At 66.8% G+C, this 57,671-nt stretch carries 45 protein-coding genes, 1 other RNA gene, 1 pseudogene and 1 riboswitch (1 of these 48 running past the window's edge); of the genes and pseudogenes, 30 read left to right on the forward strand and 17 right to left on the reverse strand.

Features of this window, described 5'->3' with window-relative positions:
• Nucleotides 1–293: 293 nt before the first annotated feature.
• The 3 genes from ARC63_RS19925 to pncB all read left to right on the forward strand — a co-directional run bounded on the left by ARC63_RS19925 (nt 294) and on the right by pncB (nt 3,270).
• Nucleotides 294–1,148, forward strand: a complete 855-nt coding sequence (locus ARC63_RS19925) for a glycosyltransferase family 2 protein (protein ID WP_019338031.1) — start codon at nt 294–296, stop codon at nt 1,146–1,148.
• A complete protein-coding gene (locus ARC63_RS19930; protein WP_057504211.1) occupies nt 1,145–1,984 on the forward strand; it encodes a glycosyltransferase family 2 protein in 840 nt (279 codons plus the stop codon). The genes ARC63_RS19925 and ARC63_RS19930 overlap by 4 nt, the downstream gene beginning before the upstream one ends.
• Before the next feature lie 107 nt (nt 1,985–2,091).
• Entirely contained in the window at nt 2,092–3,270 is a 1,179-nt protein-coding gene (pncB, locus tag ARC63_RS19935; RefSeq protein WP_010482009.1) for a nicotinate phosphoribosyltransferase, read from the forward strand.
• Between the two features lie 25 nt (nt 3,271–3,295).
• Here pncB and ARC63_RS19940 read toward each other — a convergent pair whose 3' ends face one another.
• Complete coding sequence (locus tag ARC63_RS19940; RefSeq protein WP_010482007.1) at nt 3,296–3,661, reverse strand: hypothetical protein; 366 nt, start codon at nt 3,659–3,661, stop codon at nt 3,296–3,298.
• Nucleotides 3,662–4,120: 459 nt separating this feature from the next.
• Between ARC63_RS19940 and ARC63_RS19945 the strand changes: the two genes are divergently transcribed.
• The 8 genes and pseudogenes from ARC63_RS19945 to ARC63_RS19980 all read left to right on the forward strand — a co-directional run bounded on the left by ARC63_RS19945 (nt 4,121) and on the right by ARC63_RS19980 (nt 17,777).
• Entirely contained in the window at nt 4,121–4,660 is a 540-nt protein-coding gene (locus tag ARC63_RS19945; protein WP_010482005.1) for a fimbrial protein, read from the forward strand.
• 85 nt (nt 4,661–4,745) lie between these two features.
• The gene (locus tag ARC63_RS19950) at nt 4,746–5,474 is read left to right on the forward strand and encodes a fimbrial biogenesis chaperone (RefSeq protein WP_049411192.1); all 729 of its coding nucleotides are present in this window, start codon (nt 4,746–4,748) and stop codon (nt 5,472–5,474) included.
• 92 nt (nt 5,475–5,566) lie between these two features.
• Nucleotides 5,567–8,131, forward strand: a complete 2,565-nt coding sequence (locus tag ARC63_RS19955) for a fimbria/pilus outer membrane usher protein (RefSeq protein WP_057504212.1) — start codon at nt 5,567–5,569, stop codon at nt 8,129–8,131.
• The gene (locus ARC63_RS19960) at nt 8,122–9,156 is read left to right on the forward strand and encodes a fimbrial protein (protein ID WP_010481999.1); all 1,035 of its coding nucleotides are present in this window, start codon (nt 8,122–8,124) and stop codon (nt 9,154–9,156) included. Before ARC63_RS19955 ends, ARC63_RS19960 begins: the two co-directional genes overlap by 10 nt.
• Nucleotides 9,157–9,423: 267 nt before the next feature.
• Nucleotides 9,424–10,608, forward strand: coding sequence for a non-hydrolyzing UDP-N-acetylglucosamine 2-epimerase (wecB, locus tag ARC63_RS19965; protein WP_057504213.1), 1,185 nt, complete (start codon nt 9,424–9,426; stop codon nt 10,606–10,608).
• Nucleotides 10,605–12,807 (forward strand): annotated as a pseudogene (locus ARC63_RS19970) (hypothetical protein). Before wecB ends, ARC63_RS19970 begins: the two are co-directional and overlap by 4 nt.
• Nucleotides 12,808–12,813: 6 nt before the next feature.
• The gene (locus ARC63_RS19975; protein WP_057504214.1) at nt 12,814–14,961 is read left to right on the forward strand and encodes a glycosyl transferase family protein; all 2,148 of its coding nucleotides are present in this window, start codon (nt 12,814–12,816) and stop codon (nt 14,959–14,961) included.
• Entirely contained in the window at nt 14,958–17,777 is a 2,820-nt protein-coding gene (locus ARC63_RS19980) for an NfrA family protein (protein WP_057504215.1), read from the forward strand. The genes ARC63_RS19975 and ARC63_RS19980 overlap by 4 nt, the downstream gene beginning before the upstream one ends.
• Here the strand turns inward: ARC63_RS19980 and ARC63_RS19985 are convergent.
• The 3 genes from ARC63_RS19985 to ettA form a co-directional block, all read right to left on the reverse strand.
• A complete protein-coding gene (locus tag ARC63_RS19985; protein WP_057504216.1) occupies nt 17,771–18,736 on the reverse strand; it encodes a DUF4434 domain-containing protein in 966 nt (321 codons plus the stop codon). The genes ARC63_RS19980 and ARC63_RS19985 overlap by 7 nt on opposite strands.
• Before the next feature lie 154 nt (nt 18,737–18,890).
• Complete coding sequence (locus tag ARC63_RS19990) at nt 18,891–20,207, reverse strand: NCS2 family permease (RefSeq protein WP_057504217.1); 1,317 nt, start codon at nt 20,205–20,207, stop codon at nt 18,891–18,893.
• A 124-nt stretch (nt 20,208–20,331) separates the two neighbouring features.
• Nucleotides 20,332–21,996, reverse strand: a complete 1,665-nt coding sequence (gene ettA, locus ARC63_RS19995; RefSeq protein ID WP_010481992.1) for an energy-dependent translational throttle protein EttA — start codon at nt 21,994–21,996, stop codon at nt 20,332–20,334.
• Between the two features lie 254 nt (nt 21,997–22,250).
• Between ettA and ARC63_RS20000 the strand changes: the two genes are divergently transcribed.
• The 6 genes from ARC63_RS20000 (at nt 22,251) to ribD (ending at nt 27,011) form a co-directional block, all read left to right on the forward strand.
• Nucleotides 22,251–22,724, forward strand: coding sequence for an RcnB family protein (locus ARC63_RS20000; RefSeq protein ID WP_019338039.1), 474 nt, complete (start codon nt 22,251–22,253; stop codon nt 22,722–22,724).
• Between the two features lie 184 nt (nt 22,725–22,908).
• Complete coding sequence (glyA, locus tag ARC63_RS20005; RefSeq protein ID WP_010481990.1) at nt 22,909–24,162, forward strand: serine hydroxymethyltransferase; 1,254 nt, start codon at nt 22,909–22,911, stop codon at nt 24,160–24,162.
• Between the two features lie 67 nt (nt 24,163–24,229).
• Nucleotides 24,230–24,649, forward strand: a complete 420-nt coding sequence (locus tag ARC63_RS20010) for a hypothetical protein (RefSeq protein ID WP_010481989.1) — start codon at nt 24,230–24,232, stop codon at nt 24,647–24,649.
• Between the two features lie 27 nt (nt 24,650–24,676).
• The gene (locus ARC63_RS20015) at nt 24,677–25,126 is read left to right on the forward strand and encodes a hypothetical protein (RefSeq protein WP_057504218.1); all 450 of its coding nucleotides are present in this window, start codon (nt 24,677–24,679) and stop codon (nt 25,124–25,126) included.
• Nucleotides 25,127–25,275: 149 nt separating this feature from the next.
• Nucleotides 25,276–25,797: a transcriptional regulator NrdR gene (gene nrdR / locus ARC63_RS20020; protein WP_010481984.1), complete on the forward strand. Its 522-nt coding sequence runs from the start codon at nt 25,276–25,278 to the stop codon at nt 25,795–25,797.
• Nucleotides 25,798–25,925: 128 nt separating this feature from the next.
• Nucleotides 25,926–27,011 carry a bifunctional diaminohydroxyphosphoribosylaminopyrimidine deaminase/5-amino-6-(5-phosphoribosylamino)uracil reductase RibD gene (gene ribD / locus ARC63_RS20025; protein WP_057504252.1) on the forward strand — a complete coding sequence of 362 codons (1,086 nt, stop codon included), beginning with the start codon at nt 25,926–25,928 and terminating at the stop codon, nt 27,009–27,011.
• A gap of 36 nt (nt 27,012–27,047) precedes the next feature.
• Here the strand turns inward: ribD and ARC63_RS20030 are convergent, their stop codons facing one another.
• The 3 genes from ARC63_RS20030 to ARC63_RS20040 form a co-directional block, all read right to left on the reverse strand.
• Nucleotides 27,048–27,716 (reverse strand): hypothetical protein, encoded by a 669-nt coding sequence (locus tag ARC63_RS20030; RefSeq protein ID WP_057504219.1) that lies wholly within the window; start codon nt 27,714–27,716, stop codon nt 27,048–27,050.
• A 131-nt stretch (nt 27,717–27,847) separates the two neighbouring features.
• Nucleotides 27,848–28,732 (reverse strand): hypothetical protein, encoded by an 885-nt coding sequence (locus ARC63_RS20035; RefSeq protein WP_057504220.1) that lies wholly within the window; start codon nt 28,730–28,732, stop codon nt 27,848–27,850.
• 152 nt (nt 28,733–28,884) lie between these two features.
• Nucleotides 28,885–29,505, reverse strand: a complete 621-nt coding sequence (locus ARC63_RS20040; protein ID WP_010481980.1) for a hypothetical protein — start codon at nt 29,503–29,505, stop codon at nt 28,885–28,887.
• A 188-nt stretch (nt 29,506–29,693) separates the two neighbouring features.
• Nucleotides 29,694–29,839, forward strand: a riboswitch (FMN riboswitch).
• Between the two features lie 74 nt (nt 29,840–29,913).
• Here ARC63_RS20040 and ARC63_RS20045 point away from each other — a divergent pair.
• The 5 genes from ARC63_RS20045 (at nt 29,914) to thiL (ending at nt 33,856) form a co-directional block, all read left to right on the forward strand.
• Nucleotides 29,914–30,540 carry a riboflavin synthase gene (locus tag ARC63_RS20045; RefSeq protein WP_057504221.1) on the forward strand — a complete coding sequence of 209 codons (627 nt, stop codon included), beginning with the start codon at nt 29,914–29,916 and terminating at the stop codon, nt 30,538–30,540.
• Nucleotides 30,537–31,637: a 3,4-dihydroxy-2-butanone-4-phosphate synthase gene (gene ribB / locus ARC63_RS20050; protein WP_057504222.1), complete on the forward strand. Its 1,101-nt coding sequence runs from the start codon at nt 30,537–30,539 to the stop codon at nt 31,635–31,637. Before ARC63_RS20045 ends, ribB begins: the two co-directional genes overlap by 4 nt.
• Nucleotides 31,638–31,816: 179 nt before the next feature.
• On the forward strand, nt 31,817–32,284 hold the full coding sequence (gene ribH, locus ARC63_RS20055) for a 6,7-dimethyl-8-ribityllumazine synthase (RefSeq protein ID WP_005408061.1): 468 nt from the start codon (nt 31,817–31,819) through the stop codon (nt 32,282–32,284).
• Nucleotides 32,281–32,760 (forward strand): transcription antitermination factor NusB, encoded by a 480-nt coding sequence (gene nusB / locus ARC63_RS20060; RefSeq protein ID WP_005408062.1) that lies wholly within the window; start codon nt 32,281–32,283, stop codon nt 32,758–32,760. Before ribH ends, nusB begins: the two co-directional genes overlap by 4 nt.
• Nucleotides 32,761–32,890: 130 nt before the next feature.
• The gene (gene thiL / locus ARC63_RS20065; RefSeq protein WP_057504223.1) at nt 32,891–33,856 is read left to right on the forward strand and encodes a thiamine-phosphate kinase; all 966 of its coding nucleotides are present in this window, start codon (nt 32,891–32,893) and stop codon (nt 33,854–33,856) included.
• 10 nt (nt 33,857–33,866) lie between these two features.
• Here thiL and ARC63_RS20070 read toward each other — a convergent pair whose 3' ends face one another.
• From ARC63_RS20070 to ARC63_RS20085, 4 genes are all read right to left on the reverse strand, one after another.
• Nucleotides 33,867–36,857, reverse strand: a complete 2,991-nt coding sequence (locus ARC63_RS20070; protein ID WP_057504224.1) for an ATP-binding protein — start codon at nt 36,855–36,857, stop codon at nt 33,867–33,869.
• Between the two features lie 168 nt (nt 36,858–37,025).
• A complete protein-coding gene (locus tag ARC63_RS20075) occupies nt 37,026–37,457 on the reverse strand; it encodes a hypothetical protein (protein ID WP_414615934.1) in 432 nt (143 codons plus the stop codon).
• Nucleotides 37,458–37,843: 386 nt separating this feature from the next.
• Nucleotides 37,844–39,532, reverse strand: a complete 1,689-nt coding sequence (locus tag ARC63_RS20080) for an autotransporter family protein (protein WP_231298671.1) — start codon at nt 39,530–39,532, stop codon at nt 37,844–37,846.
• A 1,056-nt stretch (nt 39,533–40,588) separates the two neighbouring features.
• Entirely contained in the window at nt 40,589–42,979 is a 2,391-nt protein-coding gene (locus ARC63_RS20085; protein WP_057504226.1) for an autotransporter family protein, read from the reverse strand.
• A 418-nt stretch (nt 42,980–43,397) separates the two neighbouring features.
• Here ARC63_RS20085 and ARC63_RS20090 point away from each other — a divergent pair, with 418 nt between their 5' ends.
• Nucleotides 43,398–46,553 (forward strand): autotransporter family protein, encoded by a 3,156-nt coding sequence (locus ARC63_RS20090; RefSeq protein WP_082587925.1) that lies wholly within the window; start codon nt 43,398–43,400, stop codon nt 46,551–46,553.
• Between the two features lie 163 nt (nt 46,554–46,716).
• Here the strand turns inward: ARC63_RS20090 and ARC63_RS20095 are convergent, their stop codons facing one another.
• The 4 genes from ARC63_RS20095 to ARC63_RS20110 form a co-directional block, all read right to left on the reverse strand.
• Nucleotides 46,717–48,102: an FAD-binding oxidoreductase gene (locus tag ARC63_RS20095; RefSeq protein WP_057504227.1), complete on the reverse strand. Its 1,386-nt coding sequence runs from the start codon at nt 48,100–48,102 to the stop codon at nt 46,717–46,719.
• Nucleotides 48,099–48,743: a metal-dependent hydrolase gene (locus ARC63_RS20100; protein WP_057504228.1), complete on the reverse strand. Its 645-nt coding sequence runs from the start codon at nt 48,741–48,743 to the stop codon at nt 48,099–48,101. The genes ARC63_RS20095 and ARC63_RS20100 overlap by 4 nt, the downstream gene beginning before the upstream one ends.
• A 110-nt stretch (nt 48,744–48,853) precedes the next feature.
• Complete coding sequence (locus tag ARC63_RS20105) at nt 48,854–49,222, reverse strand: YraN family protein (RefSeq protein ID WP_181299171.1); 369 nt, start codon at nt 49,220–49,222, stop codon at nt 48,854–48,856.
• Nucleotides 49,212–50,933: a penicillin-binding protein activator gene (locus ARC63_RS20110; protein ID WP_057504230.1), complete on the reverse strand. Its 1,722-nt coding sequence runs from the start codon at nt 50,931–50,933 to the stop codon at nt 49,212–49,214. Before ARC63_RS20110 ends, ARC63_RS20105 begins: the two co-directional genes overlap by 11 nt.
• Before the next feature lie 81 nt (nt 50,934–51,014).
• On the opposite strand from ARC63_RS20110, the gene rsmI reads away from it, so the two are divergent.
• Together rsmI and rnpB are read left to right on the forward strand one after the other, a co-directional pair.
• Nucleotides 51,015–51,833, forward strand: a complete 819-nt coding sequence (gene rsmI, locus ARC63_RS20115; protein ID WP_005412235.1) for a 16S rRNA (cytidine(1402)-2'-O)-methyltransferase — start codon at nt 51,015–51,017, stop codon at nt 51,831–51,833.
• Nucleotides 51,834–51,967: 134 nt separating this feature from the next.
• Nucleotides 51,968–52,319, forward strand: an RNA gene (gene rnpB, locus ARC63_RS20410) — RNase P RNA component class A.
• A gap of 89 nt (nt 52,320–52,408) precedes the next feature.
• On the opposite strand, the gene ARC63_RS20120 is transcribed toward rnpB, so the two are convergent.
• Nucleotides 52,409–52,888: a DM13 domain-containing protein gene (locus ARC63_RS20120; RefSeq protein WP_010481944.1), complete on the reverse strand. Its 480-nt coding sequence runs from the start codon at nt 52,886–52,888 to the stop codon at nt 52,409–52,411.
• Between the two features lie 101 nt (nt 52,889–52,989).
• Complete coding sequence (locus ARC63_RS20125; RefSeq protein ID WP_043397934.1) at nt 52,990–53,742, reverse strand: NRDE family protein; 753 nt, start codon at nt 53,740–53,742, stop codon at nt 52,990–52,992.
• Between the two features lie 323 nt (nt 53,743–54,065).
• Between ARC63_RS20125 and mraZ the strand changes: the two genes are divergently transcribed.
• The 5 genes in view from mraZ to ARC63_RS20150 are tightly spaced (at most 14 nt apart) and all read left to right on the forward strand, a layout consistent with a single transcriptional unit that may run on beyond the window.
• Nucleotides 54,066–54,512 carry a division/cell wall cluster transcriptional repressor MraZ gene (gene mraZ, locus ARC63_RS20130; protein WP_004143635.1) on the forward strand — a complete coding sequence of 149 codons (447 nt, stop codon included), beginning with the start codon at nt 54,066–54,068 and terminating at the stop codon, nt 54,510–54,512.
• A gap of 14 nt (nt 54,513–54,526) precedes the next feature.
• Complete coding sequence (rsmH, locus tag ARC63_RS20135; protein ID WP_010481940.1) at nt 54,527–55,495, forward strand: 16S rRNA (cytosine(1402)-N(4))-methyltransferase RsmH; 969 nt, start codon at nt 54,527–54,529, stop codon at nt 55,493–55,495.
• Nucleotides 55,492–55,755 carry a cell division protein FtsL gene (ftsL, locus tag ARC63_RS20140; RefSeq protein WP_005412242.1) on the forward strand — a complete coding sequence of 88 codons (264 nt, stop codon included), beginning with the start codon at nt 55,492–55,494 and terminating at the stop codon, nt 55,753–55,755. The genes rsmH and ftsL overlap by 4 nt, the downstream gene beginning before the upstream one ends.
• Nucleotides 55,752–57,596 (forward strand): peptidoglycan D,D-transpeptidase FtsI family protein, encoded by a 1,845-nt coding sequence (locus ARC63_RS20145; RefSeq protein ID WP_043397940.1) that lies wholly within the window; start codon nt 55,752–55,754, stop codon nt 57,594–57,596. The genes ftsL and ARC63_RS20145 overlap by 4 nt, the downstream gene beginning before the upstream one ends.
• A protein-coding gene (locus tag ARC63_RS20150; RefSeq protein ID WP_029379787.1) for a UDP-N-acetylmuramoyl-L-alanyl-D-glutamate--2,6-diaminopimelate ligase crosses the window boundary here: on the forward strand, nt 57,593–57,671 show its beginning. Its footprint extends 1,430 nt past the window's final position; the window shows 79 of its 1,509 coding nt (coding positions 1–79); its start codon is at nt 57,593–57,595; the stop codon falls past the right edge of the window. The genes ARC63_RS20145 and ARC63_RS20150 overlap by 4 nt, the downstream gene beginning before the upstream one ends.

Genomic DNA, 57,671 nt, shown 5'->3' on the forward strand with positions numbered 1-57,671 from the left:
TGAGTCGTGGCCTGGGCAGGGCGCGGCCCAAAAGAAGAGGGGGAGGGGCGGGAAAGTTGGCGGAGGGGGGGGGGGGCCGGGTGGGGGGGCGGGGCGCCGCAGGGAGGCGGCGCCCGAGTTTACAGGGACTTCTTTGCGCCTCCCCCCCCACCCGCCCCCCCCCCGCCAACCCCCAGGAACCCAGCTTTTGCTTCGGCTGTTGCTGTTGCCCTGGCCTGAAGCGGGTGCCGGGTGCAGCCCGGCCGATACCCTCTCAGTGCTAGTCTGTGGCTACCGACAACCACGGAGGCGGGATGGGGGCGATCGTGTTGTTGCCGCTGTGCGTGGACGATGCCGCGCTCGACCGCTGCCTGGCCGCACTGGATGCGGGCACCGCGCCGGGGACCGCGGTCTGGCTGGCCGACGACGCGCAGACCGGGCCGCGTGCGCAGGCGGTGGTGGAACACTGGTTGGCGCACACGCCACTGCAGGCCGAGTACACCCGGCGTGCACGGCCACTGGGTGAAGTCGCCCACCTGGACGAGATGCTGCGCGCCTGCGATGGCATGGACGTGGCGGTGCTGGCACCGGACAGCGTGCCCGCACCGGGCTGGCTGCAGCAGCTGCAGGACGCCTTCGCCCGCGATGCCGCCATCGCGACCGCAACCCCATGGTGCAATGCCGGCGAAACCGCTGCGTGGCCCCGGCTGGGCGAGATCAATCCGGAACCCGACGATGCCGCGCTGCTGGCGCAGACCTGTGCCGGCCTGCCAGCGCTGCACCCGGAGCTGCCGTCGGCGGTCACCCACGCGGTGCTGGTGCGGGGCAACGCGCGCCGGCGTGCCGGCGGCCTGGACGTGGACAGCTATGCCGGCTGGAACGCGGCGCTGGTGGACCTGAGCCTGCGCATGGCCGGCCTGGGATGGCGCAACGTGTTGTGCGAGACCGCCTTCGTCAGCCGGGCAGGGGAGGCGGTCAGCCGTGATGGCGATCTCGAGGCCCTGGCCGCGCGCTGGCCGGGCTGGGTGCCTCGGCTGGCTGACTTCCTGATGCATGATCCACTGCACGGGCTGCGTGCCGACCTGCAGCAGCGCATGCGGCAGGCGATAATGCCGAAGGAACAGGGGGACCTGTTCGTCCCGTCTTCCGCGCCGGAGCCTCCTGCTTGAATGTTGCCATTGCCGCCATCGTCGTCACCTACCAGAGTGGCAGCACCATCGATGCCTGCCTCTCGCGCCTGCGCCAGGCGCAGGACGTGGCCGAGATCCGGGTGATCGACAATGGCTCGATGGATGGCACGCTGGATATCGTGCGGCGCCATGCCAGCCACGACCCGCGCGTGCGTTTCGTCGGCAATCCGGACAATCCCGGCTTTGCCGCCGCCAACAACCAGGGCGTGGCCGATTCGCACAGCCCATGGCTGGCCTTCATCAACCCGGACCTGATGGTTGAACCGGAAACACTGGCCGCACTGCGCGCCCGTGCCGAAGCGTTGGGCGACTGCCTGCTCGGCGTCGAACAGGTCGACGAGCAGGGCCATGCCGACGAGGCCGTGCGCCGCCGCGATCCGGACTTCCTGATGATGCTGCGCTCGCCAGGCAAGGGCTCGAAGCTGGCGGTGCCGCGTGACCCGCAGCAGGTGCTGCAGCGGGTGCCGGCGTTGTCTGGCGCGCTGCTGATGATGCCGCGTGCATTGTTCGACTGCATCGGAGGCTGGGACGCGGGCTATCGTCTGCACGCCGAAGACCTGGACCTGTGCCGGCGCGCGCGCGAAGCCGGGGCGGTGGTGGCGATCGCCAATGACCTGCAGGTCACCCACGTTCGTGGCGTCTCCAGCCGCTCGCGGCCGTTCTTCGTTGAATGGCACAAGCACAAGGGCCTGTGGCGCTATTTCCAGAAGTTCGAGGCCAGGCAGCGTTCGCTGCCGGTACGGGTGGCGGTGTGGGGCGCGATCTGGGCGCACGCCCTGATGCTGGTGCCGCGCCTGCTGCGCAGGTCGTTGTAGAGCCGAGCCCACGCGCGGCTCAGGCAACAATCCAACCGGGCGTGGGCCCGGCTCTACGGAAGGCGGACGCGCCCACGGTTCACTCCGCCGGGCGCATAATCCGCCCCATGCCTATCATCCAGTCCCTGCTCGACACCGATCTGTACAAGTTCACCATGATGCAGGCGGTGCTCCACCAGCACCCCGGTGCCCAGGTGCAGTACCGGTTCAAGTGCCGCACGCCCGGCATCGACCTGGCCCACTACATCGACCAGATCGACGAAGAGATCGACCACCTGTGCAGCCTGCGCTTCAGCGACGCGGAGCTGGACTACATGCGTGGCCTGCGCTTCGTGAAGCCGGATTTCGCCGATTTCCTCGGCCTGTTCCACCTCGACCGCAAGTACATCCAGCTACGCGCGTCGAAGACCGTGCCCGGTGAGATCGAACTGGACATCACCGGCCCGTGGCTGCACACCATCCTGTTCGAAGTGCCGCTGCTGGCGATCATCAACGAAGTCTGGTTCCGCAACACCACCACCGCCGACTTCGCCGAGGGTGAGCGCCGCCTGCAGGCCAAGGCCGCGCTGCTGCGCGATACCCCTGGCTTCGAGCAGTGCCGCATTGCCGACTACGGCAGCCGCCGCCGCTACTCGCGTGACTGGCACGCCCGTCTGCTGCCGCTGCTGCGCGACGCGCTCGGCCCGCAGCTGGTCGGCACCAGCAACGTGCACTTCGCCCGCCTGTACGGCATGACCCCGCACGGCACCATGGCGCATGAGTATCTGCAGGCCTTCCAGGCACTGGGCCCGCGCCTGCGCGACTCGCAGGTGGCGGCACTGGAATCGTGGGCACGCGAGTATCGCGGCGATCTGGGCATCGCGCTGTCCGACGTGGTCGGCCTGGATGCGTTCCTGCGCGACTTCGATATGTACTTCTGCAAGCTGTTCGACGGTGTCCGCCACGATTCGGGCGATCCGTTCGACTGGGGCGACCGCATGCTGGCGCACTTCCAGCAGCGCCGGGTGGATGCACGCAGCAAGGTGCTGGTGTTCAGCGATGGGCTCGACATCGCCAAGGTGATGCGCCTGTACGACTACTTCCGTGGTCGCTGCCAGGTCGCCTTCGGCGTCGGCACCCACCTGACCAATGATCTGGGGCCAACGCCGCTCAACATCGTCATCAAGATGGTCCGCTGCAACGGCCAGCCGGTGGCCAAGCTCAGCGATTCGCCGGGCAAGAGCATGTGCGACGACCCGGGCTATCTGGCCTATCTGCGCCAGGTCTTCGAGCTGCCGCCGGCGTAAACGCGTCGGCTTGCAGCACGCCGGCTTACAGGTAGTCGACCACCACCAGGTAGGCGCCCTGCAGCGGCTGCTGCTTCGAAGCCTGCACGCTGTAACGCTCGGAGAAGGCGATATCGCCGGCGCGCATCGCGCTGGCCGACACCGACAGCTTCTGGCCCTGGCGCTTGCCGTCGCGCAGCGTGGCGGCCTGGCCATCGGCAAGGGCCGTCACGGCAACCGTCGAGCCCTTGGCCGACGGCGGGCAGGCGGCCAGGCTCAGCTCACCCTGGGACAGGGCCGTCGTGCAGCCCGGCTCGGCGATGCGGCCGCTGAAACGGATGCTGCCGCTGCTGGCCTGGGCCAGTGCGCTGACGGACATCAGGGCCACGCACAGCAGAATGGAGTTCCTCATGACACGTTCTCTGGTTCGGTGTGTCCTAGTTAGCGACAGGTTCGATCCGTCTTTAATAGGACAAATCCGAATCTGCTAGGGCCATCACCAAGAAAGAGTGATGCGCATCAAATAAGGCGATTTTCACTTGAAAAAAGCCTGTTTCCGCGCATGCCAAACGCGTCAGCAGGAGCGTCATGCAGGGTCGTTTGTGACCTGATCCGGCCACCGTCACCTTCCCCACGCTCCCTGGATCTCGATTTCGCCTATCACGTCACATTTAAAGCGTCAATGAATTGGCGTTCAGAAAAATAATGAGACTTTCATCACAGTTGTGCCTATACTTGCGTCACGGATTCAGGGGAAGGTATGTCCGAGTCCGGCCACAGGTGAGACGCAAGGATGGGTCTTGATAGCCCGGCAGTGCTCCTTGCTTCCTCCTCTACTTCTCATCTCTTCAGTAGGGTTAGGTAAAAGCGAATGCACAAGATCAATATCATCGCCGCTCTGATGCTGGCCGCCGCTCCGCTGGCCGCCAACGCCGCCGACGGCACCATCACCTTCAACGGCAAGGTGACCGACAAGACCTGCACCATCTCGACCCCGGGCGGCAAGGACTTCGCCGTCAACCTGCCGACCGTGTCCAAGAACACCCTGGCCACCGCCGGTGCCGTTGCGGGCCGTACCCCGTTCGCCATCAACCTGAGCAAGTGCAGCGCCGGCAACGTCGCCACCTACTTCGAGCCGGGTTCCACCGTTGACTTCAACAGCGGCCGCCTGGTCAACCAGGCTTCGGCCAACGCTGCCACCAACGTGCAGCTGCAGCTGCTGGGCTCGAACAACACGTTCCTGCCGATCAAGGCGGCTGGCACCGGTCTGGCCCAGGACAACTCGCAGTGGGTGACCGTGGCCGGCGACGGCACCGCCAACCTGAACTACTACGCTGAGTACTACGCCACTGCCGCCGCCACCCCGGGCGACGTCACCAGCAGCGTCAAGTACACGATCATCTACAACTGATCGTAGTCGTACCCGCACTGGCCGGCGTACGCGCCGGCCAGTGCATCGCGGCCCCAGGCCACATACCTCGAGCGTAGTACTTCCGATGAAAGCAATCTTTCCCCGGGCGCTGCTGCTGGCAGCGTTCACGCTGCCCTTCTGCCAGAACGCTCTGGCCGGCGTGGTGGTCAATGGCACGCGAGTGATCTATCCGGCGCAGGCGCGCGAAGTCACCGTGCAGGTCGACAACGTGGGCGATTCGCCGGCGCTGGTGCAGGCCTGGATCGACAGCGGCGACGCCAACCAGACCGCCGATACCAGCGATGCCCCGTTCGTGCTGACGCCGCCGATCGCGCGCGTCGAACCGGGCCGCAGCCAGGCGCTTCGCCTGATCTTCTCCGGCGCGCAACTGCCGACCGACCGTGAGTCGGTGTTCTGGCTCAACGTGCTGGATGTTCCGCCGTCCCCGGACAACGCCGACAGTGGCGAACAGAATTACCTGCAGGTCGCGTTCCGTTCGCGCCTGAAGCTTTTCTACCGGCCGCAGGGCCTGAAGGGCGTCGCCAACGACGCGCCGGCAGCGCTGCGCTGGACCCGCACCGGCGACCGCCTGCGGGTGGAAAACCCGAGCCCCTTCCACGTCACTCTGGCCGAAGTACATGCCGTGACCGGCAGCAGTGAAAAGGCCGTCGAGGACAAGGGCGCGATGGTCGCGCCGAAGCAGAGCCTGGAGTTCGCCGCACCGGCGGGCACCGACCAGGTCCGCTTCATCACCATCAACGACTACGGCGGCCGGGTGGAACACACCATCCGCCTCGGCAGCACCGGGGGCTGAACGCGCCGCGCTGGCCCTTGGCCTGCGCATCCCGCCACCGCCGCTGTGCGGCGAATTGAAGGAATGTCAGTGTGATCGGAAACAGATTGACATTGTCGATCCATCAGGCGCTTTGCCTGCTGGTTGCTGGCGTGGCCTGCCCAGGATGGGCGCTGGCTGCCCCGGCCAATCTCGGCGAACAGGCCCTGATGGCGCAGAGTGGTGCGGCCAATGCGCGTGCACCGGAGTCGGCCCAGTTCAATTCCAGCTTCCTGTCTGGCCAGGCCAAGCAGGTCGACCTGGCGGCCTTCAGCAACGGCAACCCGATGGTGGCCGGCAACTATCGTGTCGACGTCTACGTCAACGGTGCCTGGCAGGGCCGTCGCGATCTGCAGTTCAAGGCCGATGCGCAGGGCCGTGTCGACGCCTGCCTGCCGCTGCCGATGCTGGAAGAAATGGGCGTGGACAGCGAAGCCGTGCTGCTGCAGCAGGATCCGTCCGTGCCGACCGACAAGACCAGCTGCGTGCCGGTCCAGCAGCGCATGGCCAATGCCTATGGTGTCTATGACAGCGGCAACCTGCGCTACGACCTGAGCATCCCGCAGGTGTTCCTGCGCCGTGAGGCACGCGGCTACGTCAACCCGGCGCTGTGGGACCGCGGCATCAATGCCGGCTTCGTCGGCTACAGCTTCAATGCCATCGACAGCGACAGCCGTGTCGAAGGTGGCCAGCGCAACCGCAGTGCCTACCTCGGCCTCAACGCCGGCATGAACCTGGGTGGCTGGCAGTTCCGCCACGATTCGAACCTGACCTGGTCCGAGGGCGATGGCCGCCATTGGCAGAGCATCGCCACCTATGCACAGCGCGGCATTCCGCAGGTGCGCGGCATGCTCACCATCGGTGAGGCCTACACCACCGGTGAACTGTTCGACTCGATCGGTTACCGCGGTGCCAGCCTGGCCAGCGACGACCGCATGCTGCCCGATTCGCTGCGCGGCTACGCGCCGGTCGTGCGCGGCATCGCCGAGACCAATGCACGCATCGAAGTGCGCCAGAACGAGCAGCTGATCTACTCCTCCACCGTGTCGCCGGGCAGCTTCGTCATCGACGACCTGTACCCGACCGGCTACGGCGGCGATCTGGAAGTGAGCGTGATCGAGGCCGATGGCCGCCGCCGCGAATTCAAGGTGCCGTTCGGTTCGGTGCCGCAGATGCTGCGCGAAGGCGTGTCGCGTTACTCGCTGACCGCCGGCCAGGTGCGCAACAAGCTGCTGGCCGATGAGCCGTGGCTGGTGCAGGGCACCTACCAGCGCGGTATCGGCAACCAGCTGACGCTGTACGGCGGCAGCGCACTGAGCGACGGCTACCTGTCGCTGCTGTACGGCGTCGGCCTGTCCACGCCGGTTGGCGCGTTCGCCGCCGACGTCACCCACGCACGTACGACGTTCGACCACTACGGCAACCACACCGGTGCCAGCGTGCGCTTGAGCTACAGCAACATGATCGGCGAGACCGGGACGAACCTGACCCTGGCCGCCTACCGCTATTCGACCGAAGGCTTCTACAGCCTGCAGGATGCGCTGTACGGCCGTGATTCGGACAAGCGCGGCATCGATCCGACCACCCGTGGCCGCCAGCGCAGCCAGTTCCAGGTGACCCTGAACCAGCCGTTGGGCCGTCGGGGCGGCGCGTTGTACGTGACCGGCTCGGTGCGCGACTTCTACGACCGTTCCGGCACCTCCAAGCAGTACCAGGTCGGCTACAACAACGCCTGGCGTTCGGTGAACTACGGCTTCTCGGCGCTGCGCACCGAAGAGGGCGTACTCGGCCGCTCGGATACCCAGTACCTGCTGTCGATGAGCGTGCCGCTGGGCCGTGGTGCCCACCCGGTGTCGTTCAGTGCTGATCTTGGCGTGCGCGACCGCGGGGGCTACGACAACAGCCGCGTTGGCATCACCGGTTCGGCCGGTGTCGACAACAACTTCAGCTATGGCGCGGCCCTGTCCGATTCCCGCGAGGGCAGCACCACCGCGATCGGCAACGTCGAATACCGCAGCCGCTATTCCGCATTGAACGCCAGCTACAGCCACTCGCGTGACTTCCGTCAGGCTTCGGTGGGTGCCAATGGCAGCGTGGTCGTGCATCCGGGTGGTTTCACCTTCACCCCGCAGCGTGGCGACACCATGGTGCTGGTGGAAGCACCGGGCGCGCGCGATGCGATCGTCAGCAACGCCCCGGGCCTGCGCGTCGATGGCCGCGGCTACGCCGTGGTGCCGTACGTGTCGCCGTACCGCCTCAACACCGTCACCCTCGACCCGCAGGGCATGGCCCACGACGTCGAGCTGGAAAGCACCAGCCAGTCGATCGCGCCGTTCGCCGGTGCCATCAGCTACCTGCGCTTCGATACCCGCAAGGGCAACGCGCTGCTGATCCAGGTGCGCAACCCGGATGGTCGCACCATGCCGTTCGGTGCGCAGGTCAAGGACGAGCAGGGCCAGCCGGTGGGCATGGTCAGCCAGGGCGGCCGCCTGTACGTGCGCAGTGAAAAGAACCAGGGCCGCCTGCTGGTGGAATGGGGCGCAGGCGCCGACCAGCGCTGCACCGTCGATTACCAGGTTCCGGCGGGCGCCGATGCGTCCAAGACCGGCTTCATCCCGCTGGAGGCAGCATGCCGATGATTTCTTCCCGAGGCCGCAAGGCGCTGGCTGCCGTGGCCGTGCTCGGTGGTGTGTTGCTGGCGCAGCAGGCCAGTGCTGCGTGCCGGATCAGCTCCAGCTGGTTCACGGCCCAGGACGTCACCATGGACATGGGCCAGATCGTGATCCTGCCCAGCACACCGGTTGGCGGCGTGATCAAGGAAATCAGCGAGTCGATCACCCAGCGCGACCGTGTGGCCAGCTGCGATTGGAACGGTGGTCGTTCGATCGGCGAGTACGTCAACGCGGCGCAGAAGCGTCCGGTTCCTGGTTTTGCGAATACCTATGAAACCGACGTCCCCGGTGTTGGCATCAAGCTGTTCCGTGATTCCGGGGCGATCCAGGTCTACTACCCGCATCAGCTCAGCTTTGGCGGTGGCAGCACCGTTACGCTGATTGGCGGTCGCTTCCGCATCCAGCTGATCAAGACCGCAGCACAGACTGGCTCGGGCGTGATCGCGCCCAATGGGCGCTTCACCACATACTACTTCGACGGTGACAGTGCCAGCCGCCCAGTGCTGACTTCAACCTTCAAGGGCTCGGGCACCACCGTGGTCAGCCCGACCTGTGAAGTGCAGGCCGGCAGCCGCAACATCGCCGTCGATTTCGGCAGCGTGCCCAACACCACCTTCACCGGTGTCGGCTCCAAGGCCGTCGATCGTGATTTCGAGATCCGCCTGAACTGCCAGGGCAGCAATGTTGCCCAGTACCAGAGCAAGATCGGCATCCGCCTGGATGCCGACCAGGACAGTTCGAACATGCCGGGCGTGCTGAAGCTGAGCGCCGCCAGCAACAGCGCCACCCGCATCGGCATCCAGATGGTCCAGCGTGACGGCACCACCGAGCGCGAAGTCCGCTTCGGCCAGACCATCAACGTGGGCACCACCGCACCGGGCACCAGTGTCATGGCGCTGCCGCTGCGCGCCCGCTATGTGCAGACCCAGGCCGGTACGGTCGGCGCCGGTGTCGCGAACGGCCAGGCCACGTTCACCATCCAGTACGAGTAAGGCCGCCCCAGGCGGCTGCCCTTGCTGCGTTCCACCGCAACGTCGCCCGTTCCGCGGGCGGCGTTGACTGCGTCTTGATCTTCCAACGATGAAGATCAATGCCACGACGCGCGTACCATCATTCGAATGTGATATACGTCGCGATTTTGGAGTTTCCTCATGAGGTGACCGTCTCCTGCCTGCGGGTGTTGGACGGGAACGCCGAAAGGATCCAGACGTGGCTACAGCTCCTGGCATTCCCTCGCGCCGTCCGCCCGGAGCGCTGCGGTGAAGGTCCTGTCGGTGTTCGGCACGCGACCGGAAGCGATCAAGATGGGGCCGCTGGTGCGTGCCCTGGCCGAGGCTGCGGATATCGAATCGGTGGTCTGCATCACCGGCCAGCACCGGGCAATGCTGGACCAGGTGATGTCGCTGTTCGAGATCACCGCCGACCATGACCTCGATGTCATGGTCCCCAACCAGACCCTCAATGGCTTGTGCGCGAAGCTGTTCGAGCGGCTTGACGCGCTGTACACGCAGGTCCGTCCGGACAGGGTGCTGGTGCACGGCGATACCACCACGGCGATGACCGCCGCGCTGGCCGCGTTCCACCACCGCATTCCGATCGGCCATGTCGAGGCCGGACTGCGCACCGGTGACATCAACCGGCCGTGGCCGGAGGAAATGAACCGGCGGGTGATCGATGTGGTCGGCCACCAACTGTACGCGCCCACGCCCAGCTCGCGCGCCAACCTGGCCGGTGAACACCTGGGCGGGCAGATCCTGGTCACCGGCAACACCGTCATCGATGCCCTGCAGCAGACCGTGGAGCGCCTGGATGCCGACCCGGCGCTGCGTGCGCGGGCTGACGAACCCTTCCATATGCTTGATCCCGATCGTCGCCTGCTGCTGGTCACTGGCCACCGCCGTGAGAGCTTCGGCCAGGGCTTCGAGGACATCTGCCGCGCGCTGGCCGAGCTGGCCCGGCGACCGGACCTGCAGGTGCTGTACCCGGTGCATCTCAACCCGAACGTGCAGGGCCCGGTCAACGCCCACCTCGGCCATCTCGACAACGTGCATCTGGTGCCGCCGCAGGATTACCTGCGCTTCGTGCGCCTGATGCAGCGCGCCGACGTCATCCTCACCGACTCCGGTGGCGTGCAGGAAGAAGCGCCGGCGCTGGCCAAGCCCGTGCTGGTCATGCGCGACGTCACCGAACGCCCGGAGGCGGTCGAGGCCGGTGTGGTGACGCTGGTCGGCACCACGCCCTCGCGCATTGTCGAAGCGGTCAACGCGGCACTGGCACAACCACCGCACCCGACCCGCTTCGATCCCGACGCCAGCCCCTACGGCGATGGCCGTGCCAGCGCGCGCATCGTCGCCGCCCTGCGTGGCACGCCCCTTCCCGAATTCTCGCCCGGCCTCCGCGGCGGCGGTGCCGCCCACTCCCATCCACGCGAAGTGACGCCATGACCCAGACCGGCCGCTCTCCCCTGTTTGCATCCGCCGCCGCGTTCGTCCTGTCGGGCGTGGTTGGCAGTGCCCATGCCGCCGACAGCGTCGCCGGCCAGTTCGCCGAATGGAGCGGCGACAGCACGGTCAGCCGGCAGATGACCCTGCGCGAACTCGGTTTCCGCCAACCGCTGGTGCTCAGCGGGCAGGAGAGCCAGCGCGAGGTCTATCTGCCGGTGCCGGCTGGCGTTGCCACCCGCGATGCACAGCTGCAACTCGATGGGCGCTATGTACGCGGGCACGCTGGGCGTACCTCGGGCTTGTGGTCGGTGGATGGCGATCCAATCGCCGCGCGCTCGATCACCGATGCCCAGGGCGATGCCAGCCAGCTGCTGGCCATCGATGGCGAACCCCGCCAGAACGGCTTCGTGCGGGTCGGCGTCGGCTGGTGGTCGATCGTGTCCGACTACCAATGTGCCGACCAGAGCGCGCCGGCCAACGTGCTGCGGCTGTCGCCGGACTCGCGTTTCAGCTACCGCTTCGACGGCCGCTCCGTGGACACCGTGGCCAAGGCGTGGGGTGCGCTGCCCCCGCAGGTGCGCCTGCTGGTGGATGGCAAGGCACTGCAGGCGCCCGCCTACGATGCGGCCTGGCGCATCGGTACCGCATTGCAGGCCGGTGGCAAGCAGGTGCAGGTGGTGGCGCTGCCCAAGGTTGGTGACAGTGTCGACCTGACCGGCATCAGCATCCCGGCCAGCCTGCAGGGCGTGCCGGCCTATGCCGCGCTGGCCGCGGGCGAGCGGGCATACGCGATCAAGGATCTGGCCGAAGTCGGTGCGCTGCTGTCGCTGCGGGACAGCGGGCCGTTGGCCGCCGATGTGATGATCGGCAGTGATGCGCTGCGGGCCGGCGTGCGCGCGGCGCTGGATGCGCTGGCCGCACAGGTTGCCACCACTGGCGCCGACGCGGGCACGGCGTTCGCCGCGTGGCGCGGTACCGACATGGGTGGCCTGGAAAGGCCCGCGACCAGCGCCTCGGTCAGCGTGGTGGCCGTTGCCGGCCGTCCGACGCTGGTGGTCGACCCGGCGGCGGCGGGCAAGGTCGCCGGGTTGTTCGCCGAACAGTGGCGCAGCTATGCGCTGGGCCGCAGCCTGCAGGTCAGCGCAGCGGGCACGCCGAAGCTGGACGGTGACCAGGTGCTGCTGAGCCGGCTCGGCAACATCGCCGGCACGATGGATGTCGTCACCCGCGCGGACCGCAGTGCCACCTTCGACCTCGGCGCGCTGTCGGCCGATGGGCGCCTGCCCGAAGAGGTGGTGATCGACGTCTCGGCGGCCCCCAACGCGGCCGGGCAGGGCGCGGTGGCCACCATCCATTTCAACGATTACCTGCTGGGGGGGCAAGGTGTTGTCGGCCAACGGCCAGCCGCAGCGGCTGGTGGCCAAGGTGCCGGCCTATGCGCTGTCGGCGCGCAACGAGATCCGGGTCAGCTTCCTGCGCCAGCCGGCACGCCCCTATTGCCACGATCCGGCCACCGCCTATCCGGTATCGGTCCTGCCCAGCAGTCACCTGACCCTGGCCAAGCGTTCGCTGGGCAGTGATTTCGTCGGTGCCAGCAGCCAGCTGTCACGCGGCAACCAGGTGTTCGTGCCCGCCACGTGGCTGCAGGATGCGCCGGCATCGCTGCGCAAGGTGATCGCGGTGGCCAGTGCAGTGGGCGCCTCGCCGGAGGCGTCGGCGCTGAAGGTGGTCGATGCCGGTGCGGCGGTCAGCCCGGGTACGCCGTGGCTGGCCTTCGGTGTGGCGCCGTCGGGTGTTGATGTGGCCGGCCTGAAGGACGGCCACCTGCTGATCGGCGGGAAGCCGCAGCCGCTGCTGGATGTCGGCGGCCTGGATCGCGCTGCGGTGGTGCAGGTCGGCACCTCCGGCGGCCAGCTCGGCGTGCTGTACAGCGACCTGGGCGCACAGGCACCGTCGTTCGGCGCACCGTTCCGGCTGCTGCGCGGTGATCTTGCGGTGCTCGACGGCAGTGATGCCGTGCGCGAGTTCGATCGCCAGGATCCTTACGGAAGCCGCGTTGCCCAGGATGGCAATCCGCAATCGAAGTGGGAACGGCACATGGTCTGGTTGCTGCTGCTGGTCGGCGTGATCGTGTTCGCGCTGCTGGCCGCCCGCGTCACCCAGGTGCGCCGCCGCAAGTCCGCCAACACAGGGCACTGATCCACCGTGGACGGTCTGTTCTGGAACATCCAGCTGGCCAACTATTACGCCGCCCTGGAAACCACGGCGGCGGCGGTGGCCGTGCTGATCCTGATCTCCAGCCTCGATGACCTGTTCATCGATGTCTGGTACTGGGTTCGCGAGAGCTGGCGCGCGCTCACCATCAAGCGTCGCGAAGCGTACCGGCCGCTGACCCAGGAAGACCTGATGCAGCGGCCGCAACAGCCGCTGGCGATCATGGTGCCGGCGTGGATGGAATACGACGTCATCGCGCAGATGGTGGAGAACATGATCAACGTGCTCGACTACCGCGAGTACGTCGTGTTCGTCGGCACCTATCCCAACGACCAGCAGACCATCGACGAAGTGGAGCGCATGCGCCGCCGCTACAAGCGCCTGCGCCGCGTGCAGGTGCCGCACGACGGGCCGACCAGCAAGGCCGATTGCCTGAACTGGCTGATCCTGGCCATCTTCGATTACGAGAAGCGCCACGACATCGAATTCGCCGGAGTGATCCTGCACGACAGCGAGGACGTGCTGCACCCGATGGAACTGCGCTTCTACAACTACCTGCTGCCACGCAAGGACATGATCCAGTTGCCGGTGACCTCGCTGGACCGCGAGTGGTACGAACTGGTGGCCGGCGTCTACATGGACGAGTTCGCCGAATGGCACGCAAAGGATCTGGTGGTGCGCGAGAGCGTGTCCGGCATGGTGCCCTCCGCGGGCGTGGGTACCTGCTTCTCCCGGCGCGCGCTGCTGGCGCTGAGCGCGCAGACCGACAACCAGCCCTTCAATACCGACAGCCTCACCGAGGACTACGACGTCGGTGCGCGGCTGGCGGCGATGGGCATGCAGTCGATCTTCGCCCGCTTCCCGGTGCAGTTCCGCGTGCGCCGTCCGTCATGGTTCGGCTGGGGACCGGTGCGCGAGCGCACCCAGCAGATGGCGCTGTGCGTGCGCGAGTACTTCCCCGACAACTTCCGCGCGTCGTACCGGCAGAAGGCACGCTGGGTGCTGGGCATCGGCCTGCAGAGCTGGGAGTCGCTGGGCTGGCGCGGCTCACTGGCCACCAAGTACCTGCTGGCACGCGACCGCAAGGGCATCATCACCTCGTTCGTCAGCATCATCGCCTACATCATCTTCCTGCAGCTGCTGCTGTTCTGGCTGTTGAAGATGACCGGGCTGTGGACGATGCAGTTCCCCAGCGTGTTCCAGGCCGGTACCTGGCAGATGAATGTCGCGCTGCTGACCACCGCAGCGCTGGCGACCCGGGTCGTGCAGCGCTTCTATTTCGTCAACCGGTTGTACGGCTGGGAGCATGCGTTGATGTCGATCCCGCGCATGGTGGTCGGCAACATGATCAATTTCATGGCCACCGCCCGTGCCTGGAAGGTGTTCCTCGCCTACCTGCTGTTCGGCAAGCGCATGGTCTGGGACAAGACAATGCACGACTTCCCCGATGCGGCGCAGCTGGTGCAGACCCGCAAGCAACTGGGTGAGCTGTTGACCACCTGGCAGGCGGTGGAACCCGAGCGCCTGCAGCAGGCGCTGGACCAGCAGCAGGCAGGCCGCCAGCAGCCGCTGGGCCGCATCCTGCTCACCCAGGGCTGGCTGGATGACGAGACCCTGGCCGAGGCCATCGCGTTCCAGGGTGACCTGCCACGCGCGGTGATCGACGTGGATTACCTGCGTGCCTGCCAGTTCCCGGTCAGTGCCGATGCCTGCGTGCAATGGCGCATGCTGCCGCTGCCGCCGCGCCAGGAAGGCACCCTGCGACTGGCCGTGACCAGTCCGCTGCCCGAGGACGCCGTGGCATTGCTGAAGCAGGAAACGCGCAGCGAGCACATCGAACAGAGCATTGCCCGCGAAAACGAGATCAACGCGGGCCTGCGCCTGATCGGTGGCGAACGGCAGTGGCACCTGGACAACGTGCCATTGCTGGGCGACCTGCTGGTGGAAATGCGCCTGATCGATCACGCACGCTTCGAGATCGCACTGGACGACTACATGCCGCAGCGCGACGGTCGCATCGGCGACTACCTGGTCAAGCAGGGCATCACCACCGAGGAGGCCGTGGCCCAGGCCATGCAGGAGCAGCGCCGGCGTGCGGCCACGCTGCAGTCGCCGCCGCCCGGAGCCTTGCCGGCATGAAGACCACGCTGCTGTCCACCGTCATTGCCGTGGCACTGGCCACGGCCGCCGCGCCGGTGATGGCGCAGGCCGAGGTGCCACTGCCGCTGTCCGGTGCGGCCTACCGCATCGCCGAGCAGGCGTTTGCTGCCTATGAACGTGGCGATTACCCCACGGCCTACCGGCAGTCCAGCGAAGCGATCCGGCTGCGCCCGGACGTGGTGCGGCTGCGTCTGCTGCAGATCTATGCGCTGCAGAAGCTTGGTCGTGGCGCAGAAGCGCAGCAGCAGGCGCGCCGTGCGCTGGACGCGGGGATGAAGGATCCAGCCTTGCCTGCGCTGGCCGCCGCGCCCAGGACGACCACAGGTGCAGCGCGTAGCACAGCGGTGCCGCGTGCACCCGCAACGGTGGCCGGCCACAACAACCGGCAGGCCTACATGCTGGCAACCGAAGCCTATGCGGCCTACGACGCCGGGCAGATGGGCATCGCCGCCAGAAAGGCCGAACAGGCGTTCCGGCAGCAGCCGGAACAGGGCGCATGGGCCCTGCTGTGGGTGGCGGCGCTGGAGGCACAGCAACAGCCCGAACAGGCCGACGCCGCCATCGGCACCGCGCTGCAGTTGGGTGCACCGAATGTCGAAGCGCTGCGCGCGCGGCGCGTGACACTGGGCCGCCAACGCGCGCTGCTGCAGGCACAGCAGGCCTATCAATTGCTGTCCGCAGGCGAGGATGCCGCCGCCATTGAGCAGGCGCACGCCGCCGTGGAACTGGCACCCGACGTTGCTTCATACCGGTTGCTGCTGATCACCGCGCAGCTGCAGGGCGATCAGCTGGCCGACGCTGAGCACAGTGCTGATCAGGCATTGCAGGTGGACGCCAACGATCTCAATGCCCGGGTGATGCGTGGCTACCTGCGCCAGCGCCAGGGCAGTACGCTGCGGGCCAATGAGGATTTCGATGCCGCGCTCGCCACGCCGGGATCAACCGCGCAGCAGCGCAACGTGCGGCTGCTGGCGGTGGATGCGGCGCTGGCCGCAGGTGATCGGGTACGCGCAGCTGCACTGCTGGCACCGTTGCAGGCGGCGCTACCGGCAGTTGAAGGCGATGCACGGACACGGCAGCTGCTGCAGCAGGGCATCGAGCAGCGCAGCCGGGCGACCCGTGCCAGTCGCGAGCCTCCCCGCATCAGCGCCGAGGCCTACCCGGCACCGGTCCAGCACTGCCAGTCCGGTGACAGCGGCAACGTCTGCGAGCTGGTGCCGGCCGATCTGCAGGGGGATGGCGGTGCCGCACAGCGTGCCTACGCTGCCTACGCGCGCCAGGATTACGCCGATGCCATCGGTGAGGCGCGGCAGGCCGTGCAACTCGCACCGGACGACGCGAACCTGCAAGGCCTGCTGACCACCACGCTGGCGGCGGGCAACCGTGCCCAGCAGGACGAAGCGCGGCAGCGCCTGGATACGGCACTGGCACAGCGTCCTGATGACGCGGGTGCACTGATGCAGCGCGGCTACCTCAACCAGAGGGCCCACGAACCGGCGCGCGCACTGGCCGACTTCCGTGCCGCCGAGGCCACCGGAAAGGCACCGAAAAGCGTAGTGCTCGACCAGGCCTACGCCAGCGCAGCCAACGGCGACCATGCGCAGGCGGTGACGCTGCTGCGCAGCGCCATTGATCGCGCCGATGCCGGTGAGCTGCCACTGGATGCGCACCAGCACTACAACGTGCGCAATGCCATCGCCAATTACTCGCGCGAGTGGGGCGTGATCGCCTCGGCGGGTTTCCGTGGTGCTCGCCAGGCGGCGACCAATGTCGGCGGTGCGGCGATCAGTACGCCCGGCGATTCGGTGTTCAGCACGCTGGAGGCGTTCTGGCGGCCCCCGGCCTTCAACGACCAGCATGGCACGCTGGAACTCTACGCGCGCCTGCTCAACACGCTGTACGACGAGGGTGGCACTTACGAATCGATCCGCGCGGTGGACCCGTGCACCGGCGAATCAACGCCGGATGCGCGTGCACGCGCGGAGCGCCTCAGCCACTCGCGTTCCACTACCGGCTGGCCCTCCACCATCGCGTCCTTCGGCATGCGCTACGCGTTTGGCCAGAGCGGTTTGAGTGCTGGCATCGAGCGCCGACAGTTCCTCGGCAGTGCAACCAGCCAGGGCGAGGTCTACCCCGAGTCGGCAGCGGTGCAGTGCCGCCTGCAGCTGGCCCTGAACCGGCCACTGGAAGCCAGCACGCTGGCGCGCTACCGGCTGGCCAGTGGTTCCGGTGGCTGGATGTCCTACCTGACCTATGGCTACTACCATGGCACCGATCTGCGCACCGATGTGAACCAGTGGTGGATGGTCAGTGGCTACGCGCAGGGGGGATACACCTGGGACGACAACGGTGCCACCTTCACCCTCGACGCGCTTGATGCCAACGGCACGCCGGTGCGGCGCCTGGGCGAGGCCAATGGGCGCCTGCATCGCGAACAGTGGTTCGCTGCCGGTGAACTGCGCGCCGGGCGCAGTTTCCGCTTCGGTGCAGGGCAGACGCATTGGGTGGTCACACCCTATGTCGTGGTGGGTGCCGATTGGCTGGACCAGCGCTCGCGCGTGCGCGACATCCGTTATCCGCCGTTCCCGGCGCAGTCGTTCGCGCTCAACGATACGCAGCGCAGCTGGTCACTTGGTGCAGGGCCGGGCGTGGGCGTGCGTTACGGGTTCCGCGAGGACCACTACAACACGCCGCGTTCCTACCTGGACCTGACCGTGCAGTACCGCTTCGCGATCGGTGGCGGTGATACACAGCGCGCCAAGGGCCTGTTCGCTACCGCCATCCTCTACTACTGAGGCAGGCCCCAGCGTCGCCGCAGCGCTGCGGCCTGCGGCGTGTCCTGGGTCAGCCATGGCTCCAGTGCATAGACCAGCACGTGCTGTGCGCCGCTGTCGCGTGCCCATGCCAACTGCCGCTGGATACGTGCGGCATCGGCGGTTTCGCCCTTGAATCCGCTGCCATCAGCGGCGCTGCCAGGCAGTTCGCGGAACAGTTCGACGATCGCATCGAAGCCGATGCCGTGTGCATGGAAATGATCGAGCAACGGCTGGAGCTGCTGCACGTTGCCGGCACCGGCCACCCCCACGCCATCCTGCACCATCGGCCGTAGCGTGGCCTGTGCCAGCACCGCCTGCCACAGCGTGACCAGGTTGCCATCGGTCTGCAGGCGGCTGAAGTAACAGGAGATCGCACAGTCACCGCCGCGCGTGCTGGCGGCCTGCACCAGCCCGTGCAGCCACTGCGCCAGCCATTGCTGGCGGACCGGATCGGCCCAGTGGTACTGCTCCAGTTCGTAGGGCAGGTACCAGCCCCCGAAGGCCGGCTGCTGCGCCCAGGGTGCCTGTGTCAACCAGCTGCGTGCGTACGCCAGGCTCTCGGCCAGGAAGGCCTTCAGCGTGGCGTCGTCCGCGGCGATGGCCTGCCACCAGCGTTGCTGGAAGGGCAGGCCGACGCGGATGCGGATGCCGTTCTCGCCGGCGGCGGTGAACAGCTGCTGCAGGCTGCCGTCGGGCAGTGACCAGTCGCCGTCGCTGCCACCGACGATGCCGGTCCATTGCAGCACCAGCTGACGGCAGCCCAGCGTATGCGCAAGCTTCAAGGATCGCTGCCAGTCGGCCAGGCCCCATTGCAGGTGGCTGCGCCACGGCTGCAGGAAGGTGCCATCGACCTGCACCGGCAGCGAGCAGCCGGGCAGGGTGGCGAGCGTAGCGGCCAACGGCGCCAGCACTGCCGCGCGCAGCAAGCGACGGCGCAACGGCGAAGAAGGATCCGCGGGAAGGTCGGGCCGAACCATGCCCGCATCATCCCAGAGCGCCGTGCGTGGCGGGTGAACCTTGCGTCCGGTAGTCCCGGTCGCGGGCCGAAGCGTGCTCTGGTAGCGCCGGCCGCTGGCCGGCATCGCCTACCGCTTATTCCAGCGCGTAGCGCAGGGTAAACAGCACCGCCACCAGCCACACGGCCGGATGCACTTCGCGCCAGCGCCCGGTACCGGCCTTCAGCGCGGCATAGGCAATGAAGCCGAACGCCAGGCCGTTGGCGATCGAGTAGGTGAACGGCATCGCCAGCGCACAGAGTGCGGCTGGCACCGATTCGGTCAGGTCGCTCCAGTCCACTTCCACCAGCTCACGCAGCATCAGGCCAGCCACGAACAGCAGTGCCGGCGCGGTGGCATAGCTGGGCACCATTGCCGCAAGCGGCGAGAACAGCAGCGCCGCCAGGAACAGCGCCGACACCACCAGCGCGGTCAGGCCGGTGCGGCCGCCCACCTGCACGCCCGAGGCGCTTTCGGCAAAGGCCGTGGTGCTGCTGGTGCCAAGCATCGAACCGGCCACGATCGCGGTGCTGTCGGCCAGCAGCGCACGGCCGAAACGCTTCTGCGCGCCCGGCAGCTTCAGCAGGCCGGCGCGACCGACCACGCCGTACAGCGTGCCGGTGGCATCGAACACTTCCACCAGCACGAACACCAGCACCACCTGCAGCAGCACTGCGATCGGTGCGCCGCCGTCATGGTGCAGCAGGCCCGGCAGGTCCAGCTGCAGGAAGGTAGGTGCGAGGCTCGGCGGCAGCGAGACCAGGCCCTGGTACTGCACGTCGCCCAACGCCCAGCCCGCGCCGGTCACCGCCAGGATGCCGATCAGGATCGCACCGCGGATGCGGCGTGCTTCCAGCACCGCGATCAGCAGGAAGCCGGCCAGTGCCAGCAGCGGCGGCGCCGTGTTCAACGGGCCCAGCGCCACCAGCGTGTCTTCATTGCCGACGATCATGCCGGACTTCTGCAGCGCGATGATCGCCAGGAACAGGCCGATGCCGGCCACGATCGCCGAGCGCAGCGACGAGGGGATGCCGGACACCAGCCATGCGCGCACGCCGGTCAGCGACAGCACCAGGAACACCAGGCCGGAGATGAACACCGCACCCAGCGCCTGCTGCCACGGCAGGCCAGCGGCACCGACCACGGTGAAGGCGAAGAACGCGTTCAGGCCCATGCCCGGTGCCATGCCCACGGGGAAGTTGGCGGCCAGCGCCATCACCGCCGAACCCAGCGCCGCAGCCAGGCAGGTGGCCACAAACACCGCGCCCGCGTCCATGCCGGTGGTGCCGAGGATCTCGGGGTTCACGAAGACGATGTAGGACATCGTCAGGAAGGTGGTGACACCGGCCAGCAGCTCGGTACGCACGGTGGTGCCGTGCTGCTGCAGCTGGAACAGGCGCTCGAAAAGGGACATGGGGAATCTCGACCCGTTGGTGGTGGGTACCGACCGTTGGTCGGTACGCCTTGAAGCGTCACCACCAACGGTGGTGACCTACCGAAAGGAGAAAGGCCGCGCGAGCGCGGCCTTTCCGGTTGCCTTATTTCAGCGCCTTGAAGCGCAGGCGCTTCGGCGCCGCGTCGTCGCCCATGCGGCGGCGCTTGTCTTCTTCGTACTCGCGGTAGTTGCCCTGGAAGAACTCCACGTGCGAGTCGCCTTCGAACGCCAGGATGTGGGTCGCGATGCGATCCAGGAACCAGCGGTCATGCGAGATGACGAAGGTGTTGCCCGGGAACTCCAGCAGCGCATCTTCCAGCGCACGCAGGGTTTCGATGTCCAGGTCGTTGGACGGTTCGTCGAGCAGCAGCACGTTGCCACCCTGCAGCAGGGTCTTGGCCATGTGCAGGCGGCCACGCTCACCACCGGACAGCGAACCGACCATCTTCTGCTGGTCCTGGCCCTTGAAGTTGAAGCGGCCGATGTAGGCGCGCGACTGGATCTCGATGCCGTTGATGTTGAGGATGTCCAGGCCGCCCGCGATTTCCTGGAAGACGTTGTGGTTGCCTTCCAGCGCGTCGCGGCTCTGGTCCACGTAGGACAGCTTCACGGTCGGGCCGACCACGATCTCGCCGGTGTCCGGCTTTTCCTGGCCGGTGATCATCTTGAACAGGGTCGACTTACCGGCACCGTTCGGGCCGATGATGCCGACGATGGCGCCGGCCGGCACCAGGAAGCTCAGGTTGTCGAACAGCAGGCGGTCGCCGAACTTCTTGGAGACGTTCTTGAACTCCATCACCGCGTTGCCCAGGCGCTCGCCCGGCGGGATGAAGATTTCATTGGTCTCGTTGCGCTTCTGGTAATCGACCGACTGCAGCTCTTCCAGGCGGGCCAGACGGGCCTTGCCCTTGGTGCGGCCGCCCTTGGCGTTCTGGCGCGACCACTCCAGTTCCTTCTGGATCGCCTTCTGGCGGGCCTTTTCCTGGTTGTCTTCCTGCTTCAGGCGCTCGTCCTTCTGGGTCAGCCAGTCGGTGTAGTTGCCCTTCCACGGAATGCCGCGGCCGCGGTCCAGTTCCAGGATCCACTCGGCAGCGTTGTCCAGGAAGTAGCGATCGTGGGTGACCGCCACCACGGTGCCGGTGTAGCGCGCCAGGAACTGTTCCAGCCATTCCACCGACTCGGCGTCGAGGTGGTTGGTCGGTTCGTCGAGCAGCAGCATGTCCGGCTTCTGCAGCAGCAGGCGGCACAGGGCCACGCGGCGCTTTTCACCACCGGACAGCTTGCCGACCACGGCATCCCACGGCGGCAGGCGCAGCGCATCGGCGGCCACGTCCAGCTGGTTTTCCAGGGTGTGTGCGTCGCCAGCGGCCAGGATCGCCTCCAGGCGCTCCTGTTCCTTGGCCAGCGCGTCGAAGTCGGCGCCTTCCTCGGCGTAGGCGGCGTACACCGCTTCCAGCGCGGCCTGGGCCTGCAGCACTTCGCCCACGCCTTCCTCCACCGCTTCACGCACGGTCTTGGTCGGGTCCAGCTCCGGTTCCTGCGCCAGGTAGCCGACCTTGATGCCCGGCTGCGGGCGGGCTTCGCCCTCGAAATCGGTGTCCACGCCGGCCATGATCTTCAGCACGGTGGACTTGCCGGCGCCGTTCAGGCCCAGCAGGCCGATCTTCGCGCCCGGGAAGAAGGACAGCGAGATGTCCTTGATGATCTGCCGCTTGGGCGGGACCACCTTGGACACGCGGTTCATGGTGTAGATGTATTGCGAGGACATGCGGTCTCCGTAGGCGCGGCCCTGCGCCCGGTCCGTCACGGGAAGATCCCGTTGCGGCAGCGGGCACAGACTGAAATGGAATACCGCCAATTATAGCCGGAACCGGTTCCGGGCCGCGCCCGGGAAGGGGGCGCCGGGCTGGCCGCCCCCTGAATACTGCGTCACAGTCCTGCAACGGGAAGCGTTTCCAGCCGGAAACGGTTCAGATCGGTTGCGCAATATGGGCTCACCACCCACGCGAGCAGAGGTCTGACATGCGCATCAATCGAGTAATGGCCAGTGCCGTGGCCTCTGTGCTGGCGCTGGGCGCCGTGGCCCCGGCGTTCGCCGACAACGACCATCGCCGCAACCACGACCGCCGCGAATGGCGCGAGGATCGCCGTGAGTGGCGCCACGACCGCCGTGACTGGGAGCGCGACCGCCGCGAGGCCCGGCGCGACTACCGCCAGGATCGCCGCGAGTGGCACCGTGATCATGACCGCTACTACCGCCCGGCACCGCCGCGTGTGGTGTACCGCCCGGCCTATGGCCCGGGCTATGGCTGGAAGGTCGGCCATCGCTACCGCGACTATTACCGCGGCCCGATCTATGTGGTGAACGACTACCCGCGCTATCACCTGCGTCGCCCGCCCTACGGGCACCACTGGATCCGCGATGACCGCGGCAACATGCTGCTGGTTGCCATCGCCACCGGTGTGATCGCCCAGTACGTGCTCAGCAACCGCTGAGTCGGCGGTCATATCCGCGCATGGCGTGGATCTACCGGCACGGCGGGGCAGCGCAATCGAAACCATACGGGGCCGGATTCCTTCGGGGATGCCGGCCCCGTCCGTTTCGGCCCCAGCAGGTCGGTGCGGGGCTACAATCGGGGGCTGAGCCGTACCCCCTTTTCCCTGCCTGCTGGAGTACCCGATGTTCCCGCGTGACGTCCGCATCGAATCCTACGATCCCGAACTGGCCAAGGCCATCGCCGCTGAAACCCAGCGCCAGGAAGACCACGTCGAGCTGATCGCCAGCGAGAACTACACCAGCCCGGCGGTGATGGAAGCCCAGGGCAGCCAGCTGACCAACAAGTACGCCGAAGGCTACCCGGGCAAGCGCTACTACGGTGGCTGCGAATACGTGGACATCGCCGAGCAGCTGGCGATCGATCGCCTCAAGCAGCTGTTCGGGGCCGACTACGCCAACGTGCAGCCGCACAGCGGTTCGCAGGCCAACCAGGCCGTGTACTTCGCCCTGCTGCAGCCGGGTGACACCATCCTCGGCATGAGCCTGGCCCACGGCGGCCACCTCACCCACGGTGCCAAGGTGAATGCCTCGGGCAAGCTGTTCAACGCCGTGCAGTACGGCGTGAACGATCAGGGCCTGATCGATTACGACGAAGTCGAGCGCCTGGCCCTGGAGCACAAGCCGAAGATGGTCGTGGCCGGCTTCTCGGCCTACTCGCAGGTGATCGACTGGGCACGCTTCCGCGCCATCGCCGACAAGGTCGGTGCCTACCTGTTCGTCGACATGGCCCACGTTGCCGGCCTGGTCGCCGCAGGCGTGTACCCCAGCCCGCTGGAGCACGCCCACGTGGTCACCTCCACCACCCACAAGACCCTGCGCGGCCCGCGCGGCGGCATCATCGTCGCCAAGGGCGCCGACGAAGACCTGGTCAAGAAGCTGCAGTCGATCGTGTTCCCGGGCATCCAGGGTGGTCCGCTGATGCACGTCATCGCCGGCAAGGCCGTGGCCTTCAAGGAAGCGCTGGAACCGGGCTTCAAGGCCTACCAGCAGCAGGTGGTGAAGAACGCCCAAGCGATGGCCAACACGCTGATCGCGCGCGGCTACAAGATCGTCTCCGGTGGCACCCAGAACCACCTGATGCTGGTCGACATGATCGGCAAGGACGTGTCCGGCAAGGACGCGGAAGCGGCGCTGGGCAAGGCGCACATCACCGTCAACAAGAACTCGGTGCCGAACGACCCGCGTTCGCCGTTCGTGACCTCGGGCCTGCGCCTGGGTACCCCGGCGGTGACCACCCGTGGTTACGTTGAACAGGACTGCGTGGACCTGGCCAACTGGATCGCCGACGTGCTCGACGCGCCGAACGATGACGCCGTGATCGCCCGCGTGCGCGACGCCGTCAGCGCGCAGTGCCGCAAGTACCCGGTCTACGGCTGACCGGGGAGTGGGGTCGGATCCCTTCCCGCAGGGAATGGCTCTGACCCCAGCATTGGAGTGACCGCGCATGGATGAGCGCCACCTCAAGTATCTGTACACCGCGCTGGCGGTGCTGTTTGGCCTGCCCAGCCTGGCGATGGGCGGCGCGGCGGCGACGATGCTGCTGTTGATGGGGCTGGGCCAGTTCGGTCACGGCACGCTGGCCTCGGTGACGGTGATGCCGCTGTGGGGCCTGGCCGGCATTGCCGGCTGCCTGGCTTGGTTGTGGCTCAGTGCGGGTTTTCTGATGCAGGGGCGTGCCGGGCTGCACGTGCACCGTCTCTGGTGGTGGATGCTGCTGGCGGGCGGTCTCGCCGCCTTGCCCCCCCTGGGGCTGGCGCTGTGGTGGGGCGTCACCGTGCACGCCGAAGGCATCACCCTGTTGCTGCTGGGCCCGTCGATGCTGGTGCCGGCTGCGATGCTGGTGTGGATCAAACGCTGCGCATGACGTGGCCCATGGAAGGACATCGAACGCATGGATGAGCGTCTGCACAAACGCTGGATGGCGATCGCCGGCCTGCTGGCAGGCCTGCCCACCGTGGCGGCAGGCGGCACGGGTGCCGTGCTGGGGCTGATGGTCGTATGGGATGGCAAGTACCTGACAGGCGAAGAGCACACACTGTTGCTGCTGTGGTCGACGGCTGGAATCATCGGCCTGCTGTCGTGGTTGTGGCTGAGCGGCCTGTTCCTGTGGCGTGGCCTCGTCGGCCTGCGCGATTCCCCGGTTGTCGCCTGGGTGGGGTTGGCGCTGGGGGGGCTGGCCGCAACGGCCGTGGTTGCCGCCACGCTGTACTTCACCTTCAAGCACGGGGAGATCTCGACATTGGCCTTCCTCGGCTTTGGCCCACCGTTGCTGGTGATGGCCGGGCACCTGGTGTGGCTGCGCTGGGCACGCGCGGCCTCGGTGCCGCCAGCACCCGGTTGAGCGCACAGCGCTGACCGCGCTGGAGGCTCTGTTCGGCCGAAATGCAGGCACTTCCGCGCAGACAGCATTTGCTGCGGGGCCCTTTCTCAGGTACCTTTGCGACGCTGCCATGACCGTGGCAATAGGTACTTCCCTGAGCCAGGCGTTCCATGCATTGCCCCTTCTGCCAACATGCCGATACCCGGGTCATCGACTCGCGCGTCTCCGAAGACGGCGCGACGATCCGTCGTCGGCGTGAATGCGAAGCCTGTGGCGAGCGCTTCAGCACCCTGGAAACGGTTGAGCTGAAGCTGCCGGCCATCGTCAAGAGCGATGGCACCCGCGAGGCGTTCGACCAGCGCAAGGTCCGCGCTGGCTTCGACCGCGCGCTGCAGAAGCGTGCGGTGGCCGAAGACAAGATCGAAGCGGCCGTGCGTGCGGTGGTTCACCAGCTGCGCATCAGCGGCGAGCGCGAAGTGCCTTCGATCAAGGTCGGCGAGTTCGTCATGAACGAACTGCGCAAGCTCGACCACGTCGGCTATGTGCGCTTCGCATCGGTCTACCGCAGCTTCGAGGACGTGGCCGATTTCCGCGAGGAGATCGAGAAGCTGGAACGCGACCTGCCGTCCAGCACCGAACAGCTGCAGCTGCTGGGCGACGTGATTGCCCTGACGAAGAAGAAGAAGGGCTGACCGCCTCTTCCCTGGTAGATGCCAACCTTGGTTGGCACTGATGGCGTGGATCTCCTTTGCTCTGGTGGGTGCCAACCTTGGTTGGCACTGATGGCGTGGATGCATACCGGCAGCGTTACCATGGCCAGATGACCACCCCGTTCTCCGTCCTCGACCACCTGCACATGGCCAACGCACTTCGCCTGGCCGGGCGTGCCGCCTACACCACCCGCCCCAACCCGATGGTCGGCTGCGTGATCGCCCATGGCGAACGCGTGGTCGGGCAGGGCTGGCACCAGCGCGCCGGTGGCCCGCATGCTGAAGTGTTCGCGCTGCGCGAGGCCGGCAGCGACGCCCGTGGCGCCACCGCCTACGTCACCCTGGAACCCTGCGCGCACTACGGGCGCACGCCACCGTGTGCGCTGGCACTGATCGAAGCGGGCGTGTCGCGTGTGGTCGCGGCGATGCGCGATCCGTTCCCCAAGGTCGATGGCGGTGGCTTCGATCTGCTGCGCAATGCAGGCATCGACGTCGACGAAGGGCTGATGGCGGCACAGGCGCGCGAGCTCAACAAGGGTTACCTGTCGCGCGTGGAGCGCAACCGCCCGTGGCTGCGGGTGAAGCTGGCCGCCAGCCTGGATGGCCGTACCGCGATGGCCGATGGCAGCTCCAAGTGGATCACCGGCCCGGCTGCGCGCGAAGACGTGCAGCACTGGCGCGCACGTGCGGGTGCGATCCTGACCGGCGCCGACACCGTGCTGGCCGACGACCCGATGCTGACCGTGCGCCTGGCCGATACCGAGGTGATGCCACCGCTGCGCGTGGTGCTCGATTCACGCCTGCGCTCGCTGGAATGCAGCCGTGTGCGCGAGGGTGGGGCGCCGACGTTGTACCTGCATGGCACAGCAGTAAGCGCACCGGATGCGGCCGACGCCGAGTTTGCCAGCGTGCCCTGTGTTGATGGGCGGTTGGACCTGGGCGCGGTACTGGCGCTGCTGGCCGAACGTGGCATCAACGAAGTGCATACCGAAGCCGGCGCGACGCTGGCCGGTGCCTTGCTGCGCGGCGGCTGGGTGGACGAACTGCTGCTGTATCAGGCGCCCACGCTGCTGGGCGATAACGGTCGTCCGCTGCTGGCCGGCCTCGGCATCGAGGCGATGGACCAGCAGCGCCGATTGCGCGTGGTCGACCAGCGGCAGGTGGGCGAAGACATCAGGTTGCTGCTGCGGGCATAACGGGCCCAGGTAGTGCAGGGTTGAGCCCGACGGACTTCAAACGTCATCACACAGCTCATCTTCCTGCGGCAGCAGCGGTTCACCCAGCCACAACTCGATCGGCAGCAATCGCCACAGGATTGTCTGGTAGAGCTGACGCACGCGCTCGGCATGGGCGAACGCATGGCGTGCCTGGTACCCCCCGGTGACCCGGCTGCAATGTGGTACATCGGGTCCGTCGCGCAGCATCGCCGCCCAGCGCAGGAAAAGCGCATCGATGCGTGCCTGGCGCCCTGCTTCAGGCGCGGCCCGCAACGCCAGATACTCCTGCCGGAGGGGTTCCACGTCGGGATGCTGGCAGACCAGTGGGTACAGGCCGATCTCCGGCGATCCCGACGGCACGAACTCCCGGGCAGCGCAGCTGACCCTCGGCAGTCGCATTGCCAGTGCCTGTACAAAGGCTCGCGTGGCAGCCGGGGAAGGCGCAGTAGAACCCTGCCGCGCGAGTGCCGCAGGCACATCGTCCACAAGCAACTGCCACTCCAGGGCAACGGCAGGCTCGTATCCCTCTCCCTGCTCGCGCAGTATCTGCCGGGCCGCGGCATCGTCGTGCAGCAGCACCTGCGCCTGCAGGGTGTATTCGGCCTGCGGCGAAAGATCGCCTGGCGCGGAGGCTACCGCCCAGAGCGGTGCTCCCAGCAGCAGGATGAAGACGGGTTTCAGCATGGCGGCACACGGGCAATCCAGGAGGGCCCTGAGGATCAGGGGCGTTCCTTGCACGGATCCATGCAACTTGTCTGAAAATGTGCAGCGTTGCGGGCGTCGCCGGGCATGGCCCGGCGCTACCGCTTACCAGCTCACGCGCATTCGTCGGTCCACATCATCTCGGCGATCGGGCGCAGTGCCTTGCACTCCTGCGTCATCTCCTCGGCCGACTGCACCTGCGCCTTGGCCTTCAGTTCCTCGGCCATCGCATCCACGCCGCTGATCTGCTCCGGCGCGATCTTCGCCACGCAGGCGCGGTGCTGCTGCAGCAGCAGGTCGCAGCCCGGTACGACGGTTACTTTCGGCGCGCTCGCGGCCTGTGCATCCTGCATCCAGTCCTCGAACGGCGCCAGCGCACCGGCTACGGTGCCCACCAGATCGTCGAAATTACCGCTGTACCAGTAGCCGTTGTCCTTGGCCGGGTACAGGGTGAAGGTGCCGCTGACCGGCACGCGCACGCCACTCTGCAGTGCCTGGGTGTAGGCATCGGTGAACTGCTTGCGCGCGGCCGGGCTGGCGTCAGACGCGAGACTGGCGGCAAACAGCGGGCGGACCTTGCCCAGGTCGGGCAGCTGGCAGCTGTAGGTGATCCGCGCCAGCTTCTGGTCTTCAACGTATTCGTTGTCTTCGACCACGCTCTTGGTCGCGCGGCACTTCGAATCACGCAGCGCCTTGGCATACAGCGCTTCGGTGGCCGCAGCGTCGGACTTGTCACCGGCGCTGGCCAGCACGGTCTGCCACGGCTCGGCCAATGCCTTGGCCAGCGCACCCGGGTTGGGGGTCACGGCGTCCTGGCCTTCGAACGCCGGCTTCAGTGCGTCGTTGAGCGTGCGCGTGGCGGCCGCGTCGTCTTCCAGCAGCACGCGTGCGTACAGGTCGAAGGCCTGCTCGGGCGTCAGCTGGGCCGGTGCAGCGCTGGCAATCAGCGGGGCGCACAGCAGCACGCTGGCCAGAAGGGTACGGGTGGGGGTCTTCATGACGGTGTTTTCCTGTTCCAGAGGCGCGCAAGCCTAGCGCATCCAGCGCTACTTTCGATGGCGGCCAGAGGTCACATGGCGGTGTACCCCGGCCAAAAAAACGGGCCCCTTGCGGGGCCCGTTCGATCGCACGACGAGGAGCGATCGTTGGATCAGAAGCTGGCGCGCACGCCGGCCGAGTACTGGGTGACGTCACGGTAGCCGGAGATCTCGCCCACCAGACCCCAGGTCCTGGTGAAGTTGATCTGGCCGCCGACGGTGCCGACCCAGGTGCCCTTGAAGTTGTTGCCGCCGTCCATGTAGCCGGCCTTGGCCCAGGCTTCGGTCATGCGCGACGGCTTGCCGCGGATGCCCAGGGTGGCGCGGCCCAGGTTGGTGTGGTCCTTGTAGCGGTCGCTGTAGCCGTCGTAACGGTCGGTCAGTTCAGCGCTCTGGCGCACCCAGGCGATATCGGCGGTGAAGTCCAGGCGGTCGGTCCACGGCATGTGGTAGCCGATGCCCAGCTCCGGCTGGTTCAGTTCCAGCTTCAGCGAGCCGTCGCTGTAATGGTAGGTCTTGCTGGTGCGCGACCAGCCACCGAACACGTAGACCTGTTCGGCGATGGCCACAGAGCCACGCAGGTAGCCGCCGTCGACCTTCGGGTCGTCCAGTGCGTTGTCGTCAACCTTGACCTGCGTCCAACCGCCTTCGACGTAGGTGTAGCTCAGGGCGTCGGCCGAAGCCGAGAGCGGGGCGGCGGCCAGCAGGGCGGCCACGATCAGCATCTTGCGCATGGGAATTCCTGTGAATTTCAGTCCTTTGGCGGGCCTGCCCCAGCGGGCTGCCCGTGGCGACCTCATGTCGTCCGGGGTGGAATTTTAATGAAAGTTTTACAAATTGCGAGCGACGGCCGTCACAGCTGTCGCATCCGACCCCGTTCAGCCCGGGCTGGTACAATAGGCAGGCCGGTTCGCCGGTACACAAACGTCTTCAGGGCGGGGTGCAATTCCCCACCGGCGGTAGGTGCGCAAGCACGAGCCCGCGAGCGCCCCGGCCCACGGCCGGGGGTCAGCAGATCCGGTCCAATGCCGGAGCCGACGGTCATAGTCCGGATGAAAGAAGACGGTGCCACAGGGCTCATGCCCTGCGCGTGCCTGTTTGCCTTGCGGCGTTTTTCGCTCACTTTTCGCGGAGAACGTTTCTTGTTTACTGGAATCATCGAAGGCGTCGGCCGTCTGGCCGCACGCGAATCCATCGGCGGCGATGTCCGCTTCACCTTCAATGTCGGGAATCTGCCGTTCGACAACGTGCAGATGGGCGAGAGCATTGCCATCAACGGCGTCTGCCTCACCGTCATCGCATTCGACGCCAGCAGCTTCCAGGCCGATGCCTCCACCGAGACCCTGGGCCTGACCACGCTGGGCCAGTTGGGCGAAGGGGCGGTCATCAATCTCGAACGTGCCATGCGCCCGACCGACCGCCTTGGCGGCCATCTGGTCAGCGGACACGTCGACGGCCTCGGCCAGGTGCTGTCCATCCACGAAGACGCGCGTGCCCAGCGTTGGCGTTTCGCCGCGCCGGCCTCGCTGCGCCGCTACATCGCCAAGAAGGGCTCGATCTGCGTGGATGGCGTCAGCCTCACGGTCAACGAAGTGGACGATGAAGGGTTTGACGTCGCCCTGATCCCGCACACGGTGGCCAACACTGCCTTCTCCGCCGCAGGCGTAGGCAGCGCGGTCAATCTTGAAATCGATCTGGTCGCCCGTTATGTGGAGCGCCTGATCAGCGTGCCGGCCAACGGTCAGCACCCGCACGGAGATGCCGCATGAATTTCGCCCCGATTCCGGACATCCTGGAAGACATCCGCCTGGGCCGCATGGTGGTCATCGTCGATGACGAAGACCGCGAGAACGAAGGCGACCTGATCATGGCCGCCGAGCTGGTCAAGGCCAGCGACATCAACTTCATGGTCACCCATGGCCGTGGCCTGGTCTGCCTGCCGTTGAACCGTACCCGCGCCGCCGATCTCGGCCTGGCGCCGATGGTGCAGGCCAATACCGCGCAGTTCCAGACCAACTTCACGGTCAGCATCGAGGCTGCCGAGGGCGTTACCACCGGCATCTCGGCGCACGACCGCGCGCACACCATCCGCACCGCGGTGAAGCCCAATGCCAAGCCGTCGGACCTGCACCAGCCGGGCCACATCTTCCCGCTGATCGCCCAGCCGGGCGGCGTGCTGACCCGCGCCGGCCACACCGAAGCCGGCGTTGACCTGGCCATGCTGGCGGGGTTGGAACCGGCCGGCGTGCTGGTGGAGATCCTGAACCCGGATGGCAGCATGGCGCGCCGCCCGGAACTGGAAGTGTTCGCCCGCGAGCACGGCCTGAAGATGGGCTCCATCGCCGACCTGATCGCTTACCGCCTGGCCACCGAAAAGACCGTTGAACGCGTGGACGAGCGCGAGATCGACACCGAATTCGGCCCGTTCAAGCTGGTCACCTACCGCGACCGCATCGCCCACGACCTGCATTTCGCGCTGGTCCGCGGCACCCCGGATGCGGACACCCCGACCCTGGTGCGCGTGCAGGTGGAGAATCCGCTGGCCGACCTGCTGCACTGGCGCCGTGACGACTTCGGTGTGGCGGCCACCGACGCTCTGCGTGCGATCGATGCTGAAGGCAGTGGCGTGATGGTGGTGCTGCAGGCCCCGCGTGATGGCGAGGCCCTGCTGGCCCGCCTGCGCCAGCAGCCGGCGCCGGTGGTGCCGGGCAAGGACAAGGACGTGAGCCAGTGGCGCCGCAACGGTGCCGGCGCGCAGATCCTGTCCGACCTGGGCCTGGGCAAGCTGCGCGTGCTGGGCACCCCGCGCCGCCAGATCGGCCTGGCCGGGTACGGCCTGGAAGTGGTGGAGACGGTGGCCCTGTAACCCCCTTGGTGTGCCGACCAACGGTCGGCACCCACCGTCCGCCCTCTGGTGGGTGCCGACCATGCCCTGCCTGTGGTGGGTGCCGACCGTTGGTCGGCACACCCTGCAGGCCCCCGCTAGCCACGGCCGGGGCCCATCCACGCTAGAATTACCCCCTTATCGAGTCCCCCAAGCCGCATATGAGCCACTTCGAAGGCGATCTTCGCACTCCCGAATCGGCGCGCTTCGCCATCCTGGCCAGCCGCTGGAACGCCCGCATCACCGATACGCTGGTCGCTGGCGCCCGCCAGAGCCTGGCCGGCAACGGCATCACCGAAGCCAACATCGACGTGATCCGCGTGCCGGGTGCCTGGGAGCTGCCGCTGGTGGCCGCGCGCCTGGCTGCCGCCCATGAACACGCCGCCATCCTCACTCTGGGCTGCGTGATCCGTGGCGATACCCGCCACTATGAACACGTGGCCGACCGCTGCGCCGAGGGCCTGATGCGCGTGCAGCTGGACTTCGGCGTGCCGGTGCTGAACGGCGTGCTGGCGGTGGAACGCGTTGAAGACGCCGAGGCCCGCGCAGGCGGCAGCCACGGCAACAAGGGCGAGGAAGTCGCACTCGCCGCATTGGAAATGGTCAATCTTCTGGAGCAGCTGCCATGAACAAGAACACCCAGGGCAAGCCCTCCGGTAAACCCGTCCGCCGCGATGGCGTCGATCCGGTGCTGCGCTCGCGCGCCCGCCGTCGTGCCGTGCAGGCCATCTACGCCTGGCAGATCTCCGGCGGCAACGCCCAGTCGCTGATCGCCCAGTTCGCCCACGAGCAGGCCCGCGAAATCGCCGACCTGGCGTACTTCGAGGCGCTGCTGCACGGCGTGCTCGACAACCGTCGCGACATCGACGAAGCGCTCGGCCCGTACCTGGACCGTGGCATCGAAGAAGTGGACGCGATCGAACGCGCGGTGCTGCGCCTGGCCGCCTACGAGCTGCGTTACCGCCTGGACGTGCCATACCGCGTGGTGATCAACGAAGCCATCGAATCGGCCAAGCGTTTCGGTTCCGAACACGGCCACACCTACGTCAACGGCGTGCTGGATCGTGCCGCCGTGGAATGGCGCAAGGTCGAATCGGGTCACTGACCCGGTTCTGCTCGTCCTGGACGGGCCGTGACCTGCTGGGTCGATACCGGCCCTGACTCCGCTTCTGGTGGGTGTCAACCCTGGTTGGCACCGATGCCCGATATCGCCGCCACCCCCACGGGAACGCCCCATGTCCCTGGCTGAATTCGCCCTCATCGACCGCATCCGCGCCCGCACCGTCGAGCGCGACGACATCGTGCTCGGTATTGGTGATGACGCTGCACTGCTGCAGCCGCGCCCGAACGAACAGCTGGTGGTCACTGCCGATACGCTCAACAGCGGCGTGCACTTCCCGGCCGAAACGCCGGCGTTCGATATCGGCTGGAAGACGCTGGCCGTGAATCTCTCCGACCTCGCCGCGATGGGCGCGCGCCCGGCGTGGTGCACGCTGGCGCTGTCGTTGCCGGAAGCCAGCGAAGACTGGATCGAGGCCTTCGCCGACGGTTTCTTCGCACTGGCCGACCAGCACGACATCGCCCTGATTGGTGGCGACACCACGCGTGGCCCGCTGTCGCTGTCGGTCACCGCGATGGGTCAGGTCTCACGCGGCCAGGCGCTGCGTCGTGATCGCGCACAGATTGGCGATGACATCTGGGTCAGCGGCACCCTCGGCGACGCCGCCGGTGCACTGCGCCTGTGGCAGCAGGGTGCGCTGAACGTGGCCACCGCCACCCTGCTGGCCGACTACGAAAGCCTGCGCCTGCGCCTGCTGCGGCCGACCCCGCGCGTCACCCTGGGCCTGCGCCTGCGTGCGTTCGCGCACGCGGCGGTGGACGTGTCCGATGGCCTGCTGGCCGACCTGGGCCACATCGCCACGCGCAGCGCGGTGGCCGCGCATGTCGATGCTGATCTGCTGCCGATCTCGAATGCGTTGCGTGAGTTGCTTGGGCGCGAAACCGCCCGCGAATGCGCACTGCGGGGTGGCGACGACTACGAACTGTGCTTCACGGCAGCTGCCGACCAGCGCGACGCGCTGCATTACCTCGCCGAATCGCTGGATGTGCCGCTGACCCGTATCGGCCGCATTGCCGAAGGGCAGGGCGTGCACGTGGATGGCGAAGCCGCCGGCGGCGGCTACCAGCACTTCGCCGGTTGAGGGTGCGGGCTCAAGCCTGCTGCGCGGCAACCTGACGTTCGATGCCAGCCGCGATCAACGCGATGGCCTCAATGACGGTTGCCTTCGACGTCGCATCTGTCGCACCGCTGCTGCGCAAGGCCTGCTCGGCCTGCTGGCAGCTGCGCGCCGCCTGGGGCTCTCCCAGAAATACCAGCGCGCCGGCGAAACTGTGCAACTGATCGATCATGGCCGGTGCATCGGCACTGTCCAGCGCCTGGGTCAACGCCGTGTAGTCGCGGTGCGCGGTCTGCAGGAACGCCTCGCGCATCTGCCGCTGAACCGCCTCGCTCACCACCGGAGGTAAGGGTGGCTGTGCCGAGCGATCGAGGTCGAATCCATGCAGCGCGGCCTCCAGCGACGGCAGGTCGAGCGGCTTCAGCAGCAGTGTGGACATACCGGCCTCGCGTACGCGCTGCGCGTCCTCGGGCATCGCATTGGCGGTGAGTGCGACGATGGGGATGGAGGGGTCATCCGCACGCAGTTTCCGGGCCAGCCCGTATCCGTCCAGGTGCGGCATGTTCAGATCAGTCAGCACGATGTCGAACCGGCCCGCGCGCCAGCGGTGCCACGCCTCCTCGCCGTCGGCCGCGAGGGTGACCTGCCAACCCAGCGCATGCAGTTGCCCCAGCGTCACGTCACGGCTGATCACGCTGTCATCCACCAGCAAGGCGTGGCCACGCGGGGAATGCGCGCGCTCTACAGGCGCTGGCCGTGGCGGCGTGCCTGCCACGGCGGTGGTCCGGCGTGCTGGAATGTCCAGGCGGAAAACGCTGCCGGTGCCCGGGGTGCTGCGCACGCCAAGGGTGCCGCCGAGCAGTTCGGCGAAGCGTTGGCACAAGGCCAGCCCCAGGCCGCTGCCGCCGTGCTGCCGTGCCGAGCCGGCACCGACCTGCACGAACGGTTTGAACAACACGGCCTGTGCTTCGGCATCGATGCCCGGGCCGGTATCGCGCACCTCCACGTGCAGCCACTCGCTGCCATCGGGCTGCACCGAGGCATCAATGCTGACCGCAACCGTTCCCGATGCCGTGAACTTCACCGCGTTGCCCACCAGGTTGTTGATCACCTGCGCCACGCGGCCTGCGTCGGCCACATAGGCCGGCCCCAGCGCATCGCCGGTGTGCAGCTCCAGGCGCAGGCCTTTTGCGCTGGCCTGTGGCTCGAACAGTGTCGCGGTCTGCTGCAGCAACGCACGCGGATCGAAAGGCGCCGGTTCCAGCGTCATCAGCCCGGCTTCGATACGGGAAAGATCCAGGGTGTCGTTCACCAGCCCCTGCAGCACATCGGCGGCGCTGCGCGCGCGCGTGACATGCGCGTGCGCCGCCGCCGGCATGGTCTGGCGGGCAAGCAGTTCAAGGTGGCCGAGCACGCCGCTCAAAGGGGTACGTATTTCATGGCTGATCATTGCCACGAAGGCGGTCTTGGCCTGGTCCGCGGCCTCGGCATCGTGCTGGGCCTGTTCGGCATGACGCCGTGCATCCAGCAGGCGCTGCTGGGTTTCGGTCTGTGCGGTCACATCGGTCACCGCGCAGACCCAGATCGCCCGCCGCTGGTAGCGCGCGGCGGCCACAATGGATTGCAGGTAGCGCGATGGACCGTGCTCATCCGCGGACGGCGCCTCGAACAGCTGCCCGTGTACCTGGCCGTCAACGCGTTGCACCAGGCGGCCGACCAGTGCGTCCAACAGGTTGCCGGTGGTGTCGCCGATCAGCTGCTCCAGTGCCTGGTTGTGCAGGATCAACTGCCCGCTCTGCTGGTCGAGCAGGCACAGGCCGACCGGCGACGTTTCGATCAGCGTGCGGCTCAACGCTTCGCTTTCATGCACCCGTGCGGCTTCTTCCAGCGCCGGCCGCAGCACGCGCCGGTCCACCAGCAGCAACAGCGTCCACAGCGCGGCCAGCAGGGCGGTCAGGGCCAGCCCGCCCCCGAGCAGATAGGTCTGCTGCGCCGTCCAGATGTCGGTCCAGCGGTAGAGCCGCAGCAGCGTCCAGTCGATGCCCTGCAAGGGTGCGGACATCACGAAGGCACGGCCGGCAGGCAGTGCCAACAGCGTAGGCCGGGGCGATGGCGCGGCGCGCAGCGCAGGCCCGGAAATCGCAGCGTCCGCAGCACTGCGCAGAACATCGTTTCCCTGCCGGTCCAGCACCACCCACGTCCCCGGGCTGGCCTCCTCCAACCGCTCGCGCAGGCCTTGAAGCGGTTCAAACGTCAGCCGGTTGATGAAGGGGGTGCCATTGCTGCGCAGGCGCATCTGGGTGACCAGTGCATCCTCGCCGGTGAACGGATTGCGGCCGAAGTAGGCGCGCAGCCGGCCACTGTCCAGTTGAAGCTCGGAGTCCGCACCCGCTGACTGCCAGCCGGCATCGGCGGTCTGTGCCAGCGCGGCCAGTGCCTGTTCACGGGTAGGCACCTTCATGAGTTGCAGCAGCTGCGCTTCATCATGCAGCCCGGCGATCGCAAACAGGCGCCCTTCCGGTTCGAAGGCGAAGGAGATCAAGGAAGTGGGCGAATCCTGCGCCGCGACGGTGGCGGCCATGTACGCCGAATAGGTCTGCACCATGCCCAGGTACGCCGCCTCCGCCTGTGGCGGAAGACGGCCCTCGCGCGGGGACAGCGCCAGCCAGGGGACGGACAGGGCGCCGGGTGCCACCACGCCGGCCTGGCCATCCTGTGCTGAAAAGCGGGCAGCAACAGGCAGGCCACCGGCCACCAGTGCGGTTTGCTGGGTAGCCCACAGCATGGCGTTGGTGTTCAAGCTGGCCACGTAGGCCCGCCTGCGCTCGCCAATGTAGCGATCCACCGTCTGCTGGCCGCGCTGCAGCGCCTCGCGCTCGTTGAGGTGCACCGTTTCCAGCCGCAGCCACAGCGCCGCGCAGCCGGCGGCCAGGAGAAGCAGGGTCAAGATGGCACCGCCACCGAACAGCAGCCGGCGCTGCAAGCCTTGCAGGGTGGCAAGCACGGAGCCCAGGGGTGACGCCATGGCGCGAACCTGCGAAGTGAGGCAGTGGCCTGCAGCGTGCCGCGCCGGCCTCTCTCAATGCAAGTCGTTGGCGGTGCGCAAGCGTAGGACGAGAAAGTCGCTGGTGCAGTCATCCTGCTGCATTTCCTGTAGATCCGAGCCCATGCTCGGCTCCGCAACGGCGCGGATCTACGCCGCCCGCAACTGCACATCCAAATACTCGGCCAGCCCACGGCAGGCCAGCAGCAATCCCTCACGCACCTCATCGCCCACCTGCTGACGCTCGTCGCCATCCACGCGCACACGCTCGATGGCATGCAGCAGTTCCAGCAGCAGTGTCAGCCCGGCGTTGGCGCGGTCGATGCGGGCCATCGCGATGCCCTGACCCTGATTGCGGCCTTTACAAGGCCAGGGTCGGCCATCGGCGGCTTCCACATGATGAATGCGCTGCAGACAGCCAAGCAGGATGGCGAAGAGGTAGGGATAGAGCGAAGAAGTCATGGCGGCGTCCTTGAGTGCGAAGCAAGGGGCCGCCCTCACGCTGGGCAAGGGCGGCGGACGGTGCGTGGTTGCAATACCGGTGGCAAAAACGCGAAACGCCGGCGGGCACGAAGCCCCCACGCACCGCCCGCCATAGATGCACGGACGGATTGCCTGCCGACGCCGCCCAACAAGGAAAGAGCGACGCCGACAGGCAAGCGTAAACAACGTCTTTGCCAAACGGGATTGCAAGCCCGTGCCACCCGTTGTCGGTGGCGCGCCATGATGTGCATGCAAGTGCTGCTATACCAATCAGAAAAGTTTCAATTTCGAAATCGTTGCGGATTTACGGCGCATACAATGCGCGAAACCAGGTGCGCACCGGCGTGGCAGTTGCGACATTTTCCGTAGAGCCGAGCCCATGCTCGGCTCACCGCGTTCTGATCGAAAAGCAGCCGAGCATGGCTCGGCGCTACAGAAGGCAGAATTCGGCGCCGGAACCGTCCGGCGCCGTGCGTGTTTCTACATCACCACTTGTAGGCGACACTCACATTCGCAGTTGCCTCGCGGTAACCATGGTCGCCGCGCATCACACCGAAGCCACCCCATGCGCTCAGGCCCGAACGGAATTCCAATCGAGCGCCCGCACTCAGTTCATAACGGTTGCGCGGAATGCCGGCCTTCAGCACTTCATCATCGAAGGCGATGCCGTTGCCGGCACCATCGCGGTACCAGTTTGCCGCCAGATACGGGCTGACCGAGGCGCCCGCTGCCGAGTGGCCTTCGCCCTGCAGGCGCAGGCCCATGCGCCCGGACAAGCCGCTGTCGCCCTGCGAGCGCACTACCGTGCCGTTGTTCTCGGTGTGCACATCGATGTTGGCATCGGTATAGACCAGCTGCAGTTCCGGCTGCACGCTCAGCGCGGTGCTGCCGATCGCACCAATGCCGATGCGGTAACCGGCCTCCAGCGACGACTGCCACAGATCCGAGTCGTAACGCTCCTCAGCCAAGCCTTCGCCCTGCACGCGGTTGCGGAACTGGCCGCGTTGCACGCTGGCATCCACATACAGCGCATCGCTGTTCCAGTTGCCATACACGCCGAGTGCACCACCGTCCACCTTGCCGCGTGCGCTGTAGCCGGTCAGCTGCGAACGCGAAGTGGCGCTGGACTGCGTGATGCTGCCCATCACGCCCACGCGACCACGGCCGTTATCGAACACACCAACGTCCGCACCCAGCTGCAGGCGCGAGCGGTCCACGCGCAGGTCCAGCTGGTCTTCCACGGCCGACAGCTTGCTCTGCTTGCCGTCCACGCGGGCCCAGCCACGCACGCCATCGTTGGCGGCCGTGCTGCCGCCGTGGCGGTCACGCCAGCCATGACGCAGCAGCTGGTCCACCGCGAACTGGTTGGCCAGGTAGGCGCCCGCTTCCGGGCGTAGCACCGGGGTAGGTGGCTCAATCGGGTCAATCGGGTCCACCGGATCGACGATCGGCTTGCACTGCGGCAGGGTCGGGTCGGCCAGGCACGGGTCCGGCGTGGTCGCCAGTTCCGAGCGCAGATACCAGCCGCCGCTGGTCGCATCCTTGAACAGGAAGTACTCGTACTGGCCGCCGACCGCGCGGCCCTGCAGGTCGAACTGCGCGTTGGACGCACCGCCCACACGGATCAGCTCGATGCCCTTGTCGGTTTTTGCACCGGCTCCGCCGGCATTGAGCACGCGCACGTTGGCCTGGCCGTGGGTATCGCCGGCAATGATCAGCTTGTCCGTGGCCGAGGTGTCGTCACCGAGATGCGTATTGAACGCCAGCGTGCCGCCGTTGCCGGTGAAGGTATCCATGCTGAGGGTATTGAAGCTGCTGCCATTACCCAGTGCCACGGTACCGGTGCTGCCCAGGGTGAGGTGGCTGACGTTGCTGTCGCCGGTCATCAGCCAGGTGCTGCCGGTGTCAATGGTGGTGCTGGTGACGTTGAAGAAACGGCCATCGATCTGGGCGTTGTTGCGCAGGATCACATCCAAAGTGCCGTTGGTCACTGTGGTGGGATCGAAGGTGACGTTGCCAATCAGGCGCGAATCATCGACCACGAAATCGACATCGGTGCGTGCACTGCCGTCGCCTCCATGATCTGACCGGACCAGAAGCAGATTGCCATCGCCCGATATCAGGATCGAGCCATTGGAGACGTTGATGTCGTAATTGTTGTCTGTCGACGGCATGACGTGGATGGCGGCACCCCGTCCGGACTGCAGTCTGGATGCATTGATGCCAAGTCGAATGGTATCCGGCGCTCCTCGGCCGCGATTGTTCCACAATAGCGCAGCGACGTTGCTCGCGTTGATGAGTGATCCGTTGCTGATATCCAGGCGCCCTTGCTGAAGACGCGCGCCGATACCGCTGTTCAGCGCGAAGCCGAAGGCAGGCGCGTCTTCGACCCAGACTGCGGCCGAATCGAGGACCGCCGTGGGTGCGCCTGTGTGTCCACTGACCAGGTCGATTCCGATTGAGCGCGTGCGTGTCGGGGTGTGATTATCCTTCATCACGTGAATGGAACTGCCGGGGCCCACTCGCAGTGATGTGTTATCCAGAAGCACCACTTCGCCATTGATTCTGCTGTTGATCGCATCGAGTGAGGCGCTTCCCTCTAGCTGTATCAATGGTGCTGCAATGGGGTTTGTCGAGACAAAGGCATTGCGCAATGAGATCTTCGAGGCCGCCGTTGCGCGCAAATGGCGGGTGTGACCGCCATTGACGATCAAGTGTGCGTCGTTGGTCACTTGCCAGTTCTCAACGTTGTCGCCCTCGACAATCTCCCGGGTGCCAGTGGCAAGACTCCCCGCGAGGGCGGGTGCGGTAGCAAATGCGGACATTGCCAGCAGCAGTCCGCTGGCAAGTACCCGGCGGGCGGGTATGGTGTTATGGGTGCTGCGAGGGTTCATGCACTTTTCCTTTTCGGGGTATGGGAAAAGGACATTGGCTGTTGCGTTCATGGCCCAATTGATGCCGCCCTTCAGGGCGACGACCACGCAGATGCTGGCGGCATAGCGGCCAATGTCCGAATCGGCCGCAAGTGTCGTTGCGCAACCTTCAACATTCCATGAGATTAGTTGCAAAAACCCGCTTCTATCGCACTGTTGGAGGTGCCAGCCTTGAAGATCTATAGCGAGCGATCATTTGTATGATTCCAGCGCAGCATCACGGCAAGTTGGCGGGCGGCGTGAATGCCTCGTATCGCCCACGAGTGAGCGCTTTCGCGTCGGTTCTACTCCTGGGTATCACCACTTGTAGGAAAGATTCAAATTTGCGGTCGCCTCGCGGTAACCATGGTCACCCCGCATCACACCGAAGCCACCCCATGCGCTCAGGCCCGAACGGAACTCCACACGCGCACCTGCGCTCAGCTCATAGCGGTTACGCGGAATGCCAGCCTTCAGCACCTCGTCATCGAAGGCGATGCCACTACCAGCGCGATCGCGGTACCAGTTTGCCGCCAGGTACGGGCTGACCGAGGCCCCCGCGGCCGAGCGCGATTCACCCTGCAGGCGCAGGCCGGCACGGCCGGACAAACCGCTGTTGCCCTGCGCACGTACCACGGTGCCGTTGGTTTCGGTATGCACGTCGGTCTTCGCGTCGGTGTAGACCAGTTGCAGCTCCGGCTGCAGGCTCAGCGCGGTGCCGCCGATCTGGCCGATGTCGAAGCGGTAACCGGCTTCCACCGACGACTGCCAGATGTCCGAGTCGTAGCGCTCCTCGGCCAGGCCCTCGCCCTGCACACGGTTGCGGAATTGGCCGCGCTGCACGCTGGCATCCACGTACATGGCGTCGTTGGCCCAGTTGCCGTACACGCCCAGCGCGCCACCTTCCACCTTGCCGCGTGCGCTGAAACCGGTCACGTCCGAGCGCGAGGTAGCACTGCTGCGCGCGGCGGTGCCCATCACGCCGACGCGGCCACGGCCGTCATCGAATACGCCGATGTCCCCACCCAGCTGCAGGCGCGAGCGGTCCACGCGCAGGTCGAGCTGGTCATCCACCGCACCCAGCTTGCTCTGGGTGGCGTCCACGCGGGCCCAGCCACGGATGCCATCCGCCGCCGCGGCGCTGCCCTGACGATCGCGGTAGTTGTGGCGCAGCATCTGGTCCAGCGCGAACTGGTTGGCCAGATAGGCGCCGGTCTCCGGGCGCAGGATCGGCGGCGGCGGGTCGATCGGATCGACCGGGTCCACCGGCTTGCACTCCGGCAGGGTCGGGTCGACCAGGCACGGATCCGGTGCACCACCCAGTTCCGAGCGCAGGTACCAGTTACCGTTGGCATCCTTCACCAGGAAGTACTCGTACTGACCGCCCACAGCGCGGCCAACCAGATCGAACTGCGCGTTGGACGCGCCGCCGATATCGATCAGCTCGATGCCGCGATCGGTCTTCGCACCGGCACCGCCGGCATTGAGCACGCGCACGTTAGCCTGGCCGTTGGCATCGCCGGCAATCACCAGCGTGTCGGTCAGCGAGGTGTCGTCGCCCAGCTGGGTGTTGAACAGCAGCGTGCCGCCGTTGCCGGTGAACTCATCCAGGCTGAGCGTGTTGAAGCTGCTGCCATTGCCCAGCGCGACGGTACCGCTCGCGCCCAGCGTGAGATGGCCGACGTTGCTGTCGCCGGTCATCAGCCAGGTGGCATCGCTGTCGATGCTGGCAGTGGTGACGTTGATGAAGCGGCCGTCGATCTGCGCCTTGTTGCGTAGGAAGACGTCCAGGCTGCCATCAACCGTTGCGGCATCGAAGCTGACATTGCCGATCAGGCGCGTGTCATCCACGTTGAAGAGCACATGGCTGGCCCCCGGCGTGCTGCTACCGGTAAGCGAGTCCACCTGCAGCAGATTGCCATTGCCCGCGATCAACTGTGCACCGTTTGCCACGGTGATCTCGAAGTCGGCAGCCTCGTCGGCGCCCACGCGGATCGCCGCGCCGCGCCCGGAGCGAATAGTGGAACCGTCAATACCCAGACGTAGCGTGTCGGGCGTATGGATCGAGCCGTACATCAACACCCCCACGTTGTCGGCGTCGATTTCCGAGCCATTGACGATGTCTACCCGGCCGTTTTCCATGCGCACGCCCAGACCACTGGACATATCGCTACCGCTTGTCGTGTCCTCCACGCGCACATGGGTGGAATCCAGAATGGACCAGGCGCCGGCCAAGGGAATGCCGCCGGGGGTGCTGCCCAGCGTCAGGCCGATGCTGAGTGGATTGCTTGGCAGCAGGCCGTCGGCAGCGGTGACAAGAATGCGGCTGCCGATCAGGTGCGCCGACGAGGAGCCCTGGACCAAGATGCCGCCGCCACGCAACGTGCTGCGTTCCGACTGCAGGCTCGCCGTGCCATCCAGCTCGACAGCACGCTGGTAGGAGCCGCTGCGGTTGATGGTGGCATCTGACATGTACACGAGTGAATCAACCGCACGGATGCTGTTGGTCTGCCCACCGACCACTGTCAACACCGCGTTGTTGCGCAGTGTCCACTCTTCAATCGGGTCGCCGTTGTCGACCAACCCAACGGTACCGTCCAGATCACCGGCCCAGGCGCCGGCCAGCGGCAGCATGCAGAGTGCGAGGACGATTCCACGCGCCAGCGGGCGTTGATGAGGATGAGCAGTGCGGGTGCGATGACGGTTCATGGTCTTGTCCTTTCTGGGAAAGAGTCGACACAGGGAGTCGTTCAGGTGCTCGTTCACGGATGTGGCCTTTTCGACCTGTTCGCGTGAAGCGCGCGTGATGAGCCTAACCAGGCAACCTGTGTCTTGATCGGCACGAATTCTGGCCGCGGGCACGGCGCCGGCCCATGCAATTAGTTGCAAAGCGCTGGCCGTCTGGACGATCGGGTCGGCCGATGTTCAGCACAGTGAATCCGGTCCATATTTGGGCGCGACAGGACGACGCAGCGGCTGCGGTATGCAACCAATTCGATAGGCGCCATTGCGGCCGCTTCCTACGGTATGGGCCCTTCCATTGGAGCGTCCCCCGCATGCGTCGTGTACTTCCCCGCTCCCATCTGCTTGCCGTGGGGTTGTCCGCCGCCTGGCGTCGTCGGCCGCCATGGCACAGCAGGTCATCGCCGATGGCGACGAACAGAACCCGGCTGCGGGCGATTACCACACCACTGACCCGGTGGAGCCGGGCAATCCGGGTGGGCATGCGTTCCTTGCCATCAACGGTGGCAGCCTCATTCCAACGGGACCGGTCAATTTGATTACCGAAGGGCTGCGTGCTGCCGCTGCACGCGCCGAGGGTGCCGGAAGTCGTATCGAACTGCAGGCGGGTAGCGTCTTGACCTCCGGCTATGGTGCTGCCGGCCTTTCCGCCGCCAATGGCGGCCAGGTTCACGCCAGCGGAACGCATATCGAAACGCGCGGCACGGCAGCGTCGGGGGCGGAAGCGCTGTCCGGTGCGCTGTCACTGGACAACGTGCGGATCACTACCCGTGGCGGGTTGGCCCATGGCGTCAGCGTGCAGCAGGGGCAGGCAGTAGTGCGCGACAGCGCGATCGAGATTCTTGGCGACCAGTCCAATGGGTTGGACGTGCGTGATGGAACACTGCTGGCCGAACGTCTGCAGATCGCTGTGGCGGGGGCAGGTCATGGGGTGTGGGCGCAGGGTGGCAGCGATGTCACCCTGCGCTCGGCGCGGATAGATGGCAGCGGCGCCGGTGCATCGGGCGTGCTGGTGGGGCTGGGCAGCAAGGTGGTGTTGGAAGATGTCGACATCGATCTGACCCACGAGCGCTCCGGAATGGGATTGTTCGTCGGCGGTGAGCTTGAGATGCGTGGAGGCAGCGTGCATGCACGTGGCGACAACGCCACCGCGGTCAGCTTCGCCACCGGTGGCGGCGGCGTGCTGCGCCTGGATGGGGTGGAGCTGTCCGGTCACTTCGGCATCCATATGACCGAAGGCGCGGACCTCACCCTGCACGGCAGCCGGCTCGACAGCGTATCGATCGGCATCGACATGAACCAGCGCGATGTGGTTGCGCGTGTGACCGATTCGTTCATCACTACTCGCAATGGCGTTGGCATTCGAGTGACGAATGGCGATCTGGTAGTCGACGGATCGACCATTACGGCCAATGGCACCTATTGGCAGGCGATATCGGTGCTGGGAGGTACCGCGCAGGTTACCGGCAGCCGATTGCGGACCCTTGGCCAGAATGGTCATGGGTTGTATGCCGAAGGCGGTGTATCTGCTGCACCACTAGCGAACGGCAACATGATCGATATTCTTACCGAAGGCGACGGCGCCATTGGTGCGATCGCCCGCCTTGGCGGCACCGTACACCTTGCCGACAGCGTGGTGCGCACCACCGGCATCAATTCATACGGTGTGTTGTCGGGGGGCAGGGGCGAAATGACGCTGGCCAACACCCATGTGCGCACTGAAGGCGAAGGTGCCTGGGCGGCGGTGATCAACGACAACGGCCAGATGAGCATCGACGGCGGCTCGCTGGTGAGTGCGCAGCACGGTGGCATCTGGTTGCGCAGCAGCCGTGATCCAGTGCTGACGTTGAGTAACGGTGTGGTGGTGTCCGGTGGCAACGGCATCGGCCTGGCACTGGATGCTGCCGTGGCCGGACGCTTCGACGTGGCGCTGGACGGTGGCTCGCAACTGCACGGCGATATCGTCATCACGCCCGACGACGAAGACGCCGGGCTGGTGCCGCAGTCCGAGGTGCATGTGCGTCTGGCGGATGGTGCGCTGTGGCAGGGGGCTTCCGATCTGGTGCAGACGCTTGCGCTTGAAAGCGGCAGCCAATGGACGTTGACCGGCGATGCGACCGTGGGCGAGTTGCAGGCGCGCGACAGCGTGGTGGCGTTGTCCGATGGCAGCGGCCGCTTCAATACGCTCACGGTGGAGGGTGACCTGCACAGCGAGGGCGCCACCTTCCTGTTCCAGGGCGCGCTGGCTGGCGATGATTCGGCCATCGACCGCCTGCACGTGCGCGGTGATACTTCTGGTGATGCCCTGATTGCGGTGAGGAACATCGGCGGTGTGGGGGCGCCCACTGTGGATGGCATCCAGCTGATCGAAGTGGACGGCACATCGCTAGCCAGCTATACGCTGACCGGGCGTGCGGTGGGCGGTTCGTACGAGTACTTCCTGTTCCAGGGCGGTCTGGCCGATCCCACCGATGGCCATTGGTACCTGCGCTCGCAGTGGTTTGATGTCTGCGAGGACGACCCGGCAGCGCCGGGCTGCGTGGTGAACCCAGGCCCGGGTCCGGATCCGGGTGAGGGCGGTGAAGGCGGGGGCGGCGGCGGAATCGTCGATCCGATCCGGCCGCCGCCGGTGCTGCGCCCGGAAGCCGGTGCCTATCTGGCGAACCAGTCCGCCGCAGTGAACATGTTCGCGCACCGGATGCATGATCGCACCGGCACCCTAACGGGTGAGCGCACTGCCTGGGCACGCGTAGGTCGTGGCAATGCGGACTTCACTGCGGTGGGTGGCCAGCTGCCGGTGGATGGCAATACGTCGGTGCTGCAGATCGGCAGTGACCTGCTGCAAAATGGCAATGCCACGTTCGGTGTGATGCTGGGCAATGGCCGTGCTGACAATCGTGTCGCCTCGGATCTGACCGGCTACACCGCCACCGGCCGCGTGCGTGGTACCGCCGTGGGTGTGTACGGCACCTGGATGCAGGATGCGGAAGGCACCGGCGGTGCCTATGTGGATGCGACCATGCAGTTCGGCCGCTTCGACAACCGTGTGCAGGGTATCGGTCTGGAGCCGGAGCACTATGATGCGCGTGTGGCCACTGCGTCACTGGAAGTGGGCCATACCTTCAATGTGTGGCAGGGGGCTGGCAGTGCACTTTACGTGCAGCCGCAGCTGCAGCTGACGTATGCAGGCTATCGCGCGGATCGCCACGTGGAGAGCAATGGCACGGTTGTCGACCATGCGGATGCAGGTGGCCTGAGCGGGCGCCTGGGCGTGCGCGTGTTCGGTCATGGCACTGCGGGTGGCAACACCGTGCAGCCGTACCTGGGCATGAACTGGCTGCGCGGCAGCGGTACCAGCAGGTTGCAGTTCAACGATGACACGCTGGGCGCGGATGTGCCGCGCAATCGTTATGAAGTGCAGGCCGGTGCCGAGTTGAAGCTGGGCCAGCGCTGGGGCGCATGGGGCGGGCTGAGCGTACAGCGCGGTGAGCACGGCTACTGCAACGTGGGTGGCCAGGTGGGCGTGCGCATGGCCTGGTAAGCGGCAATGCCGGGGTCGGCACGCGGACCCCTGTAGAGCCGAGCCCACGCTCGGCTCACCGCGCGAAGCGCGGGTGCATCGTGATCTGAACGAAGAGCAGCCGAGCGTGGGCTCGGCTCTACAGGTGCACGCCTTGGTAGCGCCGGTTCATGCCCGGCCAGCATCACACCGGCGGCAGCACCTTGCCCGGGTTGAGAATGCCATCCGGGTCCAGCGCGGTCTTGATCGCGCGCATCGTCACCAGCGTGGCCGGGCTGAACGCCTGCGCCATGAAATCGCGCTTGGCCAGACCAATGCCATGCTCACCGGACAACGTGCCGCCCAGGGACAGCGTCAGTTCGAAGATCTTCGGCAGCGCGGCATGCGCGCGTGCGTTCTCGTCGGCATCGTCCGGGTGGTAAAGAATGTTGACGTGCAGGTTGCCGTTGCCGGCATGACCGAAGGTGACGATGGTCAGCGCGTACTCGCGTGCCAATGCCTGCACGCCAGCCACCAGTTCCGGAATGCGCGACACCGGTACCACCACGTCTTCATTGATCTTGCCGGGCGCGACGGTACGCAGTGCGGGCGACAAGGCCTTGCGTGCGGCCCATAGCTGGTCGCGCGCGCGGCCTTCCATCGCCACGTCCAGTTCGATCATGCCGTCGCCTTCGGCGGCGCTGGCCAGTGCCTGCAGCAGGTAGGGCAGGGTATCGTGGTCACCATCGGCTTCGACCAGCAGCATCGCGCCCGCCTCGGGTACCTCGGCACCATTGAGGCGCAGCAGCTCCAGGCTGCGGGCGTCCATGAATTCCAGGCGCGTGGGCACCACCGGCTGCGACATCAGGCGTGACACCGCAGCGGCCGCCGCATCGGCGTCGCGGTACAGCACGCGCAGGCCGGCCTGGCTGACCGGCAGTGGGGTCAGCTTGAGGGTGGCTTCCACGATCAGCGCCAGCGTGCCTTCGCTGCCCACCAGCAGGTGGGTGAGGTCGTAGCCTGTGGAGTCCTTGGTGTAGGCGCCACCGCAGCGGATCACCTCGCCGGTGCCAGTGACCGCGACCAGGCCCAGCACGTTGTCGCGGCTGGTGCCGTACTTCACCGCGCGCGGGCCACCGGCGTTGCAGGCCAGGTTGCCACCCACGCTGCAGATCTCCGCGCTGGATGGGTCCGGCGCCCAGAACAGGCCATGTGGCGCCAGCGCCTGCTGCAGCGTTCCATTGAGCACGCCGGGCTGCACCACGGCGCAGCGATCACCGGCACGGATCTCCACGATGCGGTCCATGCGGGTGAACGACAGCACGATGCTGCCCGGCAACGGCACGGCTGCACCGGTGGTGCCGGTGCCCGCGCCGCGCGCGACCAGCGCGACGTGATGTGCACGGCAGGCGCGCACCAGTGCCTGCACCTGTTCGACGCTGGCGGGCAGCGCGACGGCAGCGGGGCGCTGGTGGCGCCAGGAATTGTCCTGCGCGTTCGCCTCCAGCGCGTTGTCATCCATGCGCCAGCCCTCCGCTCCCAGCAGGGCAGACAGTTCGGCAATCAATGCGGCGGGCAGGGCAGTACTCATGACAGATCTCGTGGGGCAGCAGGAGCGGGTTGGATCAGTTTCCAGGCAACAACGGCGCTGGCCAGCGGCAGCCATACCCAGCGCAGTTCAGAGAACAGGGTGGCGATGCCGCGCGCGCTGAAGAACTGCGGCGCAAACGGTGAAACGCGGATCGGCCGCCACGGGGCGAAGAAGCGCTGTTCGCTCCACGGCCAGGCGAGGGCTACGCCGAGGCCACCGGAGGTCATTGCGTCGAGCAGGGGATGGCTGGCGGCGCAGATGAAGACGAACACCGCCGCCTGTACGGTGGACGCCAACGTTGGCCCTCGCTGGGTAGGTGCCAACCTTGGTTGGCACGAAACCGCCGACCAAGGTCGGCGACTACTGGAGCTGTGTGGTGCCGACCAAGGCCGGCCGCTACCAAAGAACGCCCACACCGCGGCCAACGCGGCCAGCACGCAGGCAATCAACAACGAATGGCTGGCACCGCGATGGCCGAACGCATCGGCATAGGGAATGTGCAGGGCAAAGGCCAGCACGTCGGCATCTGGCAGCATCGCGGCGACCACACCGGCAGCCAGCAGCCATGCCGGAATGCGGCCACGATCCGCGGCGCACCACAGCGCCAAAGGCACAGCGGCATGGGTGATGATCGAAGGCATCAGTCACGCACCATGGTCGTGCCGGCCAGGCTGCGCGCTGGTAGGTGCCAACCTTGGTTGGCACAGAAGCGCCGACCAAGGTCGGCCTCTACCAGAGCGGACGGTACCCATCAGCAATCATCCAGCCGGAACGCATCGCGCAGCCAGTTCAACTGCGGCGGTTCACCCGTGGCTTCCACCACATCGAAACGGCAGGGCGCATCGGCAAGCGCGGGATGGTCCTGCAGGTACAACAACGCGGCATGCGCCAGGCGTCGACACTTGCGCACATCCACTGAGGCCGCACCGCCACCGAAATCGGATCGCGCGCGGTAACGCACTTCCACGAACACCACGGTGCCGGCGTCGTCCATCACCAGGTCCAGTTCACCGCCGCGATAACGCACGTTGCGCGCACGCGGCTGCAGTCCGGCCTGTTGCAGATGCCGCTCGGCGGCGGCTTCCACCGCCGAGCCCCGTTGGCTGCGCTCAGCGACCACCGACGATCGGCATCGGCCGGCCGCCATTGAAGGTGGACCAGGCCGGCTGGCGCAGGATGTTGCCGTTGCTGTCCAGGAACAGGGTGCCGGTGGCGCCGTCCAGGCCGCCTTCGTTGGACAGCTTGTCCAGGTAGGCGGTGATCTTCCAGGCATCGGCGCCGAAGGCGAACAGGCGGCCGGCGGCACCGCGTGCGCTGGGCAGGGTGCTGGCGACCTGGCTGGCCGAGGGCAGGCCGGACACGCTGCGCACGTTCCAGGCTTCGTTCGGGTAGACGATGCCGTCCAGCGCCACGTCTTCTTCCACCTTGCCGCTGCCGACGGTCAGCTGCGAGGTGCCCACGCGGGTGGCGCCACCGGCACCGGCCAGCGCCAGCTGCGGCGCCAGCAGGCGGGCCTGCGGCGCGCGCACGGCGAGGAACACGGCATCGACCTGGCCGGCATTGCGCACCTGCCCGCCGACATCGCCAACCGCGTCGCTGACGCCGACGGTGGCCACCACCTGGCCACCACGCTGAGCGAAGCGCTGGGCGAAGGCGGCGGCGGCACGGCGGCCGGTATCGTCGGCGCTGTTGATCACCAACGCCTTGCCGCGCTCGCGGCCACGCAGGTATTCGGCAGCGACGATGCCGTCGTCTTCAGGTGCCAGCGAGAAGCCGGCGCTGCCGGCCGGCGGCGCGTCCTTGCCACGGTTCAGGGCCAGCACCGGCACCTGCAGCTGCTGGCGGCCATAGACCGCATCCACTTCGTCGCGGCCCAGCGGGCCGACCACGAAGTCGGCGCCGGAGGCGACGGCCTTGTCATAGGCGGCCAGCGCACCGGCCGGGGTACCGGCGGTGTCGATGAAGTTGATGTCCGGGCGGCGGCGGGTCTCGCCGTAGTACGCGGCCAGCAGGCCATCACGCACCGGCTGCGCGGCGGTGGCCAGGCGGCCGCTGAGCGGCAGCAGCACGGCCAGCTTGGCCGGCGGACGGTAGCCGTCGCTCATGGCCGGCGGGCGCTTGCTGGTATCGAACTGGGCGGCGCCATCGCGGTCGAACGGGCGCGGCAGCGGCAGGCCGCGCGCGATCAGTGCGCGGCCGGCGAAGTTGTACAGCGGGTCGTTGGCCGGCAGCGCGGCGGCACGGCTGCGCAGGGTGGCATCGTCAAGCGTACCGAGCAGACCGGCGATGGCGGCCTGGTTCTCGCTGCGTGCGCTGCCGGTCAGGCTGGCGTGGGCGCGGGCGCGCTCGGTGGCGGCACCGAAGGCATCGCCGGTGCCCTGCAGCGCGTTGGCGCGGGCTACGTGCCAGCGCGTGCGCAGCGCGGGGAAGACGTTGTCGCCCTGTTCCTTCAGCAGGGCCAGGGCCTGCGCCGGCTGCTTGTCGGCCAGTGCCAGCTCGGCGCCGGTCAGCTGGTAGCGCTGCAGGCTGGTGCCGGACAGCTGGCGGGCGGTGAGCTGGCCAAGCAGGCTGCGCGCGCGGGCACTGTCGCCGGCCAGGTGCCAGGCCCAGGCGGCATCGGCCAAGGCGTTGCTGCGGGCGCCACCTTTCAGGGTTGCGGCCAGCGCTTCCAGCTGCAGGGCGGCGTCGCGCGGTTTGCCTTGTTCGATCAGCGCCAGCGCCTGGCTCTGGGCCGGCGATTCGGGCGCGCTGGTCAGGCTGGTGGTGGCACAGCCGGCCAGCAGCATCAGCGACAGCGACAGGGCGGAGATCCGTGCGGCGGGCTTGTTCATGATCGGGTCCATGCGATGAGGGCAGCGGCCTTGGCCGGGTACACGCTACGATTCTACCCTTGCCCCGTGAGTACCGCTGAAATGAGTGTCCCAACCCTGTACGTCGTCGCCACCCCGATCGGCAATCTGGCCGATCTGAGCCCGCGCGCGCAGGAGGTGCTGCGTTCGGTGGCGGCCATCTGTGCCGAGGACACCCGCCGCAGCGGCCAGTTGCTGTCCCATTTCGGCATCCAGCAGCCGCTGGTGGCCCTGCATGAACACAATGAAGAGGCCCTGGCGCAGCGCTTGGTGTCGCGCCTGCAGGCCGGTGAGTCGCTGGCGCTGGTCAGCGATGCCGGCACCCCGCTGGTCAGTGACCCCGGTTTCCGCCTGGTGCGTGCCGCGCGCGCGGCCGGCATCAAGGTCAGCCCGATCCCGGGGGCCTGTGCCGCCATCGCCGCGCTGAGCGTAGCCGGCCTGCCCAGCGACCGCTTCAGCTTCGAAGGTTTCCTGCCGGCCAAGGCCAGCGGCCGCCGCGACCGGCTGCAGGCGCTGGCGGGTGAAGTGCGCACGATGGTGTTCTACGAATCCTCGCACCGCATCGCCGAGTCGCTGGCCGACATGGCCGCGATCTTCGGCGGCGAGCGCCCGGCGGTGCTGGCGCGCGAGCTGACCAAGCTGTTCGAGACCGTGCTCGATGGCGATCTGGCGGGGCTGCTGGCCAAAGTGGAAGCCGACGAGAACCAGCGCAAGGGCGAGTTCGTGGTGATGGTGCAGGGTGCCGGCGACGATGAGGAAGCGCAGTTGGCGCATGGCCGCCGTGTCTACGCCAAGTTGAGCGAGCATCTGCCGCCGTCGACCGCGGCGAAACTGGCTGCCGAGCTGACCGGCGCGCCGCGCAAGGCGTTGTACGGCAGTTGATGGATTGTGCGGACCAAGGTCCGCACCCATCAGAGCGGAGGTGGCAATAGATCCACGCCATGCGTGGATGGATGAACCGGATGCCGCGATCAGCACGGCAGGAAGGACGTGCGTAGGCTAGAATGTGCGCTGGCGGAGTCGGCCAGACAGTCGCGTCATCCCTTCGGGGGTGCCGAGGAAAGTCCGGGCTCCATAGGGCAAGGTGCCAGGTAACGCCTGGGCGGCGCAAGCCGACGGAAAGTGCAACAGAAAGATACCGCCTACGTCTTCTTCGGAAGGCCGGTAAGGGTGAAATGGTGCGGTAAGAGCGCACCGCGAGTCTGGTAACAGACCGGCACGGCAAACCCCACCTGGAGCAAGACCAAATAGGGATCCTTTGGCGCGGCCCGCGTTGGATCCGGGTAGGTTGCTTGAGCGTTGCGGTGACGTAACGCCTAGAGGAATGACTGTCCACGACAGAACCCGGCTTATCGGCCGGCTCCGCCTCTTTCTTACGGTAGGCCGAGCATGGCTCGGCTCTACAGTAGAGCCGAGCCATGCTCGGCTGCTCTCCGCCCAGATGCTTGGGATGTTGTTCAACCCGGCGTGCGGTACTGCCCGGCGGAAATGAACTGCTCGAACCGTTCGCACCACACCACTACGGTGGTGTAATCGTCCACGTTGACGCTTTCAGGCACGTCCACCAGGAAACGGTTGAAGGTCTTCACCTCGCCGATGCGCTGGGCCTGTGCCTTGATCTTCAGGAAATCGGCCTTGTTGTCGACGAAGTCGCGCACGAGGTAGACCTTGTAGTCCGGCCCCGGGCCCATCTTGCCGTCGAACGCGACCTGGCGCGGGCTGACGCTGACCTTGCCGTCGGCCCAGTGCACGGCGTCGCTGCCCTTGAGGTCGCGACGGAAAGTGGTGTGGTAACGGGCGTCGCCCATCGCCGCCTGTACCTGCGCGACCGGCGGGTCGTCGGGAGCGATCAGGATCGGCAGCAGGTAGATGCCAAGGCCGAAGCCCAGGCCGAGGGCGAGCAGGTGGGTGACGACAAGTACGAGAACACGGCGCATCGATGACTCCCTGTGGATCGGTGAGGCGCGCGGCAGAACCGCGCCGGGTCATCGTGTGGCGTGCGTGCAGACATTTATAGACACAGAAAACAGGTACAGGGTCAGAAATCGACCTGGCTCTGGCCGAGGGCGACACCCTGCGGGCCGAAGCGACGCTCGTGGATCTGCCCGTGCCCTTCGGCATCGATCAGCAGCACCGTGCTGGCGCGGGTGCCATAGTCGTCGCCGCGGATGAAGGCCGGGCTCAGCCAGCGCTCGCGTTCCAGTCCGATGCCGGTGTCGGGCAGGTCGCTGTCGGCGGGGCGATGTTCGTCCGCCAGGGCGGCCCAGAGCGGGGTCAGGTCCTCATCGCCGGCCTCGAACCAGGCTTCAAGCGCAGCCATCAGCCGCCGGGTCTTCGGCCAGGGCGCGTCCAGCGCGCCGTTGGACATGCCATGCACGCCCGGGCCCAGGCGCTGGCGCTCGGCAGGGTGGTTGCCCAGGAACTCCAGGCTGTGGCCGTCGGCCAGCAGCAGGTTGAATGGGGCGTAGGCGCCGGCCACCGTTGCCAGTCGGTCGATATGCACGGCGGCGGGGTCGCGGCCGCGCAGGAAGTCGGCCACCAGCGCACCCCGTGAAGGACCGGTCTGGGCGGCCAGCGGGTCGCGGACATTGGTGACCACGGCCATGCGTCCACCGGCACCGACGCCGGCCCAGCCGCCGCCGGAGCGCAGGTCGCGCCCCCCGATGACGGAGGTCTCATCTTGCCAGGGGGCCAGCGCCGCCGTCGGGCGGGCGTGGAACTCATCACGGTTGCCGGTCATCACCAGCCGCCAGCGCGGGTGGTGCATCCAGCCAAGAGCGAGCAGGCACATGGCCTCATTGTGCACGGTTTGCGCAGTCTGGCGCCGCTTTCTGCCCGTCCCGGATGAATGCGCGAGCGATGTTTCACGCTCTGTCCACACCCCTGAACTTCCGTTCAATCTCAAAAATTGAGACGGATCAGCAACTTGTGGATAAGCCTTGAACAATTCTCTAAAGGTTGTTGCAAGCCATTGATGCGGCTGGCGATTTCCCCGCTGAAAAGTTGTTGACAACCCTTCGGCCGCTGCTAAGGTGGACATCAGAGGGAAATCCGGGTGTTTTGTGGGTTTTCGTGGTTCAATGTTTCACCGGGCGAAGGATAGGTGCACGCGTCGTGTTCCAGGGCGAGACGGCCATCACAGTTGACGATAAAGGGCGCATGGCGGTTCCCACCGCTTACCGCGACCTCGTCGCGCGCGCCAGCAACAACCGTCTCGTGCTGACCTACAACCCGTTCGAAGCCGGCTGCCTGTGGCTGTATGCAGAGTCGGAATGGGAGCGGGTCCGCGACGACGTCATGTCCAAGCCCAACACCCAGCGCGTCGTGCGCCTGTTGCAGCAGAAGCTGGTCGGCTCGGCCGCCCATCTGGAGCTCGACGGCAACGGTCGCATCAGCATCCCCGCCAGCCACCGCGGTGCGGTGGGCATTGAGAAGAAGGCGGTATTGCTCGGTATGGGCGACAAGTTCGAATTGTGGAGCGAGCAGGCGCATCGGGCCCTGATCCAGCAGACGTTGTCTGACGAGGATCTGGGTGATGGGTTGCTCGACCTGAAGTTGTGAGCCGGGGTGCCCGGATGCGCCCAGAAGCGCAGGCCGGTCACCTTCCGGTGTCGCAGTCGCCGGCGGTGCACCTGCCGGTCCTGTACACCCAGGTCATCGAAGGCCTGAGGGTGATCGAAAACGGACGTTATCTGGATGGCACGTTCGGTCGTGGCGGTCATGCACGTGGCGTGCTCACCCAGCTTGGTCCCGAGGGGCGCCTGCTGGTCATGGACAAGGATCCGGAAGCCATTGCCGTTGCCGAGCGCGATTTCGCGCCGGACCCGCGCGTGTCCATCTTCCGTGGCAGCTTCGCCCAGCTGCTGCAGTGGGATGCGACGGCCGAAGGCCTGGACGGCGTGCTGTTCGACCTGGGCGTGTCGTCGCCGCAGCTGGACGTGGCCGAACGTGGCTTCAGCTTCGGCAAGGACGGCCCGCTGGACATGCGCATGGATCCGGACAGCGGCGAAAGCGCCGCGCAGTGGATCAACCGCGTCGAAGACCGCGAGATTGCCGACGTGCTGTGGACCTACGGCGAAGAGCGGCAGAGCCGCCGCATCGCCCGTGCCATTGTGGCCCGCCGCGAGAAGCAGCCGTTCACCCGCACCGCCGAACTGGCCGAGCTGATCGCCTCGGTGATGCCGCGGGGCAAGGACAAGATCCACCCGGCCACGCGCAGCTTCCAGGCCATCCGCATCCACATCAACCGCGAGCTGGCCGATCTGGAAGCCGGGCTCGATGCGGCGGTGGAACGGCTCAAGCCCGGTGGCCGCCTGGCGGTGATCAGCTTCCATTCGCTGGAAGACCGCATCGTCAAGCAGTACATGAACCGCCTGGCCAAGGCGCCGCCGGCCAATCGCCGCCTGCCCGAGGCGGTCGCGTTCGTGCCGACGCTGGACCTGATCGGCGGTGCCATCAAGGCCACCGACGAAGAGCTGGCCGCCAACCCGCGCGCCCGCAGCGCCGTGTTGCGCGTGGCCCAGAAGCGGGAGGCCGATGCATGAGCCGGCTGCTGCTGATCATCCTGCTGGCTTCCACCGTGGCCTCGGCGATCGGCGTCGTGTTCGTGCGTCACCGTCACCGGCAGACGTTCATCGAGTTGTCGCGCGCCGAGCGCAAGCGCGATGACATCAATCTGGAATTCGGCCGCCTGCAGCTGGAGCAGGCGACCCTGGCCGAAGCCAACCGTGTCGATCGCATCGCCCGCGAGAAGCTCGGCATGAAGTTCCCCGAGGCCGCCGACATCGTGGTGGTGCGGCCATGAGCAAGACCGGCCGCAACCGCCCGCGCAACGCCTTCAACCTGCGCCAGCGCCTGCGCTGGGTCGCGCTGGCGCTCGGCCTGTGCTCGGTGTCGCTGGTCGGTCGTGCCGCCTACGTGCAGATCGTCAACAGCGATTTCTACCAGCGCCAGGGCGAGGCCCGCTACCTGCGCGAACTGCCGATCAAGACCTCGCGCGGCATGATCACCGACCGCAATGGCGAGCCGCTGGCGGTATCCACGCCGGTCGCCTCGATCTGGGTCAACCCGCAGGACCTGCTGCGCTCGCCCGAGCGCATTCCGGAGCTGGCCCAGGCGGTCGGCATGTCGGTGGATGAGCTGAGCAGCCGCCTGTCGCAGAAGTCGGACAAGGAATTCATGTACCTGCGTCGCCGGATCAATCCGGACGAGGCAGAAAAGGTGGTCGCGCTGAAGATTCCGGGCGTGGCCGCGCAGCGCGAGTTCCGCCGCTTCTACCCGCAGGGCGAAGCGATGGCGCACGTGCTGGGCTTCACCAACATTGACGACCGCGGCCAGGAAGGCCTGGAGCTGGCGTTCGACGAATGGCTGCGCGGCAAGGCCGGTGCGAAGCGGGTCATCCGCAACCGCAAGGGCGAAACCGTCGAGAGCGATCTGCTGCGCGCTGCTGAACCGGGCAAGGACCTGACCCTCAGCATCGATCGCCGCATCCAGTACCTGGCGTTCAAGGAACTGCGCAACGCGCTGGTGGCCAACAAGGCGGCCGGCGGTTCGATGGTGATCATGGACGTGACCACCGGCGAGATCCTGGCCATGGTCAACCTGCCGACCTACAACCCGAATTCGCTGACCGGCGCGCTGCCCGATGCGCGCCGCAACCGTGCGGTGACCGATCTGGTCGAGCCGGGTTCGACGATGAAGCCGCTGACCATCGCCACCGCGCTGCAGGCCGGTGCGGTGACCAAGGACACCATCATCGATACCAACCCGGGTTACATGACCCTGGGTCGCTTCACCATCCGCGACGTGCCGCGCAACAACGGCGTGCTGAACGTGACCGGCGTGATCACCCGCAGTTCGAACGTGGGCGCGGCCAAGGTTGCGGCGAAGATGCCGGACCAGGTGTTCTACGACGGCGTGCGCCGCTTCGGCTATGGCTCGGTGCCGCATAGCGGTTTCCCCGGTGAATCCGGCGGCGTGGTGCTGCGCCCGGCGCGCTGGTCGGGCACCACCAAGACCACGATGTCCTACGGCTACGGCCTGAACGTCACCCCGCTGCAGATCGCTACGGCTTATTCGGCACTGGCGAACGGCGGTCGTCTGATCGCGCCGACCTTCGTCAAGGGCCAGCGCAATGAAGGTCAGCAGATCATCGACGAGAATGTCGCCAAGCAGGTGGTGGCGATGATGGAAACGGTGGTCACCCAGGGCGGCGCCAAGCAGGCGGCGGTGCTGGGTTACCGCGTGGCCGGCAAGACCGGTACCGCGCGAAAGGCCGGTCCGGGCGGCTACGAGCGCGGCCACTACAACGCGCTGTTCGCCGGCGTGGTGCCGGCCACCAACCCGCGCTTCGCCACCGTCATCGTCATCAACGACCCGCAGGCCGGCAAGTTCTACGGCGGCCTGGTGTCGGCGCCGGTCTACCACAACGTGATGGAAGGCACTCTGCGCCTGATGGACGTGCCGCTGGACGACCTGCAGTCGTGGCTGGCCGCACAGCAGTCCGGCAAGGTCGGCCACTCGGCCTCGATCCTGCCTGCGCCGCCCGCAGAGGCTGCGCTGCCGGTGGATGCCGCCGCTGAATTCGACGCTGCGCTGCCCAGCGCGCAAGCCCAGACGCCGCCCGCTACGGGAGGCACGCAATGAGTCCTTCGATGTTGCTTTCGCAGTTGCTTCCGGACGTGGCCCTGGCGGGCCATGATCCCGTTCTGACCGGCCTGG

It is taken from the genome of Stenotrophomonas geniculata ATCC 19374 = JCM 13324 (assembly GCF_001431625.1).
GTDB lineage: Bacteria > Pseudomonadota > Gammaproteobacteria > Xanthomonadales > Xanthomonadaceae > Stenotrophomonas > Stenotrophomonas geniculata.

Excerpts from the sequence above, each read along its gene's own strand:
- ARC63_RS20015 (WP_057504218.1), top strand. The coding sequence starts at position 24,677 with ATGGATGAGCGTCTGCACAAACGCTGGATGGCGATCGCCGGCCTGCTG.
- nusB (WP_005408062.1), top strand. The coding sequence starts at position 32,281 with ATGAACAAGAACACCCAGGGCAAGCCCTCCGGTAAACCCGTCCGCCGC.
- ARC63_RS19940 (WP_010482007.1), bottom strand. The coding sequence starts at position 3,661 with ATGAGGAACTCCATTCTGCTGTGCGTGGCCCTGATGTCCGTCAGCGCA.
- ftsL (WP_005412242.1), top strand. The coding sequence starts at position 55,492 with ATGAGCCGGCTGCTGCTGATCATCCTGCTGGCTTCCACCGTGGCCTCG.
- ARC63_RS19980 (WP_057504215.1), top strand. The coding sequence starts at position 14,958 with ATGAAGACCACGCTGCTGTCCACCGTCATTGCCGTGGCACTGGCCACG.
- ARC63_RS19960 (WP_010481999.1), top strand. The coding sequence starts at position 8,122 with ATGCCGATGATTTCTTCCCGAGGCCGCAAGGCGCTGGCTGCCGTGGCC.
- ribB (WP_057504222.1), top strand. The coding sequence starts at position 30,537 with ATGAATTTCGCCCCGATTCCGGACATCCTGGAAGACATCCGCCTGGGC.
- ribH (WP_005408061.1), top strand. The coding sequence starts at position 31,817 with ATGAGCCACTTCGAAGGCGATCTTCGCACTCCCGAATCGGCGCGCTTC.
- ARC63_RS20040 (WP_010481980.1), bottom strand. The coding sequence starts at position 29,505 with ATGCGCAAGATGCTGATCGTGGCCGCCCTGCTGGCCGCCGCCCCGCTC.
- thiL (WP_057504223.1), top strand. The coding sequence starts at position 32,891 with ATGTCCCTGGCTGAATTCGCCCTCATCGACCGCATCCGCGCCCGCACC.
- ARC63_RS20070 (WP_057504224.1), bottom strand. The coding sequence starts at position 36,857 with ATGGCGTCACCCCTGGGCTCCGTGCTTGCCACCCTGCAAGGCTTGCAG.
- ARC63_RS20085 (WP_057504226.1), bottom strand. The coding sequence starts at position 42,979 with ATGAACCGTCATCGCACCCGCACTGCTCATCCTCATCAACGCCCGCTG.
- ARC63_RS20110 (WP_057504230.1), bottom strand. The coding sequence starts at position 50,933 with ATGAACAAGCCCGCCGCACGGATCTCCGCCCTGTCGCTGTCGCTGATG.
- rsmH (WP_010481940.1), top strand. The coding sequence starts at position 54,527 with ATGCGCCCAGAAGCGCAGGCCGGTCACCTTCCGGTGTCGCAGTCGCCG.
- glyA (WP_010481990.1), top strand. The coding sequence starts at position 22,909 with ATGTTCCCGCGTGACGTCCGCATCGAATCCTACGATCCCGAACTGGCC.
- ribD (WP_057504252.1), top strand. The coding sequence starts at position 25,926 with ATGACCACCCCGTTCTCCGTCCTCGACCACCTGCACATGGCCAACGCA.
- ARC63_RS20095 (WP_057504227.1), bottom strand. The coding sequence starts at position 48,102 with ATGAGTACTGCCCTGCCCGCCGCATTGATTGCCGAACTGTCTGCCCTG.
- ARC63_RS19950 (WP_049411192.1), top strand. The coding sequence starts at position 4,746 with ATGAAAGCAATCTTTCCCCGGGCGCTGCTGCTGGCAGCGTTCACGCTG.
- ARC63_RS19925 (WP_019338031.1), top strand. The coding sequence starts at position 294 with ATGGGGGCGATCGTGTTGTTGCCGCTGTGCGTGGACGATGCCGCGCTC.
- nrdR (WP_010481984.1), top strand. The coding sequence starts at position 25,276 with ATGCATTGCCCCTTCTGCCAACATGCCGATACCCGGGTCATCGACTCG.
- ARC63_RS20030 (WP_057504219.1), bottom strand. The coding sequence starts at position 27,716 with ATGCTGAAACCCGTCTTCATCCTGCTGCTGGGAGCACCGCTCTGGGCG.
- ARC63_RS20125 (WP_043397934.1), bottom strand. The coding sequence starts at position 53,742 with ATGTGCCTGCTCGCTCTTGGCTGGATGCACCACCCGCGCTGGCGGCTG.
- ARC63_RS20120 (WP_010481944.1), bottom strand. The coding sequence starts at position 52,888 with ATGCGCCGTGTTCTCGTACTTGTCGTCACCCACCTGCTCGCCCTCGGC.
- ettA (WP_010481992.1), bottom strand. The coding sequence starts at position 21,996 with ATGTCCTCGCAATACATCTACACCATGAACCGCGTGTCCAAGGTGGTC.
- rsmI (WP_005412235.1), top strand. The coding sequence starts at position 51,015 with ATGAGTGTCCCAACCCTGTACGTCGTCGCCACCCCGATCGGCAATCTG.
- ARC63_RS20090 (WP_082587925.1), top strand. The coding sequence starts at position 43,398 with ATGGCACAGCAGGTCATCGCCGATGGCGACGAACAGAACCCGGCTGCG.
- ARC63_RS19945 (WP_010482005.1), top strand. The coding sequence starts at position 4,121 with ATGCACAAGATCAATATCATCGCCGCTCTGATGCTGGCCGCCGCTCCG.
- ARC63_RS20080 (WP_231298671.1), bottom strand. The coding sequence starts at position 39,532 with ATGCCGTCGACAGACAACAATTACGACATCAACGTCTCCAATGGCTCG.
- ARC63_RS20100 (WP_057504228.1), bottom strand. The coding sequence starts at position 48,743 with ATGCCTTCGATCATCACCCATGCCGCTGTGCCTTTGGCGCTGTGGTGC.
- ARC63_RS20145 (WP_043397940.1), top strand. The coding sequence starts at position 55,752 with ATGAGCAAGACCGGCCGCAACCGCCCGCGCAACGCCTTCAACCTGCGC.
- ARC63_RS20000 (WP_019338039.1), top strand. The coding sequence starts at position 22,251 with ATGCGCATCAATCGAGTAATGGCCAGTGCCGTGGCCTCTGTGCTGGCG.
- ARC63_RS19990 (WP_057504217.1), bottom strand. The coding sequence starts at position 20,207 with ATGTCCCTTTTCGAGCGCCTGTTCCAGCTGCAGCAGCACGGCACCACC.
- ARC63_RS20035 (WP_057504220.1), bottom strand. The coding sequence starts at position 28,732 with ATGAAGACCCCCACCCGTACCCTTCTGGCCAGCGTGCTGCTGTGCGCC.
- ARC63_RS20010 (WP_010481989.1), top strand. The coding sequence starts at position 24,230 with ATGGATGAGCGCCACCTCAAGTATCTGTACACCGCGCTGGCGGTGCTG.
- pncB (WP_010482009.1), top strand. The coding sequence starts at position 2,092 with ATGCCTATCATCCAGTCCCTGCTCGACACCGATCTGTACAAGTTCACC.